Below are 57,671 nucleotides of genomic sequence, written 5' to 3' on the forward strand. Positions count from 1 at the left end.
TCCCCGACTTTAATACTTGTTGGGCGACGACATACTTTCTTTTTTCAAGCAACAACTCGGAAAACTCAATAATTTTAAGGGCGAATTCTATGGATTTTTCAATGACAACATTTTCCTTTTTTAACATTGTTAATCCTATATATTATTGGGTTCATGAGATGCTGTACAAGATGTTCATAAAGTCAATGCTGTCCTTCTATTGGCCCTCTTAAATGTTTTTTCAATTAATTCATTTTCAATTTAAATAGACAATACATAAATCCATGGATGCAGCTACGTTTTATACTTCCCACACCAATTAATTTACACATTGCTTCATTAAACAATTGGTACATTATTTTTTTCTTACCGTCAACTGTTCTATTCTTTTCTCATAGTCTTTTCCTTGAAAAATTCGTTGAACAAATATACCGGGCACATGAATTTCATTGGGGTCCAAGGATCCTGCTGGCAAGAGTTCTTCTACTTCGGCCACGGTAATTGTTGCCGCCCCGCACATAGCCGGATTAAAGTTCCGTGCCGTTCCCTTAAAAATCAGGTTACCGGCCTCATCGCCTTTCCATGCCTTTACAAAGGAAAAATCGGCTTTAAAAGCCTCTTCCAAAACGTACATTTTACCGTTAAACTCTCTGGTTTCTTTACCTTCGGCCACCTCGGTGCCATAGCCTGCGGGTGTATAGAAAGCAGGGAAACCGGCCTGTGCGGCCCTGCATTTTTCTGCCAAGGTACCTTGAGGGGTCAATTCTACTTCCAATTCCCCACTGAGCATCTGTCGTTCAAACTCATCGTTTTCCCCCACATAGGAAGAAATCATTTTTCGGATCTGATGTTTGTGCAACAATAGCCCAAGGCCAAAATCGTCTACCCCGGCATTGTTGGAAATACAGGTAATATCCTTTACCCCTATCTTCACCAGTTCCGCAATTATATTTTCCGGAATACCACACAATCCAAATCCACCTACCATAAAGGTCATTCCATCCTTTATTCCCTTTAATGCTTCTTCTACGTTTGCAACAGTTTTCCGTATCATCCTTATCAATTGTTAAAAGTTCTATGCATTTAGCAGTATGCCGATGCTCTAAAATACAGATTTTTTAACAAAAAAAGCCCTTAACTTTTAGATAAAAGTAAGGGCTTAATTTCTGAGGTTCCGTGCACTATCCAAGGAACCAAACTGGTATTGCTATAAAAAAAATATCCCGTCAGTGACGGGACATTTCTATTGGTATGTAATTTTTAAAAATCTAAATCGTCATCGGTATCAATAAGGTCATCGCTTTCCGATTCGGTATCCGAACAGTCGACGTTTAGGGAGAGTTCCTCTGGTCTTACAAAGTCTTCTTTAGATACCCCAATATCCTCATTGGCATAATTCTTTTTCATATATAATCCCCAAATTGGCAAGGCCATCGAGGCTCCCTGTCCGTAGGTAATAGTCCTAAAGTGCGTAGCCCTATCTTCGCCACCAACCCATACTCCTGTCACCAAATTGGGCACCATTCCCATAAACCAGCCATCACTTTGGTTTTGAGTGGTTCCGGTCTTCCCGGCAATAGGGTTTGTAAAGGCATAGGGATATCCGGTAATAATTTCCTCGTACATCTTATTATACTTTTCGGCACCGGTAGTTCTTAATCGCGTACCCGATCCTCCTTGGGTTACCCCAGACATCAGGTCAACCATGGCATAGGCCACATCGCTACTGAGTACATCCCTGGTTACCGGAACATATTCGTAAAGTACAGTCCCATTTTTATCTTCTATTCTGGTGACCATTACTGGTTTTACATACACCCCCTGATTGGCAAAGGTACCATAGGCCCCTACCATCTCGTATACGGTAAGATCGGCAGTTCCCAAACCAATAGAGGCTACTTCTGGAAGATTCCCGGTAAGACCTAGGTTTTTAGCCATAGAAGCTACCGCGGTGGGTCCTACCTTGTCCGTTAATTGGGCCGTAATGGTATTTACGGAATTTGCCAAAGCCTGCTTTAACGTCAGCATTTCCCCACTGTACTTTCCATTGGAGTTTTTAGGGCACCAAGGTTCCGGGTTCCCGTATTTATTGGCTTCCACACAATAATGTATATCTGGAAGAACATCGCAGGGAGACAAACGCAACTGATCAATGGCGGCAGCATATACAAATGGCTTAAAGGTAGAACCTACCTGTCTGGCCCCTTGTTTTACGTTGTCGTATTGAAAGTGCTTATAATCTACTCCCCCAACCCAAGCTTTTATATGGCCTGTTTGCGGTTCCATAGACATCATAGCTGTTCTAAGGAAAGACTTGTAATAGCGAATAGAATCTATAGGTTTCATCACCGTATCCTTTTCTCTGCTTTCGCTGTTCCAATCGAATACCGTCATGGGTGTAGGCTGATAAAAAGATTCACGGATTTCCTTGTCAGACTTCCCCTCTCTTTTCATAATCCTCCATCTAGGAGAGTTCTTTATGGCTCTTTCCATGATACGGTCGGCCTCCCCCGGATTTTCTTCTATAAAAGGGGCCGTTTTATTTCTGTCGGGCGTATTTTGATGAAAGAATTCCGCTTGTAATTTCTTCATATGCGCCACCACGGCCTCTTCTGCATTACGCTGCATACGAGAGTCTATGGTCGTATAGATTTTTAGGCCGTCCAAATTGATATTATAGCGGTTTCGTTCTCCTTCTAGGGCTGGTTTAGGGTTCTTATCAATCCAATCTTTCATGAACTTTTTAAGTTCCATCCTAAAATAAGTCGCCAATCCTTCGCTATGGGATTCAGGGTTAAAATTGATCTCCATTTTTAAGGCCTGAAGCGAATCTTTCTCTGCTTGGGTGATATAGCCGTATTTGGCCATCTGTGCCAAGACCGTATTCCTTCGGTTAAGCACTAGGGCTTCTCTACGTCTTGGATTGTAGTAAGAAGAATTCTTTAACATCCCTACCAAAACGGCGGACTCCTCTATTTTTAGTTTTTGTGGTTCTTTCCCAAAATAAATCTTGGCTGCCGATCTAATACCGTCTGCACTATAGTTAAAATCATAGGTATTTAGGTACATGGCTATGATTTCTTCCTTGGTATACTGTCTTTCCAGACGTATCGCAATCACCCATTCTTTAATTTTTTGGATAATCGTTTCAAAGGTATTTTTAGAACGCACCCCCACAAATAGTAGTCTTGCCAACTGCTGTGAAATGGTACTGGCCCCTCCTCTAGAACCCATAAAAACTGCAGCCCTAAGGGTTCCTTTGGCATCTATCCCAGAATGTTGGTAATACCGGGCATCTTCGGTAGCTACCAATGCCTGAACGATGTTTTCGGGAAGATCTTCAAAATTTACCGGAGTACGGTTGTCTGCCAAGTAATATTTCCCAAGGGTTTCCCCGTCCGCAGAAATGATTTCCGAGGCTAAATTTGTTTGAGGGTTCTCTAAACTCTCAAAGGTAGGCATCTCTCCCAACCCCCCTTCTGAGGCTATGAAAAAGATTAAAACTACAGATAAAACACCGGTTAGGAACAGTATCCAAAACCATTTGATGAATTTAAAAAAACTGGTATTCTTTTTTTTCTTTGATTCGGTTGCCATAAAACCTATCGATTACTTTTTTCTATTTGGTATCCCACGTCGGTAATACCTTCTAATTCTACAAGGCCGTCTACGCTGCCATTTTTTCGCATGGCATGCATTACTTCTAAGGTATACGCTCCCGATGACGGTAATAGGAGGTTTTCTTTATACCACAATTTATTTTCCTTTAGACTTCCGTAACCGCTGCCCAGCCATTGACCGTTGGGCTTGGCCATTTCGTATTCTAAGGTGTCCCTAACCATATTGCCATCGGGCATTGTTAGGGTCGCTATTAAAAAAAGGTTGCTATAGGCATACGTATTATCATTTCTAACAGCCAGGAACAAATTGTATGGTTGCAGGGTATCTAGATCCTTAAAAGTAAACTGCATAATGCTGTCCTTGTGCCACCCATTGTCATCAGTAGCTTTAAACGCTGATCGCAACGGGGGTTCGCCACAAGAAACCAATACTACCGCTCCTATGAGTGCCCAAAAAATCCTAAGCATTATTTGCTGGTTTTTTTCTGAAATTTGTTCTTTTCTTATTCTTGTTCCTGTTCTTGTTATTGTTGTTCCTGCGCTTTTTAGGCTTATCGAAACGGGTAAGGCTGTCTTGCCCCACAACATTTTCGAATACTTTTTCTGCTTCTTCCTGAACATTTTCCAAGGCGTATTCTTCCAAACTAGCCACCTTTTCTCTTTTCTTGTTCTTTTCCAAGATTTCGTTTACGTGGTCTTTGGACAACATATGCCAATTAGCGGGCTCGTCTTTATACGAAAACCAAAGGGCAGCTTTAAAGATATCCACTTTCTGACAAAAGGCCATTCCCTTCTCGGTAAACAACCTCGTATCCTGTCCTGGAAAGTCCTTTAAGGCATCTAAGTACACATCGAGCTCGTAGTTCAAACAACATTTAAGTTTTCCACATTGCCCTGCTAATTTCTGAGGGTTTAGGGAAAGTTGCTGATACCGTGCCGCCGAAGTACTTACGGACCTAAAATCTGTCAACCAGGTAGAGCAGCACAATTCGCGGCCACAAGAACCAATACCTCCCAAACGTTGGGCTTCTTGGCGGTAGCCTATTTGACGCATTTCTATACGGATCCCAAAAGCCTTGGCCATATCCTTGATCAGCTGACGGAAATCGACCCTGTCTTCTGCGGTATAGTAAAAAGTAGCTTTGGAACCATCGCCTTGGAATTCTACATCGGAGATTTTCATCTGTAGCTTAAGCACAATGGCTATTTCCCTGGCGCGTTTTTTAATTTCGTCCTCCCTATCCCGACATTTTTGCCAAATATCGATATCCTTTTGCGAGGCTTTTCTATAAAGCACGGGGAGTTCCGGATTGGTATAATCCTCTTTTTTCTTTTTCATCTGTACCCGTACCAGTTCCCCGGTCAAGGTTACCATTCCTACATCGTGTCCGGTAGCTGCCTGTGTGGCCACTACATCCCCGATAGAAAGTGATAGGTTCTCAGAATTCCTAAAGAACTCTTTTCTACTATTTTTAAAACGGACTTCCACACAGTCAAATGGTTTTTCGCCATTTGGGAGTGTCATATTGGAAAGCCAATCAAAAACCGTCAATTTATTACAGCCATCAGTGCCGCAAGTACCATTGTTCTTGCATCCACGTGGCTGTCCGTCCTTAGCGGTTGAACAACTGCTACAACCCATATTTAGTATGTTGATTTAGGAAGTACCAAAAAGTACTTCCTAAATTTGATTCATAAATTTATTAGACGTAAAGATAGTATAAATTGTGCCAGTTTGGAAAAGTATATCGGGAGAAGCCCTATGGGGTAGATTACTTCTTAAACTTTAACACTTCAGAACGTCCTTTTTTAAAGATTTTATTGCTGACGGTTTTTCCTTTTCTAAGCTTTTTCTGCTCTTCGAACGGAAGGGCATGTATGTCCTTACAGTCTACAGAACAGCAGTTATCCATGGCCTCAGCACAAGTTTCGCACTGAATAAACAGTAAATGACAAGCCTCATTGGCGCAATTTACATGCGTATCACACGGGCTTCCACACTGGTGGCAATTAGCGATAACATCTTCGGTAATCCGTTCTCCCCTACGATGGTCGAATACGAAGTTTTTACCTAGAAATTTATTCTCTAGTTTTTTGTTGGTTACTTGGCGGGTGTACTCAATAATACCCCCTTCTAGTTGGTACACATTTTTAAAGCCTTTGTGCTTGTAGTAGGCACTGGCCTTTTCGCAACGGATACCTCCGGTACAATACATCACCAGTTTTTTGTCTTCTTTATGTTCGGCCAAATCCTTTTCAATAATATCCAAGGAATCCCTAAAGGTATCCACATCGGGGGTAATGGCGTTTTTAAACCTTCCAATCTCACTCTCGTAATGGTTTCGCATATCTACCAAAACGGTATTGGGGTCTTCAATAAGCTCGTTAAACTTCTCCGCATCTACGTGTATCCCTTTGTTGGTCACGTCAAATGCATTGTCCTCCAGCCCATCGGCAACAATCTTTTCGCGCACCTTCACCTTTAGTTTTAGGAAGGACATATTATCTTGTTCTATGGCGATGTTTAAGCGCACATTTTCCAAGAAAGTTATACTGTCCAGGTGTTCTTTAAAGGCTTCAAAATTCTCTGCAGGAACAGACAACTGTGCATTAATTCCCTCGTGGGCCACGTATATTCTGCCCAAAACATCGAGCTCGTTCCAACGAATAAATAAGTGGTTACGAAATATAGACGGATTCCCGATTTGTGCGTATTTGTAGAAAGAAATCGTTAGGCGTTCTTGCCCAGCCTCTTCAATAAGAGCCGCTCTCTCCTTAGCACTTAGCGTATTGTACAGTTGCATGCTATACTAATATTTTTAAGTTAAAGAATAATTTTACAGCTGCAAAAATAAAACTTATCCCTCGGCCTAAAAAGGATATTGTCACTTTTTATAGGGAGACGCTTCTTGCTGGCCATCATCCGTGCTTGGGCGTTCCCCTATCGGGTCGCTCTTTCCGCTGTATCTTTTTTAGCCGCCTGCGGCCGCCAAAAAAGGATGCCGCTGCAATAGCTAACGCTTTTCAGTGAACAATAAACAATTAGCAATTAACAATAGTGTACGTCCCTGATCAGCGTTGACCGCTTGTACACCTTAGGTCCATGCATCTTCTTACTCTAGCAGCACCTTTTAGCAAGCTATCAGGCCGTGCCACTTATATATAGCTAAGAGGTTATATACGCAGTTTAGTCCTGATATATTTATTTGCCCACTCAACTTAGAGGTATAATCGCTCTTTTTGTTAAATTCCTTACCTTAACTAGTGGACAGTAAATGGTATAGGCAACGAGTAAGAAACATTGACTACAAAATTGCATTAGGAAAAATCATTATAGAACTTGCTTCCAAGGGAAAAGGATTATACTCCTACGAGTATGTTGTTAGAGAAGATAAAAGCAACAAAGAAAAACAAGAAATAAAATGGCGGATAAATTCAATAACATATAGAATACCGTCTGCCCGTTTACAATCGTGGGATTATGGTAACAGTGGATTATATTTTATAACAATCTGTACCAAAAATCGCGAACATTATTTTGGTAAAATTTTAAATGTTGAAATGCATTTGTCAGAAATTGGGAAAATTGTAAAATCAGAATGGACCAAAACATTTGATATGCGCCCTGATATGAATTTGAAAATAGATGAATACGTTGTTATGCCCAACCATTTTCACGCAATAATTATGATTGGTGAAAACCGATATAATACCGGTGATGGCAATGGTACCGATACGGACGCAATGCGCGGTACCGATTCCAAAACCAACCAATTCGGTCCGCAATCAAAAAATTTGGCATCCGTAATTCGTGGGTTTAAAATTGGGGTAACCACGAACGCGCGTAAAATAAACCCTGATTTTGCCTGGCAACCGCGTTTTCACGATCACATCATTAGAAACAACGTATCATTAGAAAAAATCCGAAATTATATCATCAACAATCCTACCCGATGGAAGGCTGATAAATTTCATAATTGAATAACAAAATTAAATTACCAAATTAAAAAAACAATAATATGCCAGTCCCGCAATTCTGCGGAAGAGATACTGATTACATTTTTTATTGTTCCCTGTTTTCCGCGTTAGGGACCGCAGCGGCATCCCCGAAGCGGAGCGAGGGATATAGCGAAGTGCCCGACCCGATAGGGAAACGCCCAAAAAACTACAATAATAATGAGCTAACCGATTATGGGGAGGATACTTCCTAGCCAGATCCGGGAAGCCTAAATAAAAAGGGCCCTGGAAAATCCAAAGCCCTTTTATGGTCAATATTTCTTGTATCAATTTAGTGGTCTTAACCGCTTAAAATAAAATATTGACCCACCACCTTATTGTCTACCAAAACAATAAGCAAGCATACTTGAGTTAGTTATTTCTTGGATGCTATATTTCTAAAAAGGTTGCGCTGCAGTTCCAAAAAACTCCAAAAAAACGTTGAAATTCACTGTTTTAAGGTTTTAATACAAGATCTCCTTAAAATCCACTTCGTCTTTAGCTGTTTTTAAGGGGGACATTTTACAAAATAAAAAAGGTCTTGATATCTTCTAATAATTTAGTCCTAATAGAGGGGATTATGCAAAAAGAATTGGTTATTTTGCAACTCTAATACATTATGAAATGAGTTCTGAGAAAGATGCAAAATTAAAAGCGTTAAAGCTTACCCTTGATAAATTGGATAAAACTTACGGTAAAGGTGCCGTCATGAAAATGGGAGATTCCGTGGCTCAAGATATCGAAGTAATTTCTTCGGGTTCCTTGGGTTTAGATGTCGCTTTAGGAGTGGGCGGTTATCCTCGTGGCAGGGTCATAGAAATTTACGGTCCTGAATCTTCGGGAAAAACTACCCTAACCCTTCACGCCATGGCGGAGGCTCAAAAAAAGGGCGGTATTGCAGCTTTTATCGATGCAGAACACGCTTTTGATCGTTTTTATGCACAAAAACTAGGAGTAGATATAGACAACCTTATCATTTCTCAGCCCGATAACGGAGAGCAGGCATTGGAAATTGCAGACAACCTTATTCGTTCTGGCGCTATTGATATTGTAGTAGTCGATTCTGTTGCCGCTTTGACACCTAAGAGTGAAATTGAAGGTGAAATGGGCGACTCTAAAATGGGGCTTCACGCTAGGTTAATGTCACAAGCCTTGCGAAAATTAACCAGCTCTATTAGCAAAACAAAATGTACCGTAATATTCATTAACCAATTGCGTGAGAAAATTGGGGTGATGTTCGGAAACCCAGAAACGACCACTGGTGGTAACGCGCTTAAGTTTTACGCCTCGGTACGTTTAGATATCCGTAGGTCTTCGCAAATAAAAGATACCGATGGAGACGTACAAGGAAACAAAACCCGTGTAAAAGTGGTTAAAAACAAAGTGGCCCCGCCATTTAGAACGGCAGAATTCGACATTATGTACGGAGAGGGTGTTTCTAAAGTAGGGGAGATCATTGACCTTGGGGTTGAGTTCGAAATTATTAAGAAAAGCGGCTCTTGGTTTAGTTATGGCGATACCAAACTAGGACAAGGAAGAGATGCCGTAAAAAATCTATTGCTAGACAATCCGGAACTTTTTGAAGAACTGGAACTAAAAATAAAAGAGGCCATCAAAGCCCTGAAAGCATAACAACAAAATCCCGATACCCTCGGGATTTTTTTATGCCCCCTCCTACCAAAAAATTAATCCCGATACGCTCGGGATTTTTTTTTTGCCTACACGCAACCTTTAAGCATAAGTTTCATCTAAAAAGAAAAAGCAACTGTTATAAAATGCCGGCCGATAATTGTACAATAGAAGTACGGTTTAGAAGATGTTGTTTTACCATAGTATAAAAGTCATTTGTAACAAAAACTTAAAAAAAGGACCCCATGAAAAAAATGTTGTTTTTAATGTTCACTGCTATTGCCTTATTAAGCTCTTGCGATACGGATAATGATATCAATTTTCATTACGAAGCATTGGAAATAAAATCTGTAGAAATGCCCGAGTCTTTTAACCGCGGTGATATTTATACGATAAAAGTTACTTATCTTAGACCTGATAACTGCACTTATTTTGAAGGTTTTGACGTTGTTAGAGAAGAAGTTACCACTAGGAACATTGTAGCGGTGGCCGCTGTTTTCGATAACGAGGAGGAATGCGTTGCGTTAAACACGGAGCAAGTAGCGACTTTTAAATTTGAGGTTTTATACCAAGACCCCTACCTATTCCGATATAGAACAGGAAAAGACGAGAACGGCGAACCTACCTATTTAGAAATAACGGTTCCCGTGAACGACCCATCAACGGATTAATTCGATTATAAGAAGCATAAGCTAGGTTAAATTTTGAGCAACCAAATTGCGCTAATCAATAATTGCAAAAAAGGCAACAGACAAGCCCAAGAAGAATTGTACCGGAAATACTCCCGTGTACTGTTCGGGATTTGTCTCAAGTACTCGCGCAATAAAACGGAGGCCGAGGACAGCCTGCACGATAGTTTTATGACTATTTTCAGCAAAATTGACCAGTACAAGGAAAAGGGCTCTTTTGAAGGATGGATGAAACGCATTACCATTAATACCGTCCTTCAAAAATACCGCCAAGAACAAATACATGCCGATATCCCAGAAAACCTCGAAGAGGAAGAAACTACGGAAGATTTGGCGTACGGTTCTTTGGATTTAAACACCCTTTTGAGCTATATTCAAGAATTGCCAAACAAGTATCGGATAACTTTTAATTTGTACGTTCTAGACGGTTATAGCCATAAAGAAATTGCTGAAATGCTCGGCACTTCCTTGGGAACCTCTAAGTCTAACCTTTCTAGGGCCAGAACAATATTAAAGGAAAAAATAGAGGCAGATAGGCCCAAAATAGGCTTGGAAAAATAACTGTGACACCAAAAAAACGATTAAGCTAGGGCAATGCTTGCTATTTGTCCGATTAAAATATCATATGAGTAACGATTTAGACAAAATATTTAAAGAAAAACTAGGCGACTTCCAAGAGCTACCGGACGATAAGGTTTGGCAGGCGATTGAAGCTTCCTTGGACAAAAAGACCCCCTCCAGAAAAGTAATTCCGCTGTGGTGGAAGCTGAGCGGTATTGCTGCCTTATTCGCCCTGCTTTTCTTTGCCATTGGCCCTCTCTTTACTTCGGATCCCCTTGTTCCGGTCATTACCGATATAGAACATAAGGAGCCTGCTACAAAACAGCCAGAAGCTTCTCCTTCTGTGACACCCCCGGTGATGGTAGACTCCCAAAACGAGTCCACCAATGACCATAGCCCGGCACACACTTTAAAAGAAAACAATTTTACCACTAAAGAAACTGAGACTACTATTGTTGCTGCTGACAAAACCACTGTTTCACCTTCGGGTAATGCCCATAAAGATCAACCATTAACGACTACAAACAATTCCCATCCGCGTCTCCCAAAAAACATGGAGAACACTTTGGCGACTGCAGATCAAAACAAACAAACGACAGAACCAGACAGCCCCTTGGATAGTGATATACAACTTGCCGAGGAGGATAAAAAACCATCGGCTACGGATAAGTTGGGAGTACCCCCCTCTCCTACAGCTACGGAATTGGCCGAAAAGGAGGATGCTAAAAAATCTATTTTTGATGAGATTAACAATGCTACTGAAGAAACTATAGCCCTAGAAGAAGATCAGAAGGGAAAATGGTCTGCCGGACCTAGTATTGCCCCTGTATATTTCAACGGAATGGGGACGGGTTCGCCCATAAACACCATGCTAGCATCTAACAGCAAGACAGGTAACCTTACCATGAGCTATGGTGTTACCGTAGCCTATAAGGTCTCTAAAAAACTAAGCGTTCGTTCGGGAATTCACAAGGTAGATTTTGGTTACAATACCAATGATGTTTCCTATACCTCGTCTTTTAACGCTGCATCGGCCAAATCACAATTAAAAAACATCAATTATAGCAATTCGGCGAAATCGATCATTTTTAATGATCCCAACACCAATGTAATCCCTAAACCACAGGGCATTATGGCCATGGATGTTATCGGTAAAAATGTTACTAGGAAGGGAACCATGGGACAACAACTAGGCTATGTAGAAATACCCCTAGAATTGAACTATGTACTGTTGGATCAAAAATTCGGCATCAACCTTATTGGAGGGGTAAGTTCTTTAGTCTTAACGGACAATTCCGTGGTATTGGAGTCGAGCGGACAGACTACTGAGATTGGAGAAGCGAACAATATTAACGACTTAAATTTCAGTACCAATATTGGGTTTGGCCTTAACTATAAATTTTCGAAAGCTTTTAAGTTTAATGTAGAGCCCATTTTTAAGTACCAGTTAAACACCTTTTCGGATACTTCGGGCAATTTTAATCCTTATTCCCTTGGGGTCTATAGCGGATTTAGCTTCAAATTCTAAGTCGCCCTAAAAAACAGATCAGTATAAAAAATTGCTGTTTAGGCAGTTTTCTCTTTATATGCCTTGGCATCTTTTTCCAAGGCTTCCAGGATTACCTTTCTAGTGTCTTCTTTCAGCTGAGATCTTTTGTGGTCCTCAATATGAGCGGTAGGTATAAAGCGATGTACCAAAGCGCGAATTTTCCCTGGTCCACCACTATAAAAGCTAAAAGAAAAACGTTTTTTATTGTCGAAAAAAGTAATAGGCACTATTGGAATACTATGGGCTACCGCCATTTTAAAAGCCCCTTCCTTAAACTGATCTAGGACAATATGTTCCTCGGGCACCCCACCTTCAGGGAAAATGCAAATACTTAGTCCTTGGTCCAATCGTTTTTGCGCCCTTCGGTATACCCCGGTTCTACTCTTACTACACTCCCTATCGACCATAATACATACCCGCTTATAAAAGAATCCGAATATAGGGATCTTTACCAGTTCTTTTTTTCCGATAAAGACAAAGGGGTTTTTACTGATCTTTAACATCAGCATAATATCTAACATACTGGTGTGGTTGGCCACCAACATATAGCTCTCTCCTTTCACAAAGGGCTGTTCTCTTTTAATAACCGGCACACAGCCCATTCCATAAAGGATACAGTTGGCCCATATGTTGCGAGCAATCCAAAAGAATTGCGGATAGGTCCTTTCGGACAAGCAGAAGAGTACCAAAAAGGGAAACATCAATAAAATGGGGAGGGCCACCAAAATATAAAACCAAATTCGATAGAGCGTAAAACCGATTTTCTTTAGGAATAAAAACATGAAATCAAAAGTAACAAATTTAGGACCTAATTTAGGATTTCTTTTACCTTTGTCTTTCTTTGAAATTAAAATAATGGCAAGAATATTAACAGGAATACAAAGTACGGGCACTCCCCACTTAGGAAATATTTTAGGAGCAGTGATGCCCGCCATAGCAATGGCCAACGATCCGAAAAACGAATCGTTTTTATTTATTGCTGACATGCATTCGCTTACCCAAATAAAAAATGGGGAAGAACTGCGTGCCAACACCTATGCTGTTGCTGCAACATGGCTGGCCTTTGGCTTAGATATTAATAAAACGGTCTTCTATCGCCAGAGCGATGTGCCACAGACCACGGAGCTTAGTTGGTACCTTAGTTGTTTCTTCCCGTACCAGCGCCTTACTTTGGCCCATTCTTTTAAGGACAAGGCCGATCGCTTAAGCGATGTGAACGCCGGACTTTTTAGTTACCCCATGCTAATGGCCGCAGACATCTTATTGTACGATGCCGAAATAGTTCCAGTCGGAAAAGATCAATTGCAGCATATAGAAATGACCCGCGATGTGGCGTCTAGGTTCCACGCCCAATTGGGAGATACCTTTGTTATGCCAGAGGGGAAAATACAGGAAGAAACCATGTATGTTCCCGGTACCGACGGTGAAAAAATGAGTAAGAGTAAAGGAAACTTGATCAATCTTTTCCAAACCGACAAAAAACTCCGCAAGCAAATTATGGGGATCCAAACCGATAGTAAGGGTATGGAAGAACCAAAGGACCCAGAAACGGACAATGTTTTTGCTATTTATAAAATATTGGCTTCCGAGAGTCAGATCGAGGAAATGCGTGCCAATTACTTGGGCGGCAACTATGGTTACGGCCATGCCAAACAAGCCTTATACGAGCTTATCGTTGAGAAATTTGCCGATGCCCGTGAAAAGTACAATTACTATATGGAGCACTTAGAAGAGGTAGATGCAGCCCTTACCATAGGCGCCGAAAAAGCTAAAAAAGTAGCCGACGAAGTACTACAACGCGTACGTACAAAAGTAGGATACTAAACAACCCAATAAAAATACATGCCCTGGCCGTAGCACTTACTGTCAGGGTTTTTTATATCCGCTATTGTCGGCCAAATTCCCATAGAACTCTCCTACAATTAGGGCCTGACATTATTATACCAATCAGTACAACAATGAGTCCAAAGTTATCTTATGAAGTTTGTTTTATTTTAAACCCATTGGTATAAAAACTCTGACGCTTCTTTTAATTAAGCTTTAAATAGCCTCAAAGAGTTTTCCCGGCAAGGGCCTTACAACCCCTTTCATTTCCATATTGAACAAGGTAGAAGAGGCCTTAAAAATTGGAAGTTGGCAGTCTAGGGCGATACTGTCGAGCATTTGCTTCCCATGGGTCTGCAGATATTTATAAATACTATTCTCGGTAGCGTCCATTTCTACGAACAGTTGTTTTTGCACTCCCTTATCTGACGGTTTTTCTACTTCCCAACCCAACATATAAACAAGGTCAGCGGCCGAGGTCAACATCTGTGCCTTTTGTTGTTTAATCAGGGTATTACAGCCCAAGCTATATTTATCGGTCACCCTCCCCGGGACGGCAAACACCTCTCTGTTATAGCTATGTGCACAATCTGCTGTCACCAAACTACCCCCTTTATCGGCAGACTCTATGACGATGGTAGCCTCGCTCAGCCCGGCAATTATACGGTTCCTTCTTAAAAAATTCTCTCTTTCCGGATGGCTATTACTTCTAAACTCCGTAAAAAAACCACCATTTTTATTCACCTCGTTTACATATTTACCGTGTACCATGGGATAAATCTGGTTAAGGCCATGTGCCAAACACCCAATGGTTTGCAGTCCGTGCTTGATGGCTGCCTTTTGTGCACAGATATCGACCCCATAGGCAAATCCGCTGACAATCACCGGATCTAAGGGCGCCAAGGCAGCAATAAACTCCTCAATAAATGCCTGGCCGTAACTGGTCATATTCCTAGTCCCCACCACACTGATCATTTTTTTGTTTTCCAGGGCCATATTCCCCGTCTTAAACAGCAATAAGGGGCTATCGATACAATGTTTTAAATTTTTAGGATATTCTGGATCGGTAAAATAAGAATAGGCAATGTTTTCTCTTTGGATAAATTCATATTCCGACTCGGCCAATTCAAGGTATTCCCCATCCCTTAGTCCCTTTAAAGTATGGGATCCTATGCCGTCAATTTTTAAGAGTTGCTTGTAATTATCCTCAAATACTGCCATTGGACTACCACAATGTGTAATAAGTTTTTTTGCCGTAATATCTCCTATATTCGGAATCCCCTGTAACCTCAATACCGCAATCAATTCATCTTTAGACATTTGCACCTACTGTTTATTTCTTTACAAAATACACAAAATATAATGTTAATAAAAAGTTAGCTTTAGAGTTTTGAACTTGTATAATTTTTACAATCTTTGTGTTATGAGGACAGAACAGTATATAACAGAGCTTCTTTACAGGTATAACTGTGTAGTGGTACCGGAATTTGGTGCTTTTCTTACCCAAATGAAATCTGCTATCATTCATGAAACCAATCATGAATTTCATCCTCCTTCCAAGATCGTTTCTTTTAACGGACAGCTTTCTTCCAATGACGGCCTATTGGTTTCCTATATGGCCGATGCCGAAAAAACCTCCTATGACGAGATGCTTAAGCGCGTATTGCTGATCGTTCAGCAGTGGAAAGCTACCTTAGCGCAAGGTGAGCGATTGCTTCTTGCCAACATTGGAGAGTTATGGCTCAACAAGGAAGAGAAAATTCAGTTTCAGCCTTTCAACCAGGTAAATTACCTGACCTCTTCTTTTGGACTGTCGTCTTTTGTGACGGCTCCCGTAGCTAGAGAGGTACTTAAAGAGGAAGTTGAAGCCATGGAAGAAAAAATTCCTTTTATGATTACTCCTGAAACCAGGAAAGAATCTGGCATCAGACCTTATTTGAAATATGCAGCCGTTATTTTACTGGCCGTTGCAACAGGGTTTACAGGGTATAGACTTTATAACGATACCTTGGACAACCAGCAATTGGTACGACAAAATGCACAACAGCAAGTTTCTAAAAACATACAAGAGGCGACCTTCTTTAACACCGCCCCTTTAGAATTGCCTGCGGTATCCTTAAATATCGCCACGGAGAAAAAAGTTACGGTACACCAAATTATTGCGGGTGCCTTTAGAGTGCAGGAAAACGCCGAGAAGAAAGCCCAACAGTTAAAGGCTAAAGGCTACGATGCTACCTATGTAGGCGTAAACGACTACGGATTGCACATGGTGGCCTACGGAAGTTTTACCGACGCAAACAAAGCCATCAATTATCTAAATAAGATAAAACGCACCGAATCTAGCGAGGCGTGGCTGCTTACCGTAAAATAATTACCTTACTATTTCTTAGCTTATTATCGGCAATGTATCTTTGCTAAAAATAAATTTAATGGAGCCTAAAACCCCAAGTGAATCTCGTACTTTAATGACCGATATGGTCCTTCCTAGCGAAACAAATCCTTTGAACAATTTGTTTGGCGGAGAATTATTGGCCCGTATGGACAGAGCTGCTAGTATTGCCGCTAGAAGACATAGCCGACGTATTACCGTTACGGCTTCCGTAAACCACGTGGCTTTTAACCAAGCGGTACCTGTTGGGAGTGTTGTGACGGTTGAGGCAGCTGTTTCTAGAGCATTTAACACCTCTATGGAGATCTATATAGATGTGTGGATGGAAGACCGCTTTAACGGCGAGAGATCTAAGGTAAACGAGGCTATTTATACCTTCGTGGCCGTGGACGATACCGGTAAACCTACCCGTGTGCCCGAGTTAAAGCCAGAGACTCCCTTAGAAATAGATCGCTTTAATGCGGCCCTGAGACGCAAACAGCTCAGTTTGGTATTGGCTGGGAAAATGAAGCCCCATGACGCTACCGAATTAAAGGCGTTGTTTGTAGAGTAACACCCTTTTATTTATTGGAAAATTTTACCGACCTAGAAATCGAAATTATCCGGGTCGGGTCCAAATCGTTCGCTTCTTTCTAGTTGGTTTAATAATAGCATATCGTCTTGAGACAGCTCAAAATCGAAGACATTGGCATTGGCTATTATCCTGTCTTTTTTGGTCGATTTCGGGATGGTCACCAATCCCTTTTGTAAATCCCAGCGCAAAACGATCTGCGCAATTGTTTTCTCATATTTTTGGGCCAACTTTTTCATTACGTCCAACTCAAATATTTTTCCCTGCATCAAAGGAGACCAACATTCATACTGAATGGTATTATTGTTGCAGAAGTCTATTAACTCTTGTTGTACCAAGTAAGGATGGCACTCCATTTGGTTCACCATGGGGACAATTTCGGCCGTACCCATAAGGTCTTCTAAATGATGCTGTAAAAAGTTGCTCACCCCAATGGCCCGAATGCGCTTTTGTTTGTACAAATCCTCTAGCGCCCTCCAGGTTTCCTTATATTTTCCTTTTACCGGCCAATGGATTAAGTACAGGTCCAGATAATCTGTCCCCAGCCGTTTTAAGCTGTTTTCAAAGGCCTCTATGGTGCTGTCGTACCCTTGATCGGAATTCCAGACCTTACTGACCAAAAATATCTCTTCGCGCGGAACACCGCTTTCTTTAATTCCTTTGCCTACCCCTGTTTCATTTTTATAGATCGATGCCGTGTCTATATGCCTATAGCCCGCTTCTAAGGCCCATTTGACCGCATTGACGACTTCTTTTCCTTCTTCCGATAAATACACTCCTAAGCCCAAATAAGGCATCGCTACACCATTAGATAACGCAACGCTCCCTTTTAAATCTGTTATAGTCTTCATCTCTCAAACTTTTTACATTATTATAATCGATAGACCCATTCTTCGGGGTTTAATTTAGCCGTATCTCTATGGAGGTAGAATTTCAATCGGGTTTCACCGCTGAACCGATTGGTATAAATAGTGCCCAAATCTGTTTTAGCCTTTACCTTGTCTCCTTTTTTTACGTTTAGGGTAGATAAATTGTAATAGGTGCTTATAAAGTTACCATGCTTAATCTGCACGCCTTTATTTCCTCCGGGTACGGCGATCACAGCAATGACTTCCCCCTCGAAGATGGCCCTAGCTTTGGCCCCTGCCTCGGTGGCGATGATTACCCCGTTACTTTCGTGCTTAATGCCAGGATAGACGGCGTCTTTATACACGCCAAAACCTTGACTTTTTATTCCCTTTTCTACCGGCCAAATAAGCTTGCCCTTGTTCGCCGTAAAATTATTGGCCACGATGGCGGCTTCAGGCGTCAGTACAAACTTACTACTACTGCTGCTACTGGCCGTGGCACTACTGCTGCTCCCGGCGGCCTTCTTATTGGAAGCCGCAATAGCCTCGCGGATCAGTTTTTCGATCTGTTGATCAATCTGTTTGGCTTCCTTCTTTTTCTTAGCGATGGTAGCCGTGTATTTAGATTCGTTTTTCCGTATGGTCTGCAACAACTCCTTTTGGGCAGCAAGCTCTTTGAACAATTCGTTCTTAACCTTTGTGTTTTCGGCAATCAAACGGTCTTTTTGCTTGCGTTGAACGGTAAGGTCTTGATTTAACTTGGTAAGTTCATCGGTTTTTAAAACAATCTGCTCCCCTTGCTCCTTTCGGTACTGGGTATATTGTTTCATGTATTGAAACCGCTTAAAGCCCTGCTGAAAATTTTCGGCAGACAACAAAAACATCAACCGGCTCTGTTGGGATTTATTCTGATAGGACTTTTGAATCAAATTGGCGTATTCCTCTTTCAAGGCCTCTAATTCGCTCCGTAGTTTACTGATGTTTCTAATATTGGTATTTATCTGTCGATTTAACAGATTGGATTGCTGATTGGTTACCCGGATCAATTGCTGACGCACATTTATTTTTTGATCCATGGCCTCCATCTGCCCTATAACATTCCCCTTTTCCTTTTTTTCATTGAACAACAAACGGTTTATTTGGGTAATCTCCTTTTGAAGCTGTTCTCTTTTTGCTTCCAAGGCTTTTTGCTCCGTTGTTTGCCCAAACCCCTTAAAGCTCGCCAAAGCGATTACCAACAATACCGTATAAATTAAAGGCAGTGATTTAATTTTCATCTTACTTTAAAACAATTTGTTTGTAACCATTGGGAATGTTGTAATTGAAATTTAAGGCCCTATTAAACTCCATATTACGATATTGAATGTCTATGTTATTGGTCTTATCCCCTTCCATGGTGGTAATTTGGATATGATTGGGCAATACCCAATTGCTTATTTTCTGATAATTTTTATATTCTATGGCTAGCATCCTGTTCTTTAATGGCTGTGCCAATAATTGAGACGCCATTTTAAAATTTTGAGGTTCTACCACAAACAAGGTCTTTAATAAATCGGCCACCTTTTGTGGCTTCAATTCGTAGTTGCCATCTTTAATAGCTACCGCATACTTGTCATCCCTTAAATCTACCAAGGCCTCGCCCAAAAGCAGGCTCTGTATTTTTTCGAAGTCGATATCGGTGCCTAAAAGCTTGCTCAAATAGGAAAAATCGCCATCAAAATACTCGTTGTCCAATTTATTGTAAAAAGATACCCGTTTAGGGGTTATAAACGCCTTCACCACCCCTAAAGGAGCACTCAGCCAAATAGCCTTGTCCTTTTCCATCCGTATACTTACATTCACCCCTTGAGAGCCATGCCCGTCGGAATAATCAACCTTGATTCTACCGCTCAGGGTCTTAAAATTCAGGTGACTATAATAATGGTTCCTGATCACCGCTTTGGCGCTCATGTTTTCATCTACAGTACCATCTGAACTGATTTTTGTCGATTTACATGACACCGCCATGATCACAAAAATGTATAATACGGCCCATTTCTGCACCTTTTGTATCCTATTCTTCATATAATTATAAGCCCGATTTAATTTTACTAAGATACATATTTGACTTTGAAGAATCTCCTAAAGCCTTATAAGCATCTGCCAATTCCTTATATATTTTATTGGCCAGCGGGATATCGTCTATCAAATAATCCAATCCGGATTCCAATATAGCGATGGCCTGTTTGTATTTTTCATTCTTCTGCAGGGCCATGCCATGCATATAATAAAAGTATACCTGTGCGGGAAAGACTTCCAAAGCCTCGGCACTAAGCTGTTCTAATTCCTCAAAATTGTTTTGAGCCAAGAGTTCGTCCATTGTGGCCCTATAGTTTTCATAGGGATCATCTGCCTGCTTACTCTCTATGACCATGTCTACCTCATTCACCTGCCCGTCTCTTTGCTGTATGGACTCTTTAATTTTAAAACGCATTTCCGCCACAAATGGTGATGCTTTTATACCATCTAGTAGTTGTAACGCTTCTTCGTACTGTTGGTTCTGATAGTAGAGCAGCACCATATTTTCACGAAGTTTAGGGTTTTTTAACGGAATTTCGGAATTGAGGTATTGCAGGGAGTAGCCCTGACTTTGCAGTGCTTGGTGTAGGGTATTTAAAAACCAATAGTTTTCTGGTTCTCCTACTACGGCAGCCTTGGCATGGTCTTGTGCCAAGACAAATTGTTTTAAGGAAATATACGCCTTTGCCAGCTCGTGGTCTACATCGACATTATGAGGGTCTAGACGTTTGCATTCCAGGAAATGGACAATAGCCCTATCGTAGTTTTCTATCCCCTTTTGCTTTAAGCCTTCAAAAAAGTTTTCTTGAAATTCATCGGAATAATCCTCTAGGGAAACTGCCGCACTTTCTTCTTCCTGCAATTCTTTTTCTTGGGCATAGGTCGTTGCTGGGATTAACCATAATCCAAGAATAAAAACAACTAAGTACAGTGTGTTTTTCATACCCATAAAAATTGACCGTTTAACCCAAAATCCCAAGCAGAAATATGGGAAGCGAACAAAACGAATCATCGCTTCCCCTGTTTTTCCCTAGGGCATGTATTATTTTACGCCAGTACTGCCAAAGCCGCCTTCGCCCCTTGAGGTTTCGGACAATTGATCCGCGTCTAACCATTCTGCACGTTCGTGCTTGGCAATGACCAATTGGGCTATGCGCTCTCCGTTTTCTACCGTAAAGTCTTCATTGGACAAGTTAACTAAAATAACGCCAATTTCGCCCCTATAATCCGCATCGATCGTTCCGGGAGCATTCAATACGGTAACGCCTTTTTTGGCGGCTAAACCGCTCCTTGGACGCACTTGGGCCTCTGTACCTACCGGAAGTTCAATAAAAAGTCCGGTCTTTACAATAGCCCTTGCTAATGGAGCCAATACTATTGGCCCTTCTAAATGGGCCCTCAAATCCATCCCTGCCGAAGCCAAGGTTTCATAACTCGGTAATGGGTGAGCAGATTTGTTGATAATCTTAATATGCATAATGGTATGATTTTGTTTGTAAGCGCTTGTTCAATATTATAGTCTCTTCCGCAATTCTAATGCCATATAAATATGTATAGCCTTATTCCCCGAGAACCGCAACAGTTATTTCTTTACAAAAAGCTGTTTTAGTTTTACGCCCTCCCGTGAGTAGACCAATCCTAAATACAGCAACAAAAGTACAATACCTATAATTAAATTCCGATCAAACACATAAAAGGATAGCACGGAAAAACCTATAGATACCAACAGGTAAAACAATATTTTACGCAGGTCGTACGGTATAGGGTAATACCGCTGCCCGATACTGAAAGAAAGCAACATCATCACAGCATAGGCCACTAGGGTGGCTACTGCCGAGGCCATATACCCATAAAGGGGAATAAAGGCGTAATTAACAATAATCGTCAGCACGGCGCCCACAATAGAGATATAGGCCCCAACTTTAGTCCTGTCGGTTACCTTGTACCAAACAGACAAGTTATGGTAAATGCCCAAACAGAAACTTGCCAAAACTATCAAGGGTACCACCGGCATGGCTTCCCAATAATCTTCATTGCGCACCAACAATAATTTTAAGGTATCGGCAAAAACAACTACCCCTAATAAGATAATACTGCCAAAGACGACAAAATAATTGGTGATTTGCGCATAGGTCTTTTGTGGATTTTCAGAAGAGGAATGACTAAAGAAAAAAGGCTCTATTCCCATCCTAAAGGCGGTAGCAAACAAGGTCATAAACATAGCCAATCGATAGCAACCGGCATACTTGCCAATTTCGCTCTCCGCAATATCTGCTGGCAAAAGGTAAGACAGCATAATCTTGTCAAAGACCTCATTTACCGAATAGGCCAAGCCGGCGATCAATACTGGAAAGGCATACTTCATCATTTTCTTCCACAATAGCCTATCGAAGCGATACGTGCTTTTAAAATAAACATCGGACATCAATAACAAGCTCGATCCGCTTGCGATAAGATTGGCAATAAATATATAGGAGATTTCAAAATCGGGACGGTACAACATACTCCAAACCGAATCGGCACCTGGTACCGCCATTTTTGGCAACACCAATAAAAAGAAAATATTCAGCCCAAAATTTAAAACTACATTGGCCATTTTGACCAGCGCATACCGCATTGGTTCTTCATTGGCTCTTAACCATGCAAAAGGAATAATCACAAGGGCATCTAGGGCCAAAATATAGATGGCATACTGTATGTACTTGGCATCGATATTCGTCAGACTGGCCATAGTGTCCTGAAAACTCAGCGCTAATATCAAGAACAAGAAGGTAGAACTGCCTATGGTCATCAAAGAAGTGCTAACCACCTTGGCCTTATCTACAGCATTGTTATAAAACCTAAAGAAGGCCGTTTCCATTCCGTATGCCAACACAACATTAAAGATGGCAAACCAGGAAAATATAATGCTGACCTCCCCAAAACCGGCAGTTTCCAATACCTCTGTATACAACGGCAACAAAAGAAAGCTCAGCATCCGGGGCAGTACCGTTGCCATACCGTATATAAAGGTATGCTTAAAAAGTTTTTTTAAGGGGTTCAAAGATTCTAAAATTAAGGTTTAAAAGTAGTTATTAATACCCTCACCACAAAGTACCTTTTAAGGTTTAGGGAGCACGGCAGGGCGAAAACTACCCAATTCCGCAATTTTTAACGATAAGGGCCAACTTCCTAAAAAGTACAGGCATAAAAAAACCCCACATTGCTGTGGGGTTCATTTTATATTCTCTCGAAAATAAAAGACTGTTGCTTAACACAACTAGCTCATACCTTCTATATATTAGTTGTTCAAAGCTTCTGCACCACCAACGATTTCCAAGATTTCGTTTGTAATAGCTGCTTGTCTAGCTTTGTTATAAGTCAGTTTCAACTGATCTCTAAGTTCTGTTGCGTTATCTGTTGCCTTGTGCATCGCTGTCATACGCGCTCCGTGCTCACTGGCAAAAGAATCGCGTATACCTTTGTACAACTGTGTCTTTAAAGACTTTGGTATCAATTGCTCTATAATTTCAACCTTAGAAGGTTCAAAAATATAGTCACCATTTAAATCAGCATCGCCCTCCATAGGAACAATTGGTAAAAATTGCTCGGTCATTACAATCTGGGTCGCGGCATTCTTGAACTTGTTGTAAACAATTTCAATCTTGTCATAAGTCCCATCTGTAAACAGCTTCATTAAATCTTCGGCAATAGCAGCTACATTGTCAAAAGTAAGGTCATCATATATATCGCTATGGTTGGCGATAACATTAAATTTTTTACCTAAGACATCGTCCCCTTTTTTCCCTATGGCCATAATGTCCACTTCCTTCCCGGCATATTTCCCACCGATCAAGGCTGAACTTTGTTTGATCACATTAGTATTAAAGGCACCACACAAACCACGGTTAGAGGTAACGACCACCACCATTACTTTGTTGATTTCACGGACTTCGGAATATTGATTTCCAGATTCAGCTTCCATAGAGGAGCTCAACCCTTGTAAAAGTTCCGATAGTTTATCAGAATAAGGACGCATAGCGGTAATGGCATCCTGTGCCTTCTTCAATTTTGCAGCCGATACCATTTTCATGGCACTGGTGATCTGCATGGTTGAAGATACCGATGCAATCCTATTACGTATTTCTTTTAAGTTTGCCATTTTTTTTCCTATCCTACATCCTTTCGAATCGAAAGGAACTGATTAACATTGATATAAAATATAAAAGCTAAAATTACCTACTCCCCGAAGGGAGCAGGCTATGCTTTAATTATACTTCGCTGCTAACTCTTTACAAACCGCAGATATCGTCTCTATAACTTCGTCCGTTAACTTTCCAGCCTTTAGAGTATCCAACACATCTCTGTGTTTTGCATTTAGGTATTCCAAGAAATCCTTTTCAAATTCCTTCACTTTCTCTACAGGAACATTTCTCAACAAGTTTTTAGCACCTGCGTAGATAATAGCTACCTGATCTTCTACTGTAAAAGGATCGTTTTGTGCCTGCTTAAGGATCTCAACGTTTCTACGACCTTTTTCAATTACGTTTAAAGTTGCTGCATCCAAATCAGAACCAAACTTAGCAAACGCTTCCAATTCACGGAACTGCGCCTGATCTAGTTTTAAGGTACCTGCTACCTTTTTCATCGATTTAATCTGAGCGTTACCACCAACACGAGATACAGAAATACCTACGTTAATTGCTGGACGCACCCCTTGGTTGAACAAATCTTGCTCCAAGAAAATCTGACCATCGGTAATAGAAATTACGTTGGTTGGGATATAAGCAGAAACGTCACCTGCTTGTGTTTCAATAATTGGCAATGCCGTTAAAGATCCACCACCTTTTACGATTGGCTTTAAGTTGTCTGGCAAGTCGTTCATTTCCTTAGCAATAGTATCATCGGCGATCACTTTTGCAGCACGCTCCAACAATCTAGAGTGAAGGAAGAAAACATCCCCAGGGTAAGCCTCACGTCCCGGTGGTCTTCTTAATAACAAAGACACCTCACGGTAAGCTACCGCTTGTTTCGATAAATCGTCATAAATAATCAATGCAGGACGACCTGTATCTCTAAAATACTCTCCGATGGCCGCACCGGCGAAAGGAGCATATACCTGCATTGCTGCAGGATCGGAAGCATTGGCCGCTACGATAGTCGTATATGCCAAAGCACCGTTATCTTCTAATGTTTTTGCGATGTTTGCTACTGTAGAGGCTTTTTGCCCAATAGCAACATAGATACAATAAACTGGTTCCCCAGCATCGTAAAATTCTTTTTGGTTTAGGATGGTATCGATACAAACGGTAGTCTTACCTGTTTGACGGTCACCAATCACAAGCTCACGCTGTCCTCTACCTACAGGGATCATGGCATCGATCGCTTTAATTCCCGTTTGCAACGGCTCATTTACCGGCTGACGATAGATAACCCCTGGCGCCTTACGCTCCAATGGCATATCGTAAACTTTACCTTCAATAGGTCCTTTACCATCTATTGGTGCTCCAAGAGTATCAACAACACGTCCTACAATACCTTCACCTACTTTAATAGAGGCAATAGACTGTGTACGTTTTACCACTGAACCTTCTTTAACATCTCTAGAAGGGCTCAACAATACCACACCAACATTATCTTCTTCTAAGTTAAGAACGATCCCTTGAAGACCCCCCTCAAACTCTACCAATTCGCCATACTCTACGTTCGATAGTCCGTAAACTCTAGCGATACCATCACCTACTTGTAAAACCGTACCGACTTCGTTTAAAGAAGCGGACGCTTCGTATCCTGATAATTGATTTTTTAATATTGCTGAAACTTCAGCGGCTTTTACTCCTGCCATTTGTTATAGATATAAGATTAGGACAAAGACCTAAATGGACTTTTGGCCAAAAAAATTATTTATAGACTATTTGTAAATTCTCGTTTTAAGCTACTCAATTTATGTGCGATACTGGCATCGTACTGTAAATCGCCTACTCGTAAAATGAAACCACCAATAATGCTTTCATCTATTGTATTCTCTAAAGTAGACTCCTTGCCGGTCATTTCCACAACCTGCTTTATAATCTTCTTTTCCAATTCTGGTGTTAACGCTACAGCGGTCGTCACATATGCCACTCCCTGTCCTTTGCGCTCTTCGTTTAAAAGAACAAATTTCTCGGCTACATTTGCTAGCAGCGCAATTCTTTTGTTCTCTACCAAAACATTGATCAAGCCTTCGGTGATTGCATTACTCCCTTTAAAAACATCTAAAAGAACTACTTTCTTTAAATTAGCTTTTACTATAGGATTCGCTAACAACTCACGAAGTTCGGCACTATCAGTAATAGTACTGACTACAGAACGCATATCCTTTTCTACCGCATCCGTTGCCTTATTGTCCACTGCCAAGTCCAAAATAGCTTTGGCATAACGGACGGCTGCTCTAGATTCGTTCATATCTTTAGTTTAGTTAAGCTTAATATCTGCCATCAATTCTTCTACCAACTCTAATTGCTTGTTATCGGTAGACAATTGTCCTTTGATCATTTTTTCGGCAATACCCAATGAAATACTAGCTACTTCACTTTTTAGCTCTGCAAAAGCAGCTTTCTTCTCTGCTTCGATCGCCAATTGTGCCTTCTCAATCATTTTATCACCTTCTGATTGCGCAGTTTCCTTTGCATCGGCAATAATCTTCTCCTTCATCTCACGTGCTTCTCTAATCATTGCTTCACGCTCTGCACGGGCTTCTTTGATCATTTTTTCATTATCGGCCTGTAAGTTTTGCATCTCCTTACGCGCTTCCTCAGCTGCTGCCAAAGCTTCACTAATCCCCTCTTCTCTTTCGTTTAAAGCGTCCAAGATAGGTCTCCAAGCAAACTTTGCCATCAAAAATATTAAAACTAGCAAAATCACTAACTGCATTGTAAACAGCCCTGGTGAAAAATCGTTTAATAATTGATCCATTTTATATAGTATTTATTTTTCTAAATTCGTTTTCGTTAAAAGAACATCTTTTTGCAACCAACCGTTGCAAAAAGATGTCTGTTCAAAAAGATTACTTCCCTAAGAATAAGGCACCGAATGCCAAACCTTCCAAAAGTGCTCCAATAATAATCATAGCAGTTTGGATCTTTCCAGCAGCTTCTGGTTGACGAGCGATCGCCTCCATAGCTGAACTACCAATTTTTCCTAAACCGATACCAGCTCCGAAAACGATTAAACCTGCTCCTACTAAATTTGGAATTGTCATAATGAATTGAATTAAATATAATTAAACGAAAATTGTAATACTCTTATTTATTAATGTTCGTGATCCTGTACCGCCATCCCGATAAATACCGCAGACAACATGGTAAAGATAAACGCCTGCAAGAAGGCAATTAAAATCTCAAGAATTGTCAAAAACAACGACAATACAAAAGAAAGACCTGTAGAGGCAACCGGCCCCATAACTACTTTCAACGTAATCATCACCGATATAAGACTCATCACTACAATGTGACCTGCAGACATATTCGCGAACAAACGAATCATAAGCGAAAACGGTCTTGTCAAAGTTCCCAACAATTCAATTGGAATAAGGATAAGCTTCATTGGAACAGGAACTCCTGGCATCCAGAAAATATGCTTCCAATAATCCTTATTGGCCGTGAACTGCGTAATCAAGAACGTACATAAGGCCAAACAAAAAGTTACGGCAATATTCCCGGTTACGTTAAATCCTAGCGGCGTTAACCCTAACAAATTCAAAGTCCATATAAAGAAAAATACGGTCAACAAGAAGCCCATAAATTTTCTGTACTTCTTATCCCCAATATTTGGTCTTGCAATTTCATCACGTACGTAGATCACCAAAGGCTCTAATCCTCTAGCCAATCCGGTTGGAATAGGTCCTTTCTTGTACCCTCTTGCCAAGGAAACAAACCCTAACAACATCAAGACTGCCGTTAACAACATCCCCACAACAGATTTGGTAATGGATAAATCCAAAGGCCTTACTGCGTTCGTGGCATGATGCTTGTCGTCAAAAGCAACAACATCTTCCCCGGCGTTCAACTCATAAATTTTAGTGTGGATCTTGGCAAACTTCAAACCGTTCTTCTCAACGATCACTTCACCATTGTCATCATGCTGAAACTCCGACGACATAAATGTCACCAAACCTTCACTCGTCCAGAGAATTACCGGCAGTGGAAAGCCGTAATGTTTTCCAGTTTTCGCACTACTATAGAGTGTGAAATCGTGGGAATCCTGAAGGTGATGCATGATATATGCACTAATTTCCTCTTGGGTATCTATGGGGTCACCCTTTTTTCCGCCTGCATAAGTAGACAATGAAAAAAACAATCCTAATACCAATGCGAAGAGTTTTGTAGGTCTCTTGCTGAACCATTTACTTTTTACCAACATAGCTTTTATGCTCTCAAAAATTTCGGCAAAGGTATTCAATATATTTATATTATCTATGCCTTTTCTGAGTCGATTTTGTTAATTTATAAAAACCCTATTTTAAATTCAATAATTTTGCAATACTCCAAACTTCTACTCCCAAAAACATAAAAAGCGGCAATACCAAAGGTAAACGCTCGTATAGCGGCATGTTCTCGGTATAGAAAATAGGGGTCTGAAAAACGAGTACAAAGACTCCGATTTTTATAAAAACACCCATTAAAAATCCGTACCCAACTTGGTCGGGCACATACGAATAGACAAATTCTAGTAATAAATACACTACAGAACTAGCCACAAAATGAAACAGGTATACCGAAAACAAATTGTAGCGCAGACTTACGTTCCAGTGTTGCAACAAATAATTGTGCAGAAAAAAACCAACCACAAAGACGGCTATCGCCACCCATAAAAAACTCAATAATCTCTTTACCATTACTCTTCTTTTTTGGAAATCCGAATTACCTGGACTATAGCCGAGCCCATAGCCAGAAAAATAGCGGCCAAGGTACAAATATTCGTATACAATTGGTTGTCTGTTTGGTATTTTTCGTCCAACCACGTTCCTAACCAATTGCCCAAATAAATAGTAATACCGATTTGAAAAGACAAACCGGTAAACTGAATAAACTTACTTATTTTACTAGAGGAATCAGGAGACTTTTTCTTTTTCATTATTGACGATCGTCTTTTTGTTATTGTTAAGGGATTCCTTGCCCTTCATGGTACAGGTGGCATTAAAGGTCGCTCCCGGCTCTATGGCCAGTTTAGCGACGGTAACGGCCCCTTCTATCACTGCGGACTCCTTTAACGTCAAAAGTTCGGTCACCAAAAGCTCTCCGTTAAAACTGCCTTCTATATCGGCATTTACACATTCTACTTTCCCTTGAATATAACCATCGGCACCGATCACTACTTTTCCGGAAGTTTTCAGGTTCCCGTCCAATTTTCCATCGATCCTAAAATCGGCTTCGGAAATAATATCGCCTTTAATGTTGGTGTTTTTCTCAATTCTGTTGGGTTGCCCACCGATCTCTGGTGATAAACGAGGTTTTTTGTTGTCTGAAAACATTACTCTATGATTTTGGGGATTATTGCTGCGCCCTGTAGGCCTGCAGATTTTTATGGATTTGAACTATTTTATAATTGGTCGATAAAATTACGAAATTCTCATCATTGACTAGATAGTCCTTGTTGTTTTTTAACAGTTCGGCATACCCTAAGGCATACGATTCGGACAAAAAGCCATGGACGATTACAAACTGATCGTCAATAGTGTATATATCCTTCGATATCTTATGTGTGTACTTTAAATCCTTCATCGATTTTTCTAACAACGCCTTTAGCTTCAAGGCCTTTGCATTGTCCTTTATTTTCATTGGAAATACCAACTTCCAATTTCCCCTGCTCCCCTCTTCGGACGCCCTTATAAAATCCGTATTCGATAATCTTGGCAAGAGATCGTTTACCATGGCCTGGGCTTTTTTGCCCTCTGGATGGTTAGGGTAGTTGAGCGCCACAAAGTTCAAAGCCTCCTTATAATCTTCGTATCCCATGACCCTTCCTATGGCATTTGCTTTTAACATCTCCAATTTTGGCACTATGGGGTCACCAGTGTATTTAGCGATATTTTCCTCGGCCTGGGCAATGACTTCTACATATTCCTGTTGCTGGAACAGTTTATACAGCTCCCCGTATTTGGCATCGGGACTCTCTACACTACCTTGTAATATCGCCTGCGGATTGATGAGGATTTCGGCATAGCGCGATTCGGGATGATTCGCGATAATATCGTTCTTCATGGATACGACAAGCGGACTCCCCTCTTCCTCGTAAATTTTGTACAGGTTGTATTTAGACGGAATGATCAGGCGCTCTTCGGGAGCCGATTTTAGGACGGCCTCGAGCTTGGCAGCAGCCAAACGATTTTCTTTGAATTTTTCCTTATAAATCAACCCTAATTGATAGTTGGCGAAATTGCGCTCCCTGCGAAGGCTATCTATAACAGCCTCTTCTTGCGGAATGCCTTCCAAGTAAAAAGCTAGATTGTATTGCTGCTCGTCGGTAGTAGCCAAAGGAGCCGCTGCCCCGTCTACGGGCGTATCGGCATATTGCGCCGCCTGTACCTTAGTTTTATTGGACCATCGCCAATCGTCTTCCAAAACACGGTTTCCCCATCTGGACTTAAAATCGGTTTTTCCATACCCAAGGGCCGTAACATTGTAGAAATAAAATTTCCCCTGACTGTCTTTTCTCCCACTGGCATTGCCAAAGGAGGCCACCCCGGTATTTATAATTTTATCCCTTCCTTTTTCCGCTGCTTCTTTCGCTGCCTTTAATTGGGCAATATGGTCCTTAAAATAGGACTCCCTGGCCGCTAAGGGCATTTCATAAAGCGTAATGATACTATCGGTATGTTTGGCAATATCCTCGTATTTTATAACGTCTTGCAGGTTGTCCAACTTCTTTTTAACCGCCCTATATTTTTTGGTGCTTTCCGGAAGATTCAGCAGAACGCTATCGTAGTAGGCGCCCGCCAATTTAAATTCATTATCATCAAAATTGTGAATCGCCAATGCCTCGTAATTCAGCGCATTTAACTGTGGCATAAGTTCGGTGGCCCGCAAGGATTTATTAAAATAAAGCAAGGCCAAACTATCGGCCTGGTTACCGAGGTGGTACTGGGCCAATTGATGGTAGATTTTATTTAAAAAAGGTCTGTTTTCCCTGTTTTCTTCCATCTCCGAAAGAAACTCAAAAATCGCTTCCCTATTTTCATCGGTAATTACCGTATTCTGAATTTTCTGAAGTTCCGCATTCACCTTGTATACTCGGGGCGAACTCCTATTTAGGGCTATTACCTTATCAAAGGCCATATTGGCACTGTCCTTTTTTCCCAGCTGATTGTACAATTGCCCTATAATATAATTGTATCGTCCCTTTTCCGGATTTTTACGGGTATAGGCCGATGCTATTTTTAACTGCTGAATGGCAGTATCCACCACCTTTAAATTAATATAGGCCTGCCCCATCATAGCACGGGCATCGGCATAATCCTGATCGTTAAGGCGGTACAATTTTAAAAGACGCTTAAGATTCTCCAGGGCTATCTCCTCATTTTCGAGGCGAATATTCACTTTTTCGCGCCAAATCACCGCTTCATTCAGCTTATCGCTATAGGTATATCGGTTTAAAATATAATTAAAAGCTTCCAAGGCAGGAATGTACCGCTGATCAAAATACCGCGCCTTCCCCAGCAGAAGAAAAGCCTCGTCGGTTTGGGGGTTGTGTTCGGTATCCTTTATCATCATACTGTGCTTCTGAATGGCTTTGGCAGCCTTTTCTTCGGCAATGATAAAGTTGGGATTGTTGTCTTCGGAATCTAATTTTATATCATCGGTCACCTCCATCCGCTCAACGGGCAGTACCTCCCAATAATTGTCCCGGTAGGTGTCGTTAAGCCCTTGGCGTCCTTCTTCAAAGGCAAGATTGCCGTTGTACAAAGTATTGTACTTAGTATTCATCGCATGCCAATTGCGATTTACAAAGGCGTCCTTTTTAGTAGAACAGGCGTTAAAAAGGATTCCTCCTAAAAGGGGTAGGGCTATAAGAGTATGGCGGAGCTTCAAAATAGTATGTCTTCGTATGTATCCTTAACTAAAAAACAGCGTAATTATTATGCTATTGGTGGGGTAATGTACAAATATTTTGACTTCTTTACTCGCAGTAAGGAGCAAAACAAAGGCTGTTGTTCAGAAAAACAAGGTGTTAGGGTTTTTAAAAGCAGCTAATTTAAATAAGGTAAGATCACATTTTTTTAGTGTCAAGCGCGGGTTTTTATTCGTTTTACCTTAAAAAACAGGCTTAAAAAGAAGCTGCTTAGAATATTTTTGAGAAGGGTTTTAACGACTAATCATGGTCAAATAATTTCAAGTGGGAGCATTTTTCTTTGGGCGTTCCCTCCTTCGTCGGGCGGGCACTTGGCTATATCCCTTGCTCCGCTGCGGGGATGCCGCCGCGGTCCCTAACGCAAAACACTGCAAACAATGACAGCCCTCACTTCCTTATTAAGGCGCTTCTTTATGACCGCTATCCGCCAAAGAACACCTCGAGCTCTTTTAGGGTCTCTGCCTCGGTTTTAATGTCTTTTACCAACTGCCCCTTGTCCAGCACCACAATGCGCTCACATACTTCGGTCACATGAATAAGGTCGTGGCTAGAGACTAAAATGGTGACCTCCTTATCTGCCGCCATATTTTTAATGATCCCCTTGAGCCTTATTTGGGTCGTTGGGTCTAGATTAGCAAAAGGTTCGTCCAAAATTATGACTTCCGGGTTTCCTATAAAAGAGGCTACAATCCCTACCTTCTTTTGGTTTCCTTTAGAGAGGTCGCGCAAATATTTTTTCTGTCCTAGAATTTCCCCATGGAAAAAATCTTCAAACCCGGCCAATAAGGCATCGACATCGGCTTTGTTTTGCCCCCTTAATTCTCCAATAAAATAAAAATACTCCTCCGGGGTCAGGTAACCAATTAAAAAAGTTTCGTCTATAAAGGCCGATGTAAAAGGTTTCCAAGCTTCACTGCTATTTACTTGCACCCCATGGTTACTGATATGGCCGCTAGTCGGTTCAATCAAATCTAGCAACAAACTAAAGAAGGTGGTCTTCCCGGCACCATTGTTCCCCACCAGCCCAAAACTCTGCCCTTTGGGGATTTCTAAATGTTCTATGTTTAATACGGTGACATCACCGTAGGTTTTGGTTAAATTTTGGGTAGTGATCATAACTATAGCTATTAAATTCCCTAGGCTTTTTGCTTGTAGGCGGCCAAGGTTTTATATTTTTCTTTTTTATAAATCTTCTCTATTCTGGCAAACACGGCATTTTTAAAGGCAAAGCCAATGCAACCGCTCAGGGCAACAAAAACATAGCCTGCAGCCGGACTTATTACATAGTGCCCTAAGGCGTACACCCCTAGGGGCAATATAAGCTTGGGCAAGGTAAGCAAGAGGGTTTTGGAATTAAAAGACTGCTTATCGCCAAAAGCCTTTTTGTTAGATCCTAGGTCTATAGGCGTTTTTATATAGGCCCCGCCCCAAAGGACCAGGTACGAGTTGACGCCAATATTGTAAATAGCCCCCACTAAGACCGCCAAGTAGGCTTCCCATCCAAAATAAATGTAAAAAGAAGCCAAGATGGTCGTAATGACCGTGGCAATACACATTAAATACCATTTAGAAGACAGGTATTCCTTGTACTGAATGTTCTGGCTCATCATTAAAGGATAATAAGCGCTGTCCCAACTAGGTACAAACTGCCCAAAACTAAAAAGAAAGCCACCCGAGATAAATATCCCGGCGAATATTTTCCAAACAGGGGCGTCATAAGTTTCTATACTGCCCGTAAAAAACAACAAGCCATAAAAAATAAAGAAAAAACTCATCATAACCGAAGTCTTGGATCGTTTGTTCCTTCGGATGAGTTTAATATCGTTCTTTAAAAAAGTCCCCAGGTTCCCAAAGCGGTTCAACCAAGCATAGTCCTCTGTTTTGGCGGTGGACTTTTTACCGGCCAGACCGGCATCTAAAAACATGTATTTCTTAAAATATCGAAAAGAAAAAACATAAAGAAAAACAAGGGTGGCAGCAGGCAACAAGGCGGTCCATGGTTGTTGAAACAGTATATGAAAGAAGGGAGCGGTATAGTCCGTTATATTGAACAGCCCGTAATATTGCGCTAAGCCCAAAACAATGGCCAGGCCAAGGAGGCCATAGAGCAAGCGATCTTTACTGTTCAGTAATACATTGATGAAATTATTGCTAAAAATAAGGGCCATCATGGCTAAATGCCATCCTATAACGCCAAGGGGAGCATAGCCTTCTATCAACAGCACAATAGAAAAAGGAATAAAGAAAAAAGCATGGGACCAGTTGAAAAAAGATACCAGCGTTTTTCCCAGGGAATAATGTACTACCAACTGTTTTTTAATAGGGAGGTACAATAATGGCTTTATATTGGTAATGGGCATCTTTTGCAGCATATACCTAATATAGAGATCGCCCACCAAATAGTAGATCATAAATTGGTTTACTATTTCCAAGGGATCGCCCCAGCCTGCTTTTTCTATGATATAAAAAGCCCCAACTCCCAAGGCTAGGAAAACGGCCATAAAATAAAGGGCCCCAAAAACCATAAAAATTTTGATCAGCAGATTGGCCTTAAAAGAAGCCGCCCTAAAAAAAGATTTCCATTCTAAAGTAAGAAAGTGTTTAAGCATAAGGTAAAAGGGATTTGCTTAGAATTGGTGTGCTAAGCTTGCTTTTTGTTACAACAATGTAAACATTTTTAAGACTTCCATTGGTATAATTACCGTTCAGGCTCCGATTTTTTCCTTTAAAACTATACACAACTTTCTTATGCATGAGAATATTAGGTGTTTTTTTCGTAATCTCATTTTGTTTCGTCCTAGCTTTCCGTAATTTTACGGCAAATTTTTAATATGGCAGATTTTCATTCCCTTACGGTACAGCACGTAAAGCCTTTAACGGACGATGCAGTAGCAATTACATTTACCATTCCAAAAGACCTGGCACAGACCTTTGCATTTACTTCTGGACAATATATAACCATCAAAAAAGAAATTAAAGGCAAGGAATTGCGAAGAGCCTACTCTATTAGTTCTTCTCCTACTTCTGGGTCTATTACCATTGGGGTAAAAAAAGTTGACAAAGGCGGATTTTCAGATTATGCCAACACTAAGATAAAAGCAGGAGATGTATTAGAAGTAATGCCTCCGGAAGGAAGGTTTGTTTTTAAGCCTACCGATAAAGCTAAAAACATAGCGGCTTTTGCTGCCGGTAGTGGTATTACCCCTATTATTAGTATTGCCAGAACGGTTTTGGCGAGCAACCCTAAGAGTAAATTTGTATTGGTTTATGGGAACAAATCCTATAAAGAGACCATGTTTTATACAGAATTGGTAAAACTTCAGCTAGAATATGCCAATAGATTTTTTATAAACTTTATCTGCAGCCAAGAAAAGGAAGAAAATTCCCTTTTTGGTCGTATCGATGTTTCTACGGTGAACTATACCCTAAAGAACAAACACAAGGACACCATCTTTGACGATTACTTTTTGTGCGGTCCAGAGGCCATGATCAATTTGGTAAGCGATACCCTAAAAGAAGAGGATGTTCCTGCCGATAAAATTCATTTTGAACTGTTTACCGCTACGGAGATCAAGGACGAACTACCGGTACATTTAGATGGACAAACACAGGTATCCGTAGTTGTCGATGATGAGGAGTTTACTTTTTCCATGGATAAAAAGGCCATCGTCCTCGATGCGGTTCTTAAAGAAAATATAGATGCCCCCTACTCTTGCCAAGGTGGCGTATGCAGTAGTTGTATTGCCAGGGTTACCGAAGGGCAGGCAGAAATGGTAAAAAATCAGATCTTAACGGACAGTGAGATTGCAGAAGGGTTGATCCTTACCTGCCAAGCACATCCTACCACCCCTACTTTAAAGGTAGACTACGATGACGTATAGGTTGAAGCCTTGTACTAAAAATCAAAAACCACGCTTTTCGCGTGGTTTTTTTTTGATCAACGATTAATAAATCGATCCCTAATCTTCATAACGGCGTGTTCATAGCCAATATCATAGGCTTTTTCGATACCCTTTTTATCAAGCACCCCAATCTGTTCCAGTTCCCGAGGCTCAAAAATAAGGTCGCATTTATTTATTTTTTCTCTATTCGTAGCGTATATCATCAAGGCCGTTGTTCTGTTCGCCAACTGTAAGGACGATTTGATACCTTCTTTCCCTATTTGGTTAATTCCAGAAACATTACTGCCTATGATAAAATTGGTCTCTCCTACCACCTCATCGTAGGGAAAGTTGTTCATAATACCTCCATCGGCATATAATTGCCCTTCTATTTCGACCGGACTAAAAACTGGTGGTAGTGCGGCAGAAGCCAACAGTGGCAGAATAAGTTCTCCTTGCGAAAACACCCGCTGATCGCCTTTTTGTAAATCCGTGGTAATGACATGCAGTTTCCTATGCAACTTTTCAAAAGAATCCTCGGGGAAGTATTTTAAAAACAACTCAAAATACCGTTCTGTATCTATAAGTCCAGGTTTTAAAATGGTCATAAAGTTATATCGGAACAGGGGGGTCTCCTTAAAAAAAGTTAGCATGTCCGACACCGAATTATTATTGGCATATAAGGCCCCGATCAATGCCCCCACACTGCTTCCAGAAATGGTATGGGCTTTGAGTCCAAATTCATTAAGGGCTTGTATAACCCCAATATGAGCCATCCCTTTTACCCCTCCCCCAGATAATACCAAACCTAAAGATTTGTTTTCTACCTCCGATAAATTCATCCTTTTTGTTATTAATAATATATGTCGGTACTCCCTTACGGGCGCCCTAAAGGAATTAAGGCAACCTTCATCTTTAAATTTACCTTTTTCAAATTAGACTCCGCCTATTTTTTAGGCTGAATTTAAACTTTTATTCCTACTCCTCAGTTAAAAAAACTTTAAAGCTGCTATTGCTTATAGCAACTATAATGCCACCGTAGTCACCACCCTCACTGCCAGCATTCTAATGATTCCACCTCAAAAAAAAGCCTGTTCTATCAAATCAAGAACAGGCTTTAGTAGTTGCTTTTAAAAAGTATACCTTATATACTTTTCAACATTTTTAGGAGCTCATCGGCTACCAAGGCAGAAGATGCCGGGTTTTGCCCGGTAACCAAATTGCCGTCCTTTAGGGCGTATGGCTGCCAATCGGCGACCTTACTATAGGTACCGCCCTGTTCTTTTAGCATATCTTCTACCAAAAAGGGAACTACATCGGTCAATTGTACCGCGGCCTCTTCGGTATTCGAAAATCCGGTTACTTTTTTCCCTTTTACCAGCGCTTCCCCATCGGTACCCTTCACATGGCGCAAGGCGGCAGGTGCGTGACAGACAAAGCCAATTGGTTTTTCGGCTTTATTAAAGGCCTCTATCAGTTGTACCGATACCTTGTCTTCTGCCAAATCCCATAATGGTCCATGCCCCCCTGGATAAAATACAGCATCAAAATCGGCCTGATCGATGGTATCTAATTTTTTGGTATTGTTAATTTTCTCCTGGGCTACCGCATCTTTTTTGAAGCGTTCGGTATCTTCGGTTTGGGCATCTGGAGTATCACTACTAGGATCTATAGGGGCTTTTCCCCCTTTAGGCGTGGCCAAAACAATATTGGCTCCCTGGTCTAATAATTTATAATATGGATTGGCAAACTCTTCTATCCAAAATCCTGTTTTCTTTCCGGTATCTCCCAAAGTATCGTGGGAGGTTAATACGAATAATATTTTCATCTTTTCTTGTTGTTTTTAATTAAACTTCAATGTGTTTAAGCGCTTGTACTTCCTTCTTTTAGTAGGCCATAGTCACTATCTGGGCCACATCGGAAGGTTTTAGAGACTGATGTTCTCCTAAGCCCAACCATCCGCGATCGGTAAAACGTTTTTCAATGGTTTCTGCCGTCCCCTGAAACTCGTCTGTATATTGTGAAAGCTTGGTCGCTATTCCCAATTCATGGAAAAAGGCTTCGGTCTTGTCTATGGCAGCATGGGCCTTTTCATCGACACTCCCTTGGGTTATTCCCCAAACACGTTCTGCAAACTGTGCCAGCTTCTCTTTTTTGGCTTCAAAATTAAAACGGTAGTGACTAGGGGCCATTATGGCCAAGGTTCTGGCGTGATCTATTCCGTACATTGCGGTTAACTCGTGCCCCATAGCATGCACTGCCCAATCGGTAGGCACTCCCAATGGCAATAGTCCGTTCAAGGCCATCGTACAGCTCCACATAAAATTAGAGGCTGCCTGATAGTCCGTAGGATCCTTAAGGATGGCAGGAGCTACTTCTAAAAGGGTCTGTAAAACACTTTCGGCCATCCTGTCCTGTAGTAAGGCCCCTATCGGATAGGTCATATACTGTTCCAATACATGGGTAAAGGCATCGGCAATACCATTGGCCAACTGACGTTCTGGAATAGAACTTATTACTTGGGGATCCAAGACCGAGAATACGGGGAAAATTCCCGATCCGCTCATGGCCAGTTTTTCTTGGGTTTCCTTTCTGGTAATGACCGAATTGGAATTCATTTCCGATCCGGTTGCAGGAAGGGTCAATACCGCTCCAAAGGGCATGCCCTTGGCTACCGGCTTCCCGGCCGTTAGCAGTTCCCATGGCGTATCTCCATCATACTGGGCGGCAGCTGCTAAAAATTTAGTCCCGTCAATCACAGAACCACCGCCAACGGCCAATAAGAAATCGATGTTTTGCGACTTAATTACCGCTAGGGCTTCCATTAATACCTCGTATTCCGGATTGGCAGGAATTCCGCCAAATTCCACTACTTCAACACCATTAAGCGCCTCTTTTACTTGGTCATAGACGCCGTTCTTTTTAATACTTCCCCCACCGTACAGCAGTAATACCTTGGCATTTTGAGGGATTTCTTGGGAAAGATTGGCTATCTGCCCTTTTCCGAATAGTATTTTAGTTGGATTCTTATATTGAAAATTGTTCATCTGTGTTTTTGTTTTTAGTTGTTGATTAGACTTTTACGATCATTTTACCCTTGTTTTTCCCTACGAAAAGGTCCATAAAGGCCTGAGGGGTATTCTCAAATCCATCTACGATGGTTTCCTTATAGGTTAATTTCCCTTCTCCCAACCAGCTGGCCAATTGTGCAATGGCTTCTGGGAACTTATCGGCATAATTGCTTACGATAAAGCCTTGCATAAGGGCACTATTTTTTACCAAAAACGGTTGCACCCTTGGTCCCACCGGCATCTGTGTTTCGTTGTATAGGGAAATAGCCCCACAAATCACCATACGGGCAAATCTGTTGATATTCAGGAGTACCCCGTCCGAGATTTCGCCCCCGACATTATCAAAATAGATATCTACCCCTTGTGGACATGCGTCAGCAATGGCTTTGGCCATATTTTCGGTAGTGTTGTAATTGATTCCTTCGTCAAAGCCAAAGTCTTCTTTTAGCATGGCTACCTTTTCATCGGTGCCCGCAATTCCTACCACTCTTAACCCTAATATTTTTCCTATCTGGCCCACGACACTACCCACGGCCCCGGCAGCTCCTGAAACCACCAAGGTCTCTCCTTTTTTAGGGGCTCCAATTTGGTGTAGGCCCAAATAGGCCGTGAGGCCCGTCATTCCTAAAATTCCCAAATAGGCCGATAAGGGTGCTTTGTCACCATCGACCTTATAAACGGCATTGGCACTTGCCGTTTGATACTCCTTCCAAGCCAACATCCCGGATACAAAGTCGCCCTTGCTATATTGGTCATTGGTAGAACTAATAACTTCGGCAACGATACCAGAACTGATGGGCTCGTTTAATTTAAAAGGATCTATATAAGATTTGGCATCGCTCATACGTCCCCGTAAATAAGGATCTACAGAAATGTAAGTGGTTTTTAACAGCAGTTCCCCTGCTCCCTCCTTGGGCATCTCTTGGTCCGTGATCTTAAAGTCCGACATTTTTGGCTTCCCTATTGGTCTCTTATCTAATACTATAGTCTTGTTCATGTGGTCTGTTTTAAATTGTTGTTGTTGTGTATAGCCCCTTTAATAGGGCTACTCTTATTTTTTTATACTGTCCCAAGCCGATTGGAAGACAATATCAAGGTTTTGGGTGTCCCATTGGTACAATCCCCTTTTTTGCATGGTCATTAAAAATGCTAATGGATAGATAGAAAAAGCGTAGAGCTGATACAGGGATGTATTTTTAAGGAGCCCTTCTTCTTGTCCCCTTTTCCATAAATCTAATAAGGGCTGCAAATGCTTTAGCCCTTCTTGGCGGGTTTCCTCATCGATCATGGTGGTATTGTCGCACTGCGACAAAAAATAAGCCTCTTCTACCTGGGTAAGTTTGTAATCGGCAATATTGTACCATATATTTTTAAAGCCTTCGGCAACCGTCATCCCCTCTTCATAATCTTTAAAGGCATGGGTGCTAAAAGTTGCTTTTACGGATATATAAAGATTGTTTATTAAATCTTGCTTGTTTTCAAAATACAGGTAAATGGTAGCTGGAGATACCCCGGCCAGCTTTGCTATTTTGGACATGGGGGCATCGTGAAAGCCGTTGTCGTTTACCAAGCTTAGGGTGGCCTGTAATAAGGCGGTGCGTTTTTCGGTACTCTTTTGTCGTATGGCCATGGAGGTATTGTTTCGTTTACAAGGACAAAGATACTCACAAAATGAACGTTCATTCTTTTTTAGGCCGACTTTAACATTCCCCTAAGAAAGGAAGGAGTGGTTTATGATAATACTAACATAAAAAGGGGGCTTTTTGCCTTGAGATTGCAAAAAAAATTAACACCTCCGAGATGAATCTCGGAGCAATGTAGCATGTAAGCATCATTTTCGATAGCATTGCTCCGCTAAGTCGGGAAACTTTGCGGCGCTGGATGCATACTTCCTCTATGAGGGTTGTCCGGTATTAGACATTAATTTCAGTATTAAAGAACAGCTTTTATTAATTATTGTTTTAAGACTCACTACTTAAAAAGGATATTCTTAACCACAACCCAAAAACAGTCATGCCTGATTTTTAAAAAGCCTGTTTTTAGTTTCTAGAAAATACTGTTTTCGACCTCTATCGCTAGCGCGAGTGTCACGCTCGTGCTCGAACAGAAAAAAATAGGGCGACAGCAATAATTTTGAAAGATCATATCTTTTATAAATCAAAAAGTTACTTTTTAGTGGTCGACCTATATCAGGGACGTACACTATTGTTAATTGCTAATTGTTTATTGTTCACTGAAAAGCGTTAGGGATTGCAGCGGCATCCTTTTTTAGGCGGTTTTGCCGGCTAAAAAAGATAGAGCGGAAAGCGCGACCCGATAGGGAAACGCCCGGAACAACAAAACATTGAATATCCTGAAACAAAAAAAGGACAGCCATAGCCGTCCTTTCATCGTATATATTTTTTGAGTCGGAAACTGTCTCGGAATGCGGAACGATCAGAAATCCGTCCTTTCCCGAAGAGCAGCGCCCTTGTTTCTTTTCTTATAGGTAAGAATGAGCAGAGGTATCTTGATTTTCCTCGCCTTTATCGTTGTATTTTTTCAATTCCAACATCCAGTAAACCATGGCTACTGCACCGATAATCATGAAAATCCAGTTTAGGGCATTGGCACCCCACCAACTATCCATAAAACGCATAGCATCCAAAGGAGCAAATAGCACATTTACAAATAAATCCTCGATCGCTTTAAATAATGATGTCATCTTAATTATATTTACCAAGCAAAAATATAAAATCTTAGGATGATATCAAGCTTTTTTGGAAAAACTAAACCAATAAATTATATAATTCTACTGGTTTTTCTATTTGTCTTTTATTGGTACGTACATTTTTCTTGGTTACAGAGCACTTTCGAGCCCCAAAAGTTCATGGGTCAGGCCGGAATACTGGGCCTTTTAATGCTCAGTATTTTTCTGGTAAATTTTATTCTGAAAAAAAATAAAATCACCGGTGGCAATTCCTTGGCCATCCTCTTCTACACCCTTTTAGTGGTTATTTTTCCGGCAACGCTTGCCGATTCCAACGCTATTATTGCAAGTTTCTTTTTGTTGTTGGCCATCCGTAGGCTGCTGAGTTTTAAATCGCTCAAAAACCTGAAACTCAAGATTTTTGACGCCTCTTTTTGGATTATGATGGCCAGTTTGTTTTACGATTGGGCCATTCTTTACCTCTTTGTAGTATATATCGCTATTTACTTTTACGAGGCTAAAAACATCCGGAATTGGTTGGTGCCCATCGTAGCGATTATTGCCCATCTCCTGATAACCATGGCCTACCTTGTGCTTACCGACAATATGGATTTTATGGTGCGCCATTACCAACTCGATTTTCACTTCGATCAAGAGTACTTTTTAGAGCTAAGACACAGTTTCCGCTTTGGGACGTATGTATTCCTTTCCTTATTACTGGCTTTTTTAGGCTTTATAAAATTGAGCAACGTAGGGGTTGGAAAACTGGTATTGTTGCGATTGATTGTACTGTGGTTCTTAACGGGACTAATGATAAAGGTCCTAAAATCGTCTCAAGAGGTGAAGCCTATTATGCTTACCTTTTTTCCGGCAGTTGTTTTCATTGCCAATTATGTTGAAGGAATAAAGAAGAAAAAAATAAGGGAAATGGTCTTGTGGGCCGCCATCATTCTTTCCTTTGTTGTTTTTATCACGGCTTCCCTATAAAATAAATAAACGGTATCTTTACCGCTAAAATGTACCCTTATGTTCAGTGATTTTGCCTTTAAAATATTTCAGGAAAGCATTCAAAAATACCATATCAAGGACGATGTAAATCAGCCTTTTGAAAACCCATATCCACAGGACGATATTGCTCATTTATTGTATCGTAAAAACTGGATAGATACGGTACAATGGCACTATGAGGATATTATTAGAGATCCGCAAATAGATCCGGTTGCCGCTTTAAAACTAAAACGACAGATCGATGCCAGTAACCAGGACAGGACTGATTTGGTAGAGTATATTGACAGTTATTTTTTAAACAAATACAAGGCTGTTAAAAAACAAGACAATGCTACCATCAATACCGAAAGTCCGGCTTGGGCTATTGACCGTTTGTCTATTTTGGCCTTAAAAGTGTACCATATGCAGGAAGAGGTTGACAGAACCGATGCTTCTGAAGGGCATATTGCCAAGTGTACTGAAAAGCTGAACGTTTTGTTAGAACAGCGAAAGGACCTTTCTACGGCCATAGACCAGTTATTGACCGATATTGAAGCTGGCGCCAAGTATATGAAGGTTTACAAGCAGATGAAAATGTACAACGACGACGAATTAAATCCGGTCCTTCGTGGGCAAAAATAAGCGTATCCAACACAAGCCCTCTCATATATTGGTCATTCGCCTATCGGCCATGGGCGATGTGGCTATGACCGTACCGGTACTCGCTGCCATGTCACAACAGTACCCTGATGTGAAAATAACGGTACTTACCCGTGCCTTTTTTGCCCCTATGTTTGCGCAACTGCCGAATGTAACGGTATATGAAGCCGATGTGAAGGGGCAGCATAAGGGGGTATTGGGCCTTTGGAAATTGTACCGATCCCTAAAAGGCCTCGGTATTGATGCCGTTGCCGACCTGCACAATGTACTGCGCAGCAATATTCTAAAAACTTATTTTACTTTTAGCGGCCTTCCCTTTGAACAGGTAGACAAGGGAAGGGCCGATAAAAAAGCCCTGACGGCAGCTGTCCACAAGGTATTTAAACCCCTGACGACCACACACCAACGCTATGCAGAAGTGTTTGCGCGTCTAGGGTATCCGCTAGATTTGGAAGCCGTAAGCCTACCGGCGAAACGCCCTTTGCAAGAGAGCACCAGGAGCCTGATACAGGCGCCGACGCAACCATGGATCGGGATAGCCCCCTTTGCCGCCTTTGAAGGAAAAATGTATCCTATAGCACTAATGCAAGAAGTGGTAGGCCAATTGAATGCTACCAATGCCTATAGAATACTCCTTTTTGGAGGTGGAAAAAAAGAAGGCGAAGAATTGCAAAAATGGGAAGATGCCTACCCAAACTGCCTTAATATGGTAGGGAAAATCTCTTTTGAAGAAGAACTGGCGCTTATTTCACAGCTAGATCTAATGTTGGCCATGGATAGCGGTAATGCGCATATGGCAGCTATGTTTGGACTGCCGACCCTTACCCTGTGGGGAGTGACCCATCCTTATGCGGGATTCTACCCTTTTGGGCAACCCCTAGAACATGCCCTGATGGCCGATAGAATGCAATATCCCTTAATACCGACTTCGGTATACGGCAATAAATTTCCCCCAGGCTATGAAAACGCTATGCAGACCATAGCACCAGAGGCGGTTGTACAAAAAATTCAACATATTTTAAGCGGGAACTAGCTTACACTGTCTCGTTGTGTTCCATCAGTTTAAAGTAATGTCTCAATTGGGACATATATTTGTAGCGTAGGTTTTTGGCATTTCCGTCTACCATAAGAGTCCTAATACCCATATAAGACGATATAATAAAGCTTGCTATGGCCTCGCTATCGGCATGCCTACTGACAAAACCATCGGTCTTTCCTTTTTGCAGGACGGTGATAAGGCATACTTCCCATACTTTCAGAATATCGTTCAAGGCTCTCATAACCTCGGGATGCTTCCCGTTAAATTCATTGATGAAATTGCCGAGTTCAAAGCCATAATCAAGAAAATTGAGTTCGGCTGTTTCTAAAGATTTGTCCAAACAATCTGCAATGGTATGCAAGGGGTCTTCCTTTCCTTCTATAGGCGCTACAAGCTGACTGTACACTTTTCTGAACAACAACTGTTGTACGATGCTGATAAAATACTCTTCCTTGGAATTAAAATGATAATAAAAGCCGCCTTTGGACAGGGAGAGTTCTTTTAAGATATCGTCTATACTGGTATTGAAATAGCCATTCTGATAAAACATTTCTAAGCCCTTGGCTTGCATCCGATGCATGGTCGCCATGCGTTTTAGATTCCTTTCCATTTCGTTTTATTTTGGGGTGTAAAGACCAAGAAGTCTCTCTATAGTAACGCTATAATAATCGCATTTATCAGATTTATCGTTAAAAAGCTCATCTTTTTCGACGAACTACACAATTAGAAGGGTTTTATGCACAAAAAGTAAGGCTTCCCGACAAAATAGTCGGTTTTACAATCCGATGATCGGCTACTATAAGCTCACAAAAATAAGAAGAATAAGTGCTGTGGAGGATAAAATGTCTGTTAGTTGCCTTAGAAATAGCGCAAGAATAACTGCTTTACTTAAAAGCCTCCCTACACTAACAAAAGGCGAAACTTTTAATTTGCATAAACACAACCACTGCCCCATGCCCAAAAATTTCCGAAGAAAGCAAACTAAAGAAGGATCCCTAAAAAAATAAAGGAACTATAAACCAGGAACGAAGGCAGGTACACACCTAGATTTCCGTTCCTGGTTTTTAAATAAGAATAATATATTTCTTTATGCCACGGTACCTTGGCAGCTACTACCCGCACCAGCGGTACAGCCATAACAATGCTGTGAGATTACGATATCGCGGTCGTTTAGCACTTCCTCGTTGTAATCTTTTAGGTGTTTGATCTTACTGGCCACTTTAAGGCCCAGCATTTGGTTAAAATCGCAGTCGTACAGCCATCCGTCCCAACTTACCGAGATGGTATTGGTACACATTACGCTGGCCACGGCCGAGGGATTATACGCCTCTACCAAGGAGTACATATAGTCCTCATAGTTTCCGGAAGCAATTAAATAATCTAAAAAACGGGCAATAGGCAGGTTGGTAATGGCAAAGAGGTTATGGAAATCAATATCAAAATCTTGTTTAAGCGCCTTTTTAAAATCGGCTTCCAAGGCAGCCTGGTTCCCTGGCAAAAAAGCTCCGGAGGGATTATAGACCAGATCGAGCCTCAGATCGCTGTCGGGCATTCCGTAACCTACGGCATTCAATTCCTGCAGTGCCTTTATAGAACTGTCAAAAACTCCGTCGCCACGCTGCTTATCGGTTTTCCCACGGGTGTAGTGCGGCATGGAAGAGATGACGTGAATATTGTGTTTTTTAAAGAACTGTGGCAGGTCGTAATACTTCTTATTGGCCCTTATAATGGTCAGGTTAGAACGGACGATAAAATCTTTGATGCCGGCTTCGGCTGCCTGTTCTACAAACCACCTAAAGTCCGGATTCATCTCTGGTGCCCCACCGGTAAGGTCCAAGGTATGGGCGCCAGTATTGCGAATGACCTCCAAACAAAGCTCCATGGTATCGCGGGTCATGATCTCCTTACGGTCCGGACCGGCATCGACATGGCAGTGCTCACAAACCTGGTTGCACATATAGCCCACGTTAATTTGAAGGATTTCCAATTTCTTAGGCCGTAGCGGATACGCCCCTATCGCATCGATCTTATCCTTAAAAAAGGGAAGTTCACCCTCCTCAAAAAGGCCACCGTTAAGGATTTCCAATTGTTTATTGCTCTGAGCAAGGACATCGTGCCTTGCCTTTAGTGATTTTGTCGACATGCTAAAACTATTCAATTATTGTATGCCCCTTTTCGGGGAATGCCAAAAGGGATGTCCCTTTTGGCCGTGTTGCTGTTGCTGGTATTTCCCAGGCCCAAGATAGTAGTCCTTGGCTTGGGAAGGCGTCTTTACATAGACAGCTTATCGTACTTTTTCATCATTTGTACCCCATGTACCAAGGTAGCCCCGCTTTCAATGGCCGCTCCTACGTGTACAGATTCCATCATTTCTTCCTTGGTAATGCCTCTTTGCAAGCCGTCCTTGGTATAGGCATCTATGCAATAGGGACATTTTACCACATGCGCCACCGCCAGGGCGATCAACGATTTTTCGCGGGCACTAAGCGCCCCTTCTTCAAATACTTTTCCGTAATAGTCAAAAAATTTGCTCCCCAGTTCCTCGCTCCATTCAGAGATTTTACCGAATTTTCGTAAATCTGCCGGATCGTAATATGTGTCTGCCATGTTATAAATATGTATTAAATAGGTATATAATTAAAGGATGTTATCCCTGTTTTTGTTCCATAACCGTACCCCTTGTTCTTCTAAAAACAAGGAAATACAATAACTACATGCCCGTGCAATAGGCGGTAGTCCTTTGGTAATGCTATTGGATGTTTAGGTGGTTGTTCGCCTCAAAAAGTATTGGGCAACCTTCCTATAAGAAGGCCCTTCCCAGCCTGGGAGACCCCTTATTGTAGTATTGGTTAGAAAAGATAGTATTCTTCCCCTGAGGCCTGTGAAATATGGCCTTCCCCGTGCTGTGCAATAAGGAAATTAGCAGCTGTACAATTCTACCTCCGCTACAAGAGGCTTCCCTGATAAGGCGTTTTAGATCGTCCCAGCGATCTAGGTCCAATAAAGGGCGGAGCCTTACAACAGAAGTTTGTGTCTTGGCAATAAGGGCCGTAATTTGGGTGGCCACCGATTTGGTCTGCCATGGCAAGGCCAAAAAGCTATGGGCATTAAAACAAGATTTCTGTAGGCCCATCAGGTAAAATCCACCGTCTTTGGAGGGTCCAAGTATAAAATGGCCTTCGTCTAGCTGCTTGGCCGCCTGTACAATATCCGAGGCCCTCAGCAAGGGCGCATCGTTCCCAATAGTGATCAGTTGGGTAAAGCCCATGTTAAAAACGGAGGCAATGGCATGTACAAAACGTTCCCCAAAACTAGCCCCTCTCTGCTCCTTTTCCGTAAAATGAAAATAGGGCAGCTTGGTTTTTTTTACCGTTTTCAGGGTATGTTGGCTCAAAGCCTCAAAAATAACGGCACCATGCTGTAGGGGTTTATGCTTCATTTCCTCTTGGGAAGAATGGGCAAAAACCAAAATGGCGGTACTATGTAAGGCAGTTCGGGGCATTATCACTTCTTCTTTAGTAAAAATACGATAAATAAGGCTAGTAGTTTGGTCGGCCAATAAAGTTTTTCCTTACAACTGTCTTTTGGGCGTTCCCCCCTGCGGCGGTCGGGCACTCCGCTATATCCCTCGCTCCGCTACGGGGATGCCGCTGCGATCCCTAACGCGAAATTCAGTGAACAATGAACAATTAGAAGAGAGAAGAGAAAAAAGAAAAGAGAGAAGAGAGGACCGAGCGGAGAATGCAACGATTTGCATTTGGAGTAAGGGGCCTAATCAATGTACAATAAGCAGTAAACAATTAGCAATGAAAAAAGTAATCAGTAAACGGTAAACAGCAGTCAGTACCCTCCCCCGTTAAACCGCGGGACTACCGGACGATATGATTTTTGCTACAATAAAAAGTACTGCTTCTCTCAAATGGTTAAAATCAAAAGAATCCGGCCTATTTTAATTTTCGTAAGGACCGAACGAAAAATGCAACGATTTGCATTTACAGCGAGGGGCCAGCCGGCGCGTTGGCTTTCACAGCGGGTGGCGGAAGCCGTCCAAAGAGCATTTCACCCTTGTGAAAGCGGTCTGGGCGGTGCGGCCGTGGAAAGTGCGTAGATTTTTAGAAAATGAAAATCAGCCTAGCGTTTTTTCGTCCTTTTTTGGGCGATGCAAAAAAGGACAAGAACTAAGATATTCAAGAAAGAAGAATGATCCTTAAAAAAGAAAAAAATCGAAATAAAACATCAACTAGATTTGTATAAGGACAATAGAAATATAGTTATATAATATCTACGACCCCGGATACATAAGCTTACCAGCCTGCTCCTGATAGGAAAATCATCGATTATTCGTGGCTCCATAAACCCATAAGCTTTATAAACGCGGTCCTTGTAATGCTCCAAAATCGTCCTTTTTTTCTGCAAGGTAAATAGTAAGTTTTTCCGAGTATGCCTTCTTATTTTTTCGAGTACTATGATAGTTTTAAGCATCAAAATAATCCAATAACCCTTCGGGAAAAACAAGAGCCAATAGAAAGGCAGCATTAAGCTGGGGTAACTGTCTAGTTTTCCAACACAAAAAAAAACAGAAATATTGACATTGATCCTTAAGTTCTTGTACGTCAAAAAACATATCAAATAAGAGCTTAAGTTTAATTATTACGGGTATCTTTGTTTCCCATTTTTAAGATATAATAAAATGGATATGATCTTTTTTTATATTTATTGAAGGCCTTGGTTTACCTTTTACTACTTATCCCCAGGATAAAAAATCTAGTATAAAAGCAGGAGTAAACTTTAGTGGGTTACATAGTTTAGAAGCAAAAGAAAAAAATAAGAGTAATTTTTGGAGTTACATATAAATTGGGTAAACGATACCATTTCTATTCAGCCTGAATTAGTATTTTCTTCACAAGGGGCTGCAAAATCATAAACAACGGAAAAACTATAAATTTAAATTATCATAACATTCCTATTCTAGCACTGTATAAATTATTTTTTTTTAAAAGGAGAGCTATTAAAACAGGTCCCCAATTTGGTGTCTTATTAAGTGATAAAAACGGTGATACCGATTTTATAGATTCAAATAATTTAAATAAATGATCATTAACTAATGATTCCAATAACAAAACCCTTTCTCCCTCCAAAGGAAGAATATGAAAAAATGATTTCCATTATTTGGGAATCACATTGGCTTACCAATTCTGGTCCTTTAGTAGAAAAATTAGAAAAAGAATTATTAAAAGAATTAGCAGTTTCTAATTTATTGTTTGTTGTGAATGGCACTATGGCCTTACAATTAGCAATAAAAGCACTTTGCCTTGAAGGTGAAATCATTACAACTCCCTTCTCTTTTGTAGCAACAACAAGCAGTATTGTTTGGGAAAATAATAGACCCGTTTTTGTTGATATTGATTCTGATACGCTAAATATCGATGCTTCAAAAATAGAAGCAGCCATTACACCAAAAACAGTTGCTATTGTTGCAACACATGTTTTTGGAAACCCTTGTGATGTTGTTGAAATTGAAAAAATTGCCAAAAAACACAAGCTTAAAGTTATTTATGATGGAGCACATGCTTTTGGAGTAAAAATCGAAGGTAAGTCAATTTTTGAATTTGGAGATATTTCTATTTGTAGTACACACGCAACCAAAATATACCACACTACAGAAGGGGGTTTTATTGTTACCAAAGACAAAAAACTATTAAAGGAATTAAGACTGATGATTAACTTTGGTTTTAAGAGTGCTGTTTCTTTTGCTAATTTGGGAATTAACGCAAAAAATTCTGAGTTCCACGCGGCTATGGGTTTGGTTAACCTTAAATATATTGAAGAAAATTGGGAAAACAGAAAAAAGATTAGTCTTCTTTATGACAGTATTTTAAGTGGCTCTATAAAAAAGCAGTCGTGGGCAGATAATGCTACTATCTCGTACGCTTATTACCCGGTTATTTTTAATTCTGAAATGGAATTAGAAGTTTGTATTGAATCACTTTTAAAAGAAAATATAATCCCCAGAAGATATTTTTATCCACTACTTTCAGAGTCTTTACCTTATGTGGCGTATGTAAAGCTTCCTATTGCCGAAGACGTTTCTAGAAGAGTTCTTTGTCTTCCCTTGTACAATGAGTTAGCTCTTGAAGTAGTAGAAAGAATAGGGCGAGTAATTTGCAACTCTATTAAAGACAGTGCAGTTATCAGCTATAAAGAGTGAGTGTACTACAAAACTTATTAAAAAAGGGACTTATCTGGTCCTTTGTAGATAATGTACTTTTAAAGGGGATTACCTTTATTGTAACAATTTTCCTTGCGCGTATTTTAACACCAAATGACTTTGGCCTTTTGGGTATAATTACAATTTTTATAAGTTTAGGAAATGCTATTATTGAGGGAGGAATGGGGAATTCTATTATTAGAGATAATAAAACCACCTCCTCAGATTACAATGCCGTTTTTTATGGTAATTTAATTATAAGTCTTTTACTTTATCCTATTTTATTTTTTACAGCTCCGATTTTATCTGAATATTTTAATAATGATCTTATAGTTCCTTTAATTAGGGTTTATGGGCTAAGTTTTATTATTTCTGCTTTTTTTTACATACAGTATAGTATTTTTCTGAAGGAGATGTCTTTTAAAAAAATAACGGCGTTAAACGGGCCTGCCGTAATAACTGGTGCTATTGTTGGGTTAGTAAGTGCGTATGTAGGCAAAGGAGTATGGAGTTTGGTTTACATGCAGTTATCAACCTTGGTTTTTAAAGTGTTTTTTTATTGGATGTTTTCTAGTTGGACACCACAAGTAGGTTTTTCTTTTAAAGTACTGAAAAAGCATTTAAATTTTGGTTACAAACTAATGATTTCTTCCATAATGGACGCTGCCATGCGCGAAGCTTATTCGTTTATTATCGGAAAACATTTTTCCATAAAAACTTTGGGTCATTTTAACCATTCAAAAAGTTTTAGAAATTACCCAGTTAATTTATTGAGTACTGTTGTTTCTAGTGTAACATTTCCATTGCTCTCAAAAATTCAGGACGATAAAGAAAAAGTAGGTAGGCTTTACGCCAAAATTTTAAGGAGTATGTTTTTTATTATTACCCCATTTATGGTTGCATTAATAGTTGTAGCCAAACCTTTGTTTCTCTTATTGTTTACCGCAAAATGGCTACCGGCAGTTCCGTATTTTCAGTTATTGGCAATAGCAGGAACCCTAATTCCAATACATATTTGTAACCTAAATATTTTTAAGATTTTTAACCGAACAGATTTGTTTTTAAAACTAGAGGTAATTAAAGTACTACTTGTTTGTGTTTCATTAGCTATAGGGTATTTTTGGGGGATTTTTGGATTGTTATATGCCAATATAGGCAGTTCTATTTTAGGGTTATTTGTGAATACCTACTACGGAAAAAAGTTGATAAATTACAGTACGTTAGATCAGTTGTTGGATATGTTTCCAATAGTCATATTTGCCAGTGTATCTTATTTTTTAGGTACTTATGCACTTTTACAATCAGACAGTCTACACATCATTTTTCAAATAACTGTTGGAGTTGTTTTTACGATGGTTTGCTATTTAACCTTAGCCTTTTTGTTTAAAAGTAAATCTTTAAATGAGGTTAAAGGTTTAGGTAAACTAATTTTAAAGCGTAATTAAGAATGAAAATTGGAATAATGCAAGCTTATTTTTTTCCCTATATAGGATACTTTCAGTTGATAGATGCATCAGATGAATTTATTTTATATGAGCATGTAGCGTTTCGAAAAAAATCATGGATTACAAAAAATAGAATTTTAGATAAAGGACGTAAACTACCTATTGAGATTAAAATTCCAGTAATTAAAAAATGTTCTTATAAAACTATAAGCGAAATTGAAATAAATGGTACTTACTGGAAAAGACCGTTGTTAAAGTCGATTTATTTTAACTATAAAAAAGCAGCGTATTTTAAAGAGGTTTATCCGCTAATTGAGAAGTGTATACAGACAGATACAAGCTCGTTACATGATTACAACAGTGCTATTATCAAAGAAATTTGTAATTATTTAGATCTTAAAACCAAAATAAAATCAAAAAATGAAACATTTTTAAAGCTCGAAGCTAGTTTGTTAAATGATGAAATTATAAAACAAGAAGTTAAGTCTTTAAGAATTATTGAAATATGTAGGCAACAAAAAGCACATACGTATATTAATGCTGCTGGTGGAATCGAGCTTTACGATAAAGCCTATTTTAAGAAGAATAACCTCTCGCTTTTTTTTATCAACACAAAAGAATATTCATACAATCAGTTTAATATGGAATTTGCACCACACCTCTCCATTATTGATGTGTTAATGCATAATGGAAAAGATGGTACAAAGAAGTTGATTAAAAACTACAGCTTAATATAGTGATGACTTTAGAAAAATCAGTTCAAGAATTTATCAAAAGCAAAAAGGATTATTATCAACAATGGATTTTTGACGAACCTATTGTGATCAGTGCAGCTCATAATGCCGATATTAGTAAACTTCAAAAAATAATGTATAAACTTATAAAGGAGTTTGTAATAGGTTATAAGAACTATAAACATTTAATGCCAGTATGTGCAGGAGTTGAAAAAGTATTGAATGTTTTTAATCAAAAAGAATATAAAATAGGGACGTATAGAACGGATTTTGTTTACGATACCAACAATCAAGTAAAGCTAATAGAAATCACCTGTCGTTTTGCTTTAAATGGGGTGTTTTTATCTGGATTAATGGATGCTGTGGCAAGAGAAACTAAACCTATAAGTTTGCAGAATGTAAAAATAAAAGATCAATATTCACCTATTTATAAACATCTAAAAGAATATTTAAATGAAGTAACATCTATTTGTATATTAAAAGGTGAAGATGTACGAAATGAATCAAAATTATATACAGATATTCTAAAAAGAACAGGGCTAGTAGTTAACGAAGTTTTGTATACAGAAATAGATCAAAATTTTGATAAATTAGAAAAGGCATGGGTTGTAAGTGAACTTTCCTTTGATGAAATTTTATCTTTTTCTAAAGACACCTTAGAGAAATTAATCTCAGCTAATCTTATAAATGATTTTAGAACGGTGTTTTTAATACACGATAAAAGATTTTTTTCTGTATTAGGTAAAAAGGAATTACAAAATAAGGTTTTAACCCAAGAAGAAATATCATTTTTTGAGAAGTATTATATTCCAACTTATACTGCAAATGAAGCCGAAGATATCTGGAAAAACGCCAAAGAAAATAAAAACGAATGGATTATAAAGCACAGAGCTTTAGGTAAAAGTCAACAGATTTATGCAGGATTAGTAACTCCTTTAGAAGAATGGGCTGCCATTTTTGGAAGTACCGATTTAAAAGATTTTATTTTGCAAAAATGGATTCCTCAAAAAACAATCAAAGGAACAATTAACGGCGAAGTATTTCATGATTTTGTAACCGGGACAGCCTTGTTTTTTGATGACCATTATTTTGGATTTGGAGATTTTAGAACTTCATCTCACCCGGTTACTAATAAAGTAGATCATAGAAAGGCAACCGGTTTAATTCTAGATGAAGAGATAGAAAATAATGGTGAAATTGCAAATTATATACCATAGAAACTATGCACGCAAAAAAAATATCAGCAGCAGAAATGGAAATGTTGCCTACGGAAAATCAGATTTTAGAATATGAGAAGAAAGGTTGGTATGTGGGTAATTTTATACTGCCTGAAGAAATTATAGACAAGGCTGAAAAAGGTGCAAAAGATTTTTACAATGGTTTAAAAGATTATCATCTTTCTGAATTTACAGGGATTGCAGATGATGTTTTTGATGATACAGCGGTGATTAGAAATAATGAATTTGTAACGCTCCAAAAAAAGGAATTGCAGGCCTTAGGTTTTCATCAGCTTATAACGGCAACTGCTGCAAAACTAGCTCGCACAGATGAAATTCGATTGTTTGCAGATTCTTTGATTAACAAATTGCCTACAAATGCAAAAAAAGAAGGAGTTGTTGGGTGGCATTCAGATAAAGCCTATTGGCCAACTTGTACTTCACAAAACATGGTGACAGCTTGGATTCCTCTGCAAGACGTTACTATAGATATGGGGCCCCTTTTATATATTGACCAAAGTAATCTATGGAAAGATGAAAAAGAATTAAAATCTTTTTTCTCATTTAACAACCAAGACCTTAGCTCCTTTGAAAATTATTTGTCAAAAAGTAAATCTAACCATATTAAATCGGCTATGGTTTTAAAGAAAGGGCAAGTAAGTTTTCATAATTGTAATACCATTCACGCCAGTTATCCGAATGTAAGTAATAAGAACCGTATGGCTTTAGCGATGCATTTTCAAGATAAATCTAATCAATACCAAAAGGCATATAACGATAATGGAGATCTTATTGTTATTGGCTACGATCAAATTTGCGAAAAAGATTCAGACGGAAACCCTGATTATTCCGATAAAAAAATATTTCCTAAAATTATTAAATTTTAATATGGATTTTAAGACTTTTAAAACAGCATATGAAAAAAGTCCTGTTCTAGAATATGTAAACAAACGCGCAGGAAAAGTGCCTTTGGCTACAATTAAGTTAATAACATACAATCATGCCAAGTATATAGCAACCTGTCTAGATTCCTTATTAAAACAGAAAACGAATTTTGATTTTGAAATATTAATTGCCGAGGATGAATCATCTGATGGCACTAGAGAAATTTGTAAAGAATATGCTGACAAGTATCCAGATAAAATTAGGCTTTTATTAAATTCCAGAGCAAACAATATTGCTATAAACGGAAAGCCTTCTGGAACCTTTAATAGTGTTTTTGCAAATTTTTCAGCCAAGGGAAAGTACCTAACAACTATTGAGGGAGATGACTATCTGATGGATGAAAACTCACTCCAAAAAAGAGTCGAATTTTTGGAGAACAATGAACGATTTGTAGCTTGTTTTCATAATACAAAAGTTATAGAACAAGAAACATCAAAAGAACAACATGTTTTTAACTTCAAGAGTGATAGAACATTTGAGGCAGACGATTTGTTGAAGGTTTCCATACATACCGCATCACTCTTGTATAGAAATAACCTTATCAAGTTGTTTGATGAGGATATGAAAAATATTGTATGTGGAGATTTTATTTTAAGAGGAAAGTTAGCCGAATTCGGTGCTGCAAAGTTTTTATACGATGTTAAGCCAGCAGTGTATAGAAGGCATGACCAAGGTATTTTTAGTCCTATTCCTTTAGAAGCGCAAACCAAGCTAGCCATTGATGGGTTGCAATATTTAATAAACTATTATAAAACGAAAAAATCCAATTTAGATATTAAAAAAAATGCTTCGTATTTATACTTGTCTTACTTTGTTTCTCACCTTATGAAAGATAAAAAGATAAAATTAAACTATCTAAAAAAAAGTTTGTTGTATGGAAAGGAAGTGAATTATTCACCTTACCAAATAATTAAAGAATTTTTATTTTTCAAATTATATCGATTGTAGTATTATGACCAATACTTTAATACAAAATATCAATTATTTAGATTATAAAGATTCAAATTTAAGTTATTTTGATTTAGCAGTCCGAATAAAAAAAGACCTTGATTCTGTAGGTTACATTGTTATTCAGAATTTTAATGTGGATACAGATAATGTTGAAGAAGCGAATCAAAAATTTCTCGAATTATCTGAATTAATTGGAACACCTATTTCTCATGATGGCAATAATAAAATCATTTGGGATATTAAATCAGCATCTAAATCTAAAAGTTTTATAAAGACTTATTCGGAACACAGTCATGAAGCAGAACTTCATACGGATAGTCAATATAGTTTTTACCCCGAAGATTATTTTGGTTTGTTGACCTTAAAAAAAGCGGAATGTGGTGGTGGAGTATCGTCTCTTTTAAGTTTAAAAAATATATTAAAAACGCTTACTGAATTAGAGAATGCTAAGTCATTAATAGAAATTCTTTCTTCAACAGATTATCCTTTTATAGTTCCTAATGTGTTTAAAAAACGTAAAGAAGATAAGGTTGAATTCAACTATGGACCAATATTAAGAGAAAATGAAATTCGTTTTAGAGTAGATACCTTTGAAAAAGCTTTAATGCACAAGGAAGCCATTTGTTCTACAGCACAAATTGAAGCCTATCAAATTTTAAAAGAAGTAATTCTTAACAATAGTTTTACTCAATATTTTTATTTAGAACCTAAAGATTTAATTTTTATAAATAATAAAACAATGTTGCATGGAAGAAGCGAGTTTTCCGATGAAAAAAGACATCTAATAAGGATCAGGATGAATAAAAATAGTGAATAAATGCACAATCCGGTGAGAACGAACACCCATCCCCTAGAGAGCGGATAGTCATTCCGAAATAAAACGGACTTCCGTTCCAGGGTGGTTATACCGCAGCATATCTCTCCCCTTTAAAATAGAAAGTAGTTGGCACAAAACGAACCGAAATATCCGTTCCCTAGCGGTCATTATCCAACAAAAAAAGGCTGTCGTTCCCGACAGCCTTTTTAATAGTTATCTGCCCATAGGGCATTGAGGTTTCTTCTTATAGATCGAAACCAAGGTCCTTACGGAAGTACATTTCATCGAAATGTACTTTCTCTATATTTTTATAAGAGGTTTTTAAAGCCTCTTTAAAGTCGGCACCATAGGCGGTAACGGCCATGACCCTACCTCCATTGGTTACTACTTTTCCGTCTTTTAGTTGAGTCCCTGCATGGAAAACCACGGCGTCGTCAACAGTATCAAAACCGGTGATTACCTTGCCGTTTACATAGGCTCCTGGGTAACCGCCAGACACCATCATAACGGTGGTAGCGGTACGCTCGTCTATTTCTAGGTTAATGCTGTCCAAGGTCTGGTTGCCCACGGCCTGAAAAACTTCTACTAAATCGTTTTTGATCCTTGGAATTACCACTTCGGTCTCCGGATCGCCCATACGAACGTTGTATTCTATCACTTTAGGGTCGTCACCAACTTTTATAAGTCCGATAAAGACAAATCCCTTATACGGCATATTGTCCTTTTTAAAGCCTTCTACGGTAGGTTTTACGATACGCTCGTGTACCTTGTCCATAAATGCCTTATCGGCAAAAGGAACTGGAGAAATAGCGCCCATACCTCCTGTATTCAGTCCGGTATCGCCTTCCCCTATTCGTTTGTAATCCTTGGCAGTTGGCAATACTTTATAGCCTTCACCATCGGTCAGTACAAAACAACTAAGCTCAATACCGTCCAAGAACTCCTCTATCACCACAGTAGTACTGGCGTTGCCAAATTTGGCATCGACCAACATGGTTTTCAATTCGTCCTTTGCCTCTTGTAGGTCCTGAAGGATCAGCACCCCTTTTCCAGCGGCCAAACCATCGGCTTTTAGTACGTATGGCGGTTGTAAACTTTCTAAAAAGGCATATCCTTTTTCCAATGTCTCGGCAGTAAAGCTTTCATAGGCAGCGGTAGGAATGTTATGACGCATCATAAACTCCTTGGCAAACTGCTTGGAGCCTTCCAAGGTTGCAGCTAATTTTT

At 40.0% G+C, this 57,671-nt stretch carries 56 protein-coding genes (2 of these 56 running past the window's edge); 19 read left to right on the forward strand and 37 right to left on the reverse strand.

From position 1 onward, the window contains the following. The 6 genes from HCG49_RS09450 to HCG49_RS09475 all read right to left on the reverse strand — a co-directional run. On the reverse strand, positions 1-127 hold the 5' portion of the coding sequence (locus HCG49_RS09450) for a four helix bundle protein (RefSeq protein ID WP_168469286.1). 227 nt of this gene lie to the left of the window's left edge; only the first 127 of its 354 coding nucleotides appear in the window; it begins with the start codon at positions 125-127; the stop codon falls past the left edge of the window. Positions 128-334: 207 nt separating this feature from the next. Continuing rightward, complete coding sequence (locus HCG49_RS09455) at positions 335-1,033, reverse strand: CoA transferase subunit A (protein ID WP_168469287.1); 699 nt, start codon at positions 1,031-1,033, stop codon at positions 335-337. A 206-nt stretch (positions 1,034-1,239) separates the two neighbouring features. After that, complete coding sequence (locus tag HCG49_RS09460) at positions 1,240-3,576, reverse strand: transglycosylase domain-containing protein (RefSeq protein ID WP_168469288.1); 2,337 nt, start codon at positions 3,574-3,576, stop codon at positions 1,240-1,242. 5 nt (positions 3,577-3,581) lie between these two features. Further along, positions 3,582-4,067 (reverse strand): gliding motility lipoprotein GldH, encoded by a 486-nt coding sequence (locus HCG49_RS09465; protein ID WP_168469289.1) that lies wholly within the window; start codon positions 4,065-4,067, stop codon positions 3,582-3,584. Further along, on the reverse strand, positions 4,060-5,241 hold the full coding sequence (locus HCG49_RS09470) for a stage 0 sporulation family protein (protein WP_168469290.1): 1,182 nt from the start codon (positions 5,239-5,241) through the stop codon (positions 4,060-4,062). Before HCG49_RS09470 ends, HCG49_RS09465 begins: the two co-directional genes overlap by 8 nt. Positions 5,242-5,371: 130 nt before the next feature. Continuing rightward, positions 5,372-6,403, reverse strand: coding sequence for a rhodanese-related sulfurtransferase (locus tag HCG49_RS09475; RefSeq protein ID WP_168469291.1), 1,032 nt, complete (start codon positions 6,401-6,403; stop codon positions 5,372-5,374). A gap of 460 nt (positions 6,404-6,863) precedes the next feature. On the opposite strand from HCG49_RS09475, the gene HCG49_RS09480 reads away from it, so the two are divergent. The 5 genes from HCG49_RS09480 (at position 6,864) to HCG49_RS09500 (ending at position 12,002) form a co-directional block, all read left to right on the forward strand. Beyond that, positions 6,864-7,580 carry a transposase gene (locus HCG49_RS09480; RefSeq protein WP_205764372.1) on the forward strand — a complete coding sequence of 239 codons (717 nt, stop codon included), beginning with the start codon at positions 6,864-6,866 and terminating at the stop codon, positions 7,578-7,580. Between the two features lie 639 nt (positions 7,581-8,219). Beyond that, positions 8,220-9,227, forward strand: a complete 1,008-nt coding sequence (recA, locus tag HCG49_RS09485; protein WP_072762687.1) for a recombinase RecA — start codon at positions 8,220-8,222, stop codon at positions 9,225-9,227. A 242-nt stretch (positions 9,228-9,469) separates the two neighbouring features. Further along, on the forward strand, positions 9,470-9,895 hold the full coding sequence (locus HCG49_RS09490; RefSeq protein ID WP_168469292.1) for a hypothetical protein: 426 nt from the start codon (positions 9,470-9,472) through the stop codon (positions 9,893-9,895). Positions 9,896-9,928: 33 nt separating this feature from the next. After that, complete coding sequence (locus HCG49_RS09495) at positions 9,929-10,474, forward strand: RNA polymerase sigma factor (RefSeq protein ID WP_205764373.1); 546 nt, start codon at positions 9,929-9,931, stop codon at positions 10,472-10,474. 64 nt (positions 10,475-10,538) lie between these two features. Next, positions 10,539-12,002 carry a hypothetical protein gene (locus HCG49_RS09500; protein ID WP_168469293.1) on the forward strand — a complete coding sequence of 488 codons (1,464 nt, stop codon included), beginning with the start codon at positions 10,539-10,541 and terminating at the stop codon, positions 12,000-12,002. A gap of 38 nt (positions 12,003-12,040) precedes the next feature. Here the strand turns inward: HCG49_RS09500 and HCG49_RS09505 are convergent, their stop codons facing one another. Continuing rightward, positions 12,041-12,805, reverse strand: a complete 765-nt coding sequence (locus HCG49_RS09505) for a lysophospholipid acyltransferase family protein (protein WP_168469294.1) — start codon at positions 12,803-12,805, stop codon at positions 12,041-12,043. 73 nt (positions 12,806-12,878) lie between these two features. Here HCG49_RS09505 and trpS point away from each other — a divergent pair, with 73 nt between their 5' ends. Next, positions 12,879-13,847, forward strand: coding sequence for a tryptophan--tRNA ligase (gene trpS, locus HCG49_RS09510; RefSeq protein WP_168469366.1), 969 nt, complete (start codon positions 12,879-12,881; stop codon positions 13,845-13,847). Between the two features lie 216 nt (positions 13,848-14,063). On the opposite strand, the gene dprA is transcribed toward trpS, so the two are convergent. Next, positions 14,064-15,167: a DNA-processing protein DprA gene (gene dprA / locus HCG49_RS09515; RefSeq protein ID WP_168469295.1), complete on the reverse strand. Its 1,104-nt coding sequence runs from the start codon at positions 15,165-15,167 to the stop codon at positions 14,064-14,066. A 103-nt stretch (positions 15,168-15,270) separates the two neighbouring features. On the opposite strand from dprA, the gene HCG49_RS09520 reads away from it, so the two are divergent. Continuing rightward, positions 15,271-16,218, forward strand: a complete 948-nt coding sequence (locus tag HCG49_RS09520) for an SPOR domain-containing protein (RefSeq protein WP_168469296.1) — start codon at positions 15,271-15,273, stop codon at positions 16,216-16,218. A gap of 58 nt (positions 16,219-16,276) precedes the next feature. Continuing rightward, positions 16,277-16,789 (forward strand): acyl-CoA thioesterase, encoded by a 513-nt coding sequence (locus HCG49_RS09525; RefSeq protein WP_168469297.1) that lies wholly within the window; start codon positions 16,277-16,279, stop codon positions 16,787-16,789. A gap of 32 nt (positions 16,790-16,821) precedes the next feature. On the opposite strand, the gene HCG49_RS09530 is transcribed toward HCG49_RS09525, so the two are convergent. From HCG49_RS09530 to HCG49_RS09615, 18 genes are all read right to left on the reverse strand, one after another. Next, the gene (locus HCG49_RS09530; protein WP_168469298.1) at positions 16,822-17,658 is read right to left on the reverse strand and encodes an aldo/keto reductase; all 837 of its coding nucleotides are present in this window, start codon (positions 17,656-17,658) and stop codon (positions 16,822-16,824) included. Positions 17,659-17,678: 20 nt separating this feature from the next. Further along, the gene (locus HCG49_RS09535; RefSeq protein ID WP_168469299.1) at positions 17,679-18,932 is read right to left on the reverse strand and encodes a murein hydrolase activator EnvC family protein; all 1,254 of its coding nucleotides are present in this window, start codon (positions 18,930-18,932) and stop codon (positions 17,679-17,681) included. 1 nt (position 18,933) lies between these two features. Further along, entirely contained in the window at positions 18,934-19,719 is a 786-nt protein-coding gene (locus HCG49_RS09540) for a DUF4292 domain-containing protein (RefSeq protein WP_168469300.1), read from the reverse strand. 4 nt (positions 19,720-19,723) lie between these two features. Further along, positions 19,724-20,656, reverse strand: a complete 933-nt coding sequence (locus HCG49_RS09545) for a tetratricopeptide repeat protein (RefSeq protein WP_168469301.1) — start codon at positions 20,654-20,656, stop codon at positions 19,724-19,726. Positions 20,657-20,755: 99 nt separating this feature from the next. Then, positions 20,756-21,190, reverse strand: coding sequence for a dUTP diphosphatase (gene dut / locus HCG49_RS09550; RefSeq protein WP_168469302.1), 435 nt, complete (start codon positions 21,188-21,190; stop codon positions 20,756-20,758). A 105-nt stretch (positions 21,191-21,295) separates the two neighbouring features. Continuing rightward, positions 21,296-22,756 (reverse strand): lipopolysaccharide biosynthesis protein, encoded by a 1,461-nt coding sequence (locus HCG49_RS09555; protein WP_168469303.1) that lies wholly within the window; start codon positions 22,754-22,756, stop codon positions 21,296-21,298. 237 nt (positions 22,757-22,993) lie between these two features. Next, positions 22,994-23,854: an ATP synthase F1 subunit gamma gene (atpG, locus tag HCG49_RS09560; protein WP_168469304.1), complete on the reverse strand. Its 861-nt coding sequence runs from the start codon at positions 23,852-23,854 to the stop codon at positions 22,994-22,996. 105 nt (positions 23,855-23,959) lie between these two features. Further along, positions 23,960-25,537: a F0F1 ATP synthase subunit alpha gene (atpA, locus tag HCG49_RS09565; protein WP_168469305.1), complete on the reverse strand. Its 1,578-nt coding sequence runs from the start codon at positions 25,535-25,537 to the stop codon at positions 23,960-23,962. Between the two features lie 59 nt (positions 25,538-25,596). Continuing rightward, a complete protein-coding gene (atpH, locus tag HCG49_RS09570) occupies positions 25,597-26,136 on the reverse strand; it encodes an ATP synthase F1 subunit delta (protein ID WP_168469306.1) in 540 nt (179 codons plus the stop codon). Positions 26,137-26,145: 9 nt separating this feature from the next. Further along, positions 26,146-26,646 carry a F0F1 ATP synthase subunit B gene (locus HCG49_RS09575; protein ID WP_168469307.1) on the reverse strand — a complete coding sequence of 167 codons (501 nt, stop codon included), beginning with the start codon at positions 26,644-26,646 and terminating at the stop codon, positions 26,146-26,148. 91 nt (positions 26,647-26,737) lie between these two features. After that, complete coding sequence (gene atpE / locus HCG49_RS09580; protein ID WP_072762670.1) at positions 26,738-26,932, reverse strand: ATP synthase F0 subunit C; 195 nt, start codon at positions 26,930-26,932, stop codon at positions 26,738-26,740. Positions 26,933-26,982: 50 nt separating this feature from the next. Next, positions 26,983-28,092, reverse strand: coding sequence for a F0F1 ATP synthase subunit A (gene atpB / locus HCG49_RS09585; protein ID WP_168469308.1), 1,110 nt, complete (start codon positions 28,090-28,092; stop codon positions 26,983-26,985). Between the two features lie 94 nt (positions 28,093-28,186). Next, on the reverse strand, positions 28,187-28,567 hold the full coding sequence (locus HCG49_RS09590) for a DUF6168 family protein (protein ID WP_168469309.1): 381 nt from the start codon (positions 28,565-28,567) through the stop codon (positions 28,187-28,189). After that, positions 28,567-28,806, reverse strand: coding sequence for an AtpZ/AtpI family protein (locus HCG49_RS09595; RefSeq protein WP_168469310.1), 240 nt, complete (start codon positions 28,804-28,806; stop codon positions 28,567-28,569). Before HCG49_RS09595 ends, HCG49_RS09590 begins: the two co-directional genes overlap by 1 nt. Then, the gene (locus HCG49_RS09600) at positions 28,784-29,203 is read right to left on the reverse strand and encodes a polymer-forming cytoskeletal protein (protein WP_168469311.1); all 420 of its coding nucleotides are present in this window, start codon (positions 29,201-29,203) and stop codon (positions 28,784-28,786) included. Before HCG49_RS09600 ends, HCG49_RS09595 begins: the two co-directional genes overlap by 23 nt. A 19-nt stretch (positions 29,204-29,222) precedes the next feature. Next, positions 29,223-31,655 carry a tetratricopeptide repeat protein gene (locus tag HCG49_RS09605; protein WP_240938667.1) on the reverse strand — a complete coding sequence of 811 codons (2,433 nt, stop codon included), beginning with the start codon at positions 31,653-31,655 and terminating at the stop codon, positions 29,223-29,225. A 565-nt stretch (positions 31,656-32,220) separates the two neighbouring features. Continuing rightward, on the reverse strand, positions 32,221-32,916 hold the full coding sequence (locus HCG49_RS09610) for an ABC transporter ATP-binding protein (RefSeq protein WP_168469313.1): 696 nt from the start codon (positions 32,914-32,916) through the stop codon (positions 32,221-32,223). Positions 32,917-32,936: 20 nt separating this feature from the next. Further along, a complete protein-coding gene (locus tag HCG49_RS09615; protein ID WP_168469314.1) occupies positions 32,937-34,409 on the reverse strand; it encodes a DUF5687 family protein in 1,473 nt (490 codons plus the stop codon). Between the two features lie 222 nt (positions 34,410-34,631). On the opposite strand from HCG49_RS09615, the gene HCG49_RS09620 reads away from it, so the two are divergent. Beyond that, positions 34,632-35,681, forward strand: a complete 1,050-nt coding sequence (locus tag HCG49_RS09620; RefSeq protein ID WP_168469315.1) for a ferredoxin--NADP reductase — start codon at positions 34,632-34,634, stop codon at positions 35,679-35,681. A 56-nt stretch (positions 35,682-35,737) separates the two neighbouring features. On the opposite strand, the gene HCG49_RS09625 is transcribed toward HCG49_RS09620, so the two are convergent. The 6 genes from HCG49_RS09625 to HCG49_RS09650 all read right to left on the reverse strand — a co-directional run bounded on the left by HCG49_RS09625 (position 35,738) and on the right by HCG49_RS09650 (position 41,456). Beyond that, a complete protein-coding gene (locus HCG49_RS09625; RefSeq protein WP_168469316.1) occupies positions 35,738-36,523 on the reverse strand; it encodes a patatin-like phospholipase family protein in 786 nt (261 codons plus the stop codon). Between the two features lie 302 nt (positions 36,524-36,825). Continuing rightward, complete coding sequence (locus HCG49_RS09630; protein WP_168469317.1) at positions 36,826-37,509, reverse strand: type 1 glutamine amidotransferase domain-containing protein; 684 nt, start codon at positions 37,507-37,509, stop codon at positions 36,826-36,828. Positions 37,510-37,567: 58 nt separating this feature from the next. Continuing rightward, a complete protein-coding gene (locus tag HCG49_RS09635; protein ID WP_168469318.1) occupies positions 37,568-38,728 on the reverse strand; it encodes an iron-containing alcohol dehydrogenase in 1,161 nt (386 codons plus the stop codon). A 25-nt stretch (positions 38,729-38,753) separates the two neighbouring features. Further along, a complete protein-coding gene (locus HCG49_RS09640; RefSeq protein WP_168469319.1) occupies positions 38,754-39,749 on the reverse strand; it encodes an NADP-dependent oxidoreductase in 996 nt (331 codons plus the stop codon). A gap of 54 nt (positions 39,750-39,803) precedes the next feature. Then, a complete protein-coding gene (locus HCG49_RS09645; RefSeq protein WP_168469320.1) occupies positions 39,804-40,382 on the reverse strand; it encodes a TetR/AcrR family transcriptional regulator in 579 nt (192 codons plus the stop codon). Between the two features lie 852 nt (positions 40,383-41,234). Further along, a complete protein-coding gene (locus HCG49_RS09650) occupies positions 41,235-41,456 on the reverse strand; it encodes a DUF6341 family protein (protein WP_168469321.1) in 222 nt (73 codons plus the stop codon). Between the two features lie 39 nt (positions 41,457-41,495). On the opposite strand from HCG49_RS09650, the gene HCG49_RS09655 reads away from it, so the two are divergent. The 3 genes from HCG49_RS09655 to HCG49_RS09665 are packed head-to-tail and all read left to right on the forward strand — an operon-like array spanning position 41,496 to position 44,121. Beyond that, positions 41,496-42,428 (forward strand): DUF6427 family protein, encoded by a 933-nt coding sequence (locus HCG49_RS09655; RefSeq protein ID WP_168469322.1) that lies wholly within the window; start codon positions 41,496-41,498, stop codon positions 42,426-42,428. 39 nt (positions 42,429-42,467) lie between these two features. Then, positions 42,468-43,070, forward strand: a complete 603-nt coding sequence (locus HCG49_RS09660; protein WP_168469323.1) for a DUF4254 domain-containing protein — start codon at positions 42,468-42,470, stop codon at positions 43,068-43,070. Continuing rightward, entirely contained in the window at positions 43,057-44,121 is a 1,065-nt protein-coding gene (locus HCG49_RS09665) for a glycosyltransferase family 9 protein (protein WP_317167469.1), read from the forward strand. The genes HCG49_RS09660 and HCG49_RS09665 overlap by 14 nt, the downstream gene beginning before the upstream one ends. Before the next feature lies 1 nt (position 44,122). Here HCG49_RS09665 and HCG49_RS09670 read toward each other — a convergent pair whose 3' ends face one another. The 4 genes from HCG49_RS09670 to HCG49_RS09685 form a co-directional block, all read right to left on the reverse strand. Beyond that, positions 44,123-44,737, reverse strand: a complete 615-nt coding sequence (locus tag HCG49_RS09670) for a TetR/AcrR family transcriptional regulator (RefSeq protein ID WP_168469324.1) — start codon at positions 44,735-44,737, stop codon at positions 44,123-44,125. Between the two features lie 477 nt (positions 44,738-45,214). Then, positions 45,215-46,270, reverse strand: coding sequence for an arsenosugar biosynthesis radical SAM (seleno)protein ArsS (arsS, locus tag HCG49_RS09675; protein ID WP_168469325.1), 1,056 nt, complete (start codon positions 46,268-46,270; stop codon positions 45,215-45,217). Between the two features lie 128 nt (positions 46,271-46,398). Then, positions 46,399-46,734, reverse strand: a complete 336-nt coding sequence (locus tag HCG49_RS09680) for an arsenosugar biosynthesis-associated peroxidase-like protein (protein ID WP_072762650.1) — start codon at positions 46,732-46,734, stop codon at positions 46,399-46,401. A 193-nt stretch (positions 46,735-46,927) separates the two neighbouring features. After that, on the reverse strand, positions 46,928-47,629 hold the full coding sequence (locus tag HCG49_RS09685) for a DUF2064 domain-containing protein (protein ID WP_168469326.1): 702 nt from the start codon (positions 47,627-47,629) through the stop codon (positions 46,928-46,930). A gap of 1,602 nt (positions 47,630-49,231) precedes the next feature. Here HCG49_RS09685 and HCG49_RS09690 point away from each other — a divergent pair. The 7 genes from HCG49_RS09690 to HCG49_RS09720 are packed head-to-tail and all read left to right on the forward strand — an operon-like array spanning position 49,232 to position 56,444. Beyond that, positions 49,232-50,335 (forward strand): DegT/DnrJ/EryC1/StrS family aminotransferase, encoded by a 1,104-nt coding sequence (locus HCG49_RS09690; protein WP_168469327.1) that lies wholly within the window; start codon positions 49,232-49,234, stop codon positions 50,333-50,335. After that, the gene (locus HCG49_RS09695) at positions 50,332-51,780 is read left to right on the forward strand and encodes a lipopolysaccharide biosynthesis protein (RefSeq protein WP_168469328.1); all 1,449 of its coding nucleotides are present in this window, start codon (positions 50,332-50,334) and stop codon (positions 51,778-51,780) included. The genes HCG49_RS09690 and HCG49_RS09695 overlap by 4 nt, the downstream gene beginning before the upstream one ends. A gap of 2 nt (positions 51,781-51,782) precedes the next feature. Beyond that, positions 51,783-52,517 (forward strand): WbqC family protein, encoded by a 735-nt coding sequence (locus tag HCG49_RS09700; protein ID WP_168469329.1) that lies wholly within the window; start codon positions 51,783-51,785, stop codon positions 52,515-52,517. After that, on the forward strand, positions 52,517-53,731 hold the full coding sequence (locus HCG49_RS09705; protein ID WP_168469330.1) for a hypothetical protein: 1,215 nt from the start codon (positions 52,517-52,519) through the stop codon (positions 53,729-53,731). The genes HCG49_RS09700 and HCG49_RS09705 overlap by 1 nt, the downstream gene beginning before the upstream one ends. Before the next feature lie 5 nt (positions 53,732-53,736). Beyond that, positions 53,737-54,618, forward strand: a complete 882-nt coding sequence (locus HCG49_RS09710; protein ID WP_168469331.1) for a phytanoyl-CoA dioxygenase family protein — start codon at positions 53,737-53,739, stop codon at positions 54,616-54,618. A 1-nt stretch (position 54,619) separates the two neighbouring features. Then, entirely contained in the window at positions 54,620-55,624 is a 1,005-nt protein-coding gene (locus HCG49_RS09715) for a glycosyltransferase family 2 protein (protein ID WP_168469332.1), read from the forward strand. Positions 55,625-55,628: 4 nt separating this feature from the next. Then, on the forward strand, positions 55,629-56,444 hold the full coding sequence (locus HCG49_RS09720; RefSeq protein ID WP_168469333.1) for a TauD/TfdA family dioxygenase: 816 nt from the start codon (positions 55,629-55,631) through the stop codon (positions 56,442-56,444). Between the two features lie 244 nt (positions 56,445-56,688). Here HCG49_RS09720 and purD read toward each other — a convergent pair whose 3' ends face one another. Then, a protein-coding gene (gene purD, locus HCG49_RS09725; RefSeq protein ID WP_168469334.1) for a phosphoribosylamine--glycine ligase crosses the window boundary here: on the reverse strand, positions 56,689-57,671 show its 3' portion. Its footprint extends 289 nt past the window's final position; only the last 983 of its 1,272 coding nucleotides appear in the window; the start codon falls outside the window, past its right edge; its stop codon occupies positions 56,689-56,691.

The organism is Arenibacter sp. 6A1 (genome assembly GCF_012272855.1).
In the GTDB taxonomy this organism is placed as follows: domain Bacteria; phylum Bacteroidota; class Bacteroidia; order Flavobacteriales; family Flavobacteriaceae; genus Arenibacter.

Coding starts and splice junctions, on each gene's coding strand:
- HCG49_RS09455 (WP_168469287.1), bottom strand. CDS start 1,033: ATGATACGGAAAACTGTTGCAAACGTAGAAGAAGCATTAAAGGGAATA.
- HCG49_RS09460 (WP_168469288.1), bottom strand. CDS start 3,576: ATGGCAACCGAATCAAAGAAAAAAAAGAATACCAGTTTTTTTAAATTC.
- HCG49_RS09465 (WP_168469289.1), bottom strand. CDS start 4,067: ATGCTTAGGATTTTTTGGGCACTCATAGGAGCGGTAGTATTGGTTTCT.
- HCG49_RS09470 (WP_168469290.1), bottom strand. CDS start 5,241: ATGGGTTGTAGCAGTTGTTCAACCGCTAAGGACGGACAGCCACGTGGA.
- HCG49_RS09475 (WP_168469291.1), bottom strand. CDS start 6,403: ATGCAACTGTACAATACGCTAAGTGCTAAGGAGAGAGCGGCTCTTATT.
- recA (WP_072762687.1), top strand. CDS start 8,220: ATGAGTTCTGAGAAAGATGCAAAATTAAAAGCGTTAAAGCTTACCCTT.
- HCG49_RS09490 (WP_168469292.1), top strand. CDS start 9,470: ATGAAAAAAATGTTGTTTTTAATGTTCACTGCTATTGCCTTATTAAGC.
- HCG49_RS09500 (WP_168469293.1), top strand. CDS start 10,539: ATGAGTAACGATTTAGACAAAATATTTAAAGAAAAACTAGGCGACTTC.
- HCG49_RS09505 (WP_168469294.1), bottom strand. CDS start 12,805: ATGTTTTTATTCCTAAAGAAAATCGGTTTTACGCTCTATCGAATTTGG.
- trpS (WP_168469366.1), top strand. CDS start 12,879: ATGGCAAGAATATTAACAGGAATACAAAGTACGGGCACTCCCCACTTA.
- dprA (WP_168469295.1), bottom strand. CDS start 15,167: ATGTCTAAAGATGAATTGATTGCGGTATTGAGGTTACAGGGGATTCCG.
- HCG49_RS09520 (WP_168469296.1), top strand. CDS start 15,271: ATGAGGACAGAACAGTATATAACAGAGCTTCTTTACAGGTATAACTGT.
- HCG49_RS09525 (WP_168469297.1), top strand. CDS start 16,277: ATGGAGCCTAAAACCCCAAGTGAATCTCGTACTTTAATGACCGATATG.
- HCG49_RS09530 (WP_168469298.1), bottom strand. CDS start 17,658: ATGAAGACTATAACAGATTTAAAAGGGAGCGTTGCGTTATCTAATGGT.
- HCG49_RS09535 (WP_168469299.1), bottom strand. CDS start 18,932: ATGAAAATTAAATCACTGCCTTTAATTTATACGGTATTGTTGGTAATC.
- HCG49_RS09540 (WP_168469300.1), bottom strand. CDS start 19,719: ATGAAGAATAGGATACAAAAGGTGCAGAAATGGGCCGTATTATACATT.
- HCG49_RS09545 (WP_168469301.1), bottom strand. CDS start 20,656: ATGAAAAACACACTGTACTTAGTTGTTTTTATTCTTGGATTATGGTTA.
- dut (WP_168469302.1), bottom strand. CDS start 21,190: ATGCATATTAAGATTATCAACAAATCTGCTCACCCATTACCGAGTTAT.
- atpG (WP_168469304.1), bottom strand. CDS start 23,854: ATGGCAAACTTAAAAGAAATACGTAATAGGATTGCATCGGTATCTTCA.
- atpA (WP_168469305.1), bottom strand. CDS start 25,537: ATGGCAGGAGTAAAAGCCGCTGAAGTTTCAGCAATATTAAAAAATCAA.
- atpH (WP_168469306.1), bottom strand. CDS start 26,136: ATGAACGAATCTAGAGCAGCCGTCCGTTATGCCAAAGCTATTTTGGAC.
- HCG49_RS09575 (WP_168469307.1), bottom strand. CDS start 26,646: ATGGATCAATTATTAAACGATTTTTCACCAGGGCTGTTTACAATGCAG.
- atpE (WP_072762670.1), bottom strand. CDS start 26,932: ATGACAATTCCAAATTTAGTAGGAGCAGGTTTAATCGTTTTCGGAGCT.
- atpB (WP_168469308.1), bottom strand. CDS start 28,092: ATGTTGGTAAAAAGTAAATGGTTCAGCAAGAGACCTACAAAACTCTTC.
- HCG49_RS09590 (WP_168469309.1), bottom strand. CDS start 28,567: ATGGTAAAGAGATTATTGAGTTTTTTATGGGTGGCGATAGCCGTCTTT.
- HCG49_RS09595 (WP_168469310.1), bottom strand. CDS start 28,806: ATGAAAAAGAAAAAGTCTCCTGATTCCTCTAGTAAAATAAGTAAGTTT.
- HCG49_RS09600 (WP_168469311.1), bottom strand. CDS start 29,203: ATGTTTTCAGACAACAAAAAACCTCGTTTATCACCAGAGATCGGTGGG.
- HCG49_RS09605 (WP_240938667.1), bottom strand. CDS start 31,655: ATGAATACTAAGTACAATACTTTGTACAACGGCAATCTTGCCTTTGAA.
- HCG49_RS09610 (WP_168469313.1), bottom strand. CDS start 32,916: ATGATCACTACCCAAAATTTAACCAAAACCTACGGTGATGTCACCGTA.
- HCG49_RS09615 (WP_168469314.1), bottom strand. CDS start 34,409: ATGCTTAAACACTTTCTTACTTTAGAATGGAAATCTTTTTTTAGGGCG.
- HCG49_RS09620 (WP_168469315.1), top strand. CDS start 34,632: ATGGCAGATTTTCATTCCCTTACGGTACAGCACGTAAAGCCTTTAACG.
- HCG49_RS09625 (WP_168469316.1), bottom strand. CDS start 36,523: ATGAATTTATCGGAGGTAGAAAACAAATCTTTAGGTTTGGTATTATCT.
- HCG49_RS09630 (WP_168469317.1), bottom strand. CDS start 37,509: ATGAAAATATTATTCGTATTAACCTCCCACGATACTTTGGGAGATACC.
- HCG49_RS09635 (WP_168469318.1), bottom strand. CDS start 38,728: ATGAACAATTTTCAATATAAGAATCCAACTAAAATACTATTCGGAAAA.
- HCG49_RS09640 (WP_168469319.1), bottom strand. CDS start 39,749: ATGAACAAGACTATAGTATTAGATAAGAGACCAATAGGGAAGCCAAAA.
- HCG49_RS09645 (WP_168469320.1), bottom strand. CDS start 40,382: ATGGCCATACGACAAAAGAGTACCGAAAAACGCACCGCCTTATTACAG.
- HCG49_RS09650 (WP_168469321.1), bottom strand. CDS start 41,456: ATGACATCATTATTTAAAGCGATCGAGGATTTATTTGTAAATGTGCTA.
- HCG49_RS09655 (WP_168469322.1), top strand. CDS start 41,496: ATGATATCAAGCTTTTTTGGAAAAACTAAACCAATAAATTATATAATT.
- HCG49_RS09660 (WP_168469323.1), top strand. CDS start 42,468: ATGTTCAGTGATTTTGCCTTTAAAATATTTCAGGAAAGCATTCAAAAA.
- HCG49_RS09670 (WP_168469324.1), bottom strand. CDS start 44,737: ATGGAAAGGAATCTAAAACGCATGGCGACCATGCATCGGATGCAAGCC.
- arsS (WP_168469325.1), bottom strand. CDS start 46,270: ATGTCGACAAAATCACTAAAGGCAAGGCACGATGTCCTTGCTCAGAGC.
- HCG49_RS09680 (WP_072762650.1), bottom strand. CDS start 46,734: ATGGCAGACACATATTACGATCCGGCAGATTTACGAAAATTCGGTAAA.
- HCG49_RS09685 (WP_168469326.1), bottom strand. CDS start 47,629: ATGCCCCGAACTGCCTTACATAGTACCGCCATTTTGGTTTTTGCCCAT.
- HCG49_RS09690 (WP_168469327.1), top strand. CDS start 49,232: ATGATTCCAATAACAAAACCCTTTCTCCCTCCAAAGGAAGAATATGAA.
- HCG49_RS09700 (WP_168469329.1), top strand. CDS start 51,783: ATGAAAATTGGAATAATGCAAGCTTATTTTTTTCCCTATATAGGATAC.
- HCG49_RS09710 (WP_168469331.1), top strand. CDS start 53,737: ATGCACGCAAAAAAAATATCAGCAGCAGAAATGGAAATGTTGCCTACG.
- HCG49_RS09715 (WP_168469332.1), top strand. CDS start 54,620: ATGGATTTTAAGACTTTTAAAACAGCATATGAAAAAAGTCCTGTTCTA.
- HCG49_RS09720 (WP_168469333.1), top strand. CDS start 55,629: ATGACCAATACTTTAATACAAAATATCAATTATTTAGATTATAAAGAT.